This window comes from Methylosinus sp. KRF6 (assembly GCF_018887255.1).
In the GTDB taxonomy this organism is placed as follows: Bacteria; Pseudomonadota; Alphaproteobacteria; order Rhizobiales; family Beijerinckiaceae; genus Methylosinus; species Methylosinus sporium.
The window spans coordinates 2,589,368-2,647,038 of the sequence record NZ_JAHLJF010000001.1 but is presented as its reverse complement, the minus strand read 5'-3'; the positions used below and the strand labels follow the sequence as shown (position 1 = coordinate 2,647,038).

Sequence of the window (57,671 nt, the reverse complement as noted above, 5' to 3'; positions counted from 1 at the left end):
GGCGCGCCTTCAGCTTGCGATATTCGCCCTTGGTCAGAATTCCCTTGGCTTTCAGCTGATCGAGCAGCTGATCCGTCGTATCCGCGCGCGCCGCTCCGGTGAAAAGCGAAACAAAGGCCAGCCCCGCCGCCATCACATTCGTCGCCTCGCGCCGCATTGGACGCGGAACGGCCACATCGCCGGTTCTTGTCATTGGCGTTTCCGTCGTTTCTTCTCAGGAAAAGTCCCGGCCGCCCTTCGAAGAGACGGCCGGGAAAGTTAGGGAGGATTGAGTGACCGCTCGTCATCGACCCAGCGGCGCGGGCCTCTTTCCCTGGGAAGGAAAGTCTCGTAACGGCGCGACCCGGCGCCGCCGCTCTAAAGAGCAGCGCGACGAAATCGGACCGAATCTGCTTGGGGAGGCGCGGCGTCAGCGTCGTTCACGAAGAACAGGCCGTCAAAGCCGCAGAAGAATGATCGAATCTTCGTCGATCAGCTTCGATATCGTCTCTGGTACAATTACAACCCCTGGATCTTCGCTCGCCTTCGGCAGGAGAGCGCGTGGTCTTTCGGGGGATCATTAGGCGACGTGCGCCGCACAATGGCAATTAGAACGTCTCGAAATCGCGACAGATTTCGCTAATTCGACAAACTGTCGCGACAAAGACTGCCGCAGACTGCGACAGTCGCGCTCGCGACGCCGCAAAATGCGACAGCGCGACAATACGCCTCGCCCGGAAAGCGCGGCACGATGTCGCGCATCCCGTTCTAGATCAACAGATTACATGCGTATATTGCAGCGCAGCAGCGCGCGCCGGCTCAGTGCCGGAAATGGCGCACGCCGGTCAGCACCATGGCGAGGCCGGCCTCGTCGGCGGCGGCGATCACATCCTTGTCATTGACCGAGCCCCCCGGCTGAATGACCGCCGTCGCGCCGGCCGAGGCCGCCGCCAGCAGCCCGTCCGGAAAGGGGAAGAAAGCGTCGGACGCGACCACGGAGCCGACCGCGAAGCTCTCCCGCACGCCGGCCTCGCGCGCCGCCTCCTCCGCCTTGAAGGCCGCCGTGCGCGAGGAATCGACGCGCGACATCTGCCCCGCCCCGACGCCCACCGTCGCGAGATCGCGCGCGTAGACGATGGCGTTGGACTTCACATGCTTGGCGACGCGGAAAGCGAATTTCAAATCCGCCAGCTCCTTTTCCGTCGGCGCGCGCTTGGTGACGACGGACAGCGTCAGATCGTCGACGACGCTATTGTCGCGCGACTGCGCCAGAAAGCCGCCCGCGACGCTGCGGAAGCCGAGCCCGGCCGCGCGCGGATCGGGCAGGCCGCCGGCGAGCAGCAGACGCAGATTCTTCTTCGCCGCGATGATGGAGACGGCCTCCTCGTCCGCCTCCGGCGCGATGATGACCTCGGTGAAAATCTTCACGATCTCGCGCGCCGCCTCGGCGTCGAGCCGGCGATTGAGCGCGACGATGCCGCCGAAAGCCGAGACGGAATCGCAGCGCAGCGCCTTGCGATAGGCCTCGGCGAGGCTCGCGCCCTCGGCGACGCCGCAAGGGTTGGAATGCTTGATGATCGCCACCGCCGCCGTGCGCGCGGGATCGAATTCCGCGACCAGCTCATAGGCCGCGTCGGTGTCGTTGATATTATTATAAGAGAGCTGCTTGCCCTGGGCCTGCTTCGCCGTGGCCACGCCGAAACGCTTCTCGCCGGTGAGATAGAAACCCGCGCTCTGATGCGGATTTTCGCCATAGCGCATGGGCTCGGACAAATGGCCGCCGATGGCGCGCCAGGGCGGGGTCGCCTCGCCGAGCGCGCCAGCCAGCCAATTGGAGATCGCCGCGTCATAGGCGGCCGTGCGGGCGTAGGCCTTTTGCGCGAGGCGCCTTCGCGTCGCCAGAGTGGCGGCGCCGGAATTGGCGGAAAGCTCGGCCAGGAACCCGTCATAATCGGCCGGCTCGACCAGCACGGCGACATCGTCGTGATTTTTGGCGGCGGCGCGGATCATCGCCGGCCCGCCGATATCGATATTCTCGACGCAGGTCTCGAAGGGCGCGCCTTTGGCCAGCGTCGCCTCGAAGGGATAGAGATTGACGACGAGCAGATCGATCTGCGGAATGTCATGGGCGAGCATGGCCGCCTCATGCTCGGGATTCTCGCGGATCGCAAGCAGGCCGCCATGCACCTTGGGATGCAGCGTCTTGAGCCGCCCATCCATCATCTCCGGGAAGCCGGTGACGTCGGCGATATCGCGCACAGCGAGCCCCGCCTCGGCCAACGCCTTGCGCGTGCCGCCGGTGGAGACCAGTTCGACGCCGTGAGCGGCGAGAGCCTTCGCCAATTCGACCAGCCCGGTCTTGTCGGAGACGGACAGCAGAGCTCTCGTGATACGGCGCAGATCGACCGGCATTCAGGTCCCTCGTCATGGAGCGAAAACGTCGCGGGGAAAGGATATCGACCCGGCGCTTAGCATAGATCGCCGGGGGGAGAAACCAATGCGCGCCGACAGCGCCCTCGAATGGCGAGGCGCGCGCTTTCGCGCCCGGCGCCGGAATTCGGCGCGGGAGGATGGGAGGTCCGGGACGCGGCGGCTCCGTTCGGCCGTGGCGTAAAAAAGAGACGCGCATCGAAGCCGGAAGCATCCCGGACCACGGCGGCCTTTTCTGTTCGCCGCCTGCGGGCTCAGGGTTGTTTTCCCCTTTCGGGTAGTATATCCCCGCGCGAGCCTCGGAAATGACGAAGAAATGCTTGATGATGGCGACCGCCGCTAGGAATTTAGTCAGCAAACGTCAAGGGGCTTCTTCGCGCCCCCGCGTGATAATCGCGTCAGCATGACCAGATCAGCCCGCGACCTCGAGCTGTGACGGGCTGAATATTCTCTCGGAGCTGCGCCGCCCCAGGCCGCGAGCGAAGGTCGTCGCCTTCAGCGCCGCGCAATCGCCGATAAGGGGAAGCGGCGTGGCGTGGATGGCCGGGACGAGCCCGGCCAGGACGGCCTCCTGGGAAATCGAGAATTCCCCTCTCTTCCGACGCCGTCGCCCGCCTTCGCCGAGGGCCGCCGTCCTGGCCGGGCTTGTCCCGGCCATCCACGCCTTGCAAACTGCGGCATGGCTGGAGGATGGGTCTACATCATGACCAACCGACCGAACGGAACGCTCTACACCGGCGTGACGAACGACCTCTCGCGCCGAGCCTTCGAGCATCGTGAAGGGCTCTATGAGGGATTTACGAAACACTATGGCTTGACGCGGCTCGTCTGGTACGAACGCTTCGAGGATATTCGCGACGCCATTCAACGCGAGCGGAATATGAAGCATTGGCGCCGCGCATGGAAAGCCAGGCTGATCCTCGACATGAGTCCGGATTGGCGCGATCTCTATGAGGAACTGGCCCGATAGGGCGGAAGCGGCGGGGATGGCCTCTCGGGAAATGGCGAAGCCATTCGGGCTCACCCCTCCTCCACCCGCGAGAACGACCACCGCAAATGCGCGTCCCTGACGCCGCGGCCATCCACCACGATCTGCGCGCTCTTTCGCGCCGCGGCCGGGGCGGCGAAGAAGACGCTCTCTTCCACGCTCACATCGGCGTTGGCCTCGAAGACGAGATCGACGCCGCCGCTCGTGAGCAGAACTTTGCGCGCATTCGCACCCATCACCTGCACATCGGGATGCAGATGAAAACGCAGAACGAAATGCTCGGCCCGCGCGCCATGGCGCAGCGCGACGAGCCTGTCGTCGCCGAGGAGCTGCGCGCCGTCATGCGACAGCGCCAGCTTGCGCTCGTGCGAGAGGCCGAGCTCGCGAACATAGCCGTCATGGGACAGCTCGAGATCATGGCTCGAATCGGTGGAGCGGCGCGCCGCCTTCACTCGCGCGGGGCCGGCGACGATGCGCTCCTCCGGCCGGCCGCGCCCCGGCCGCGCCTCCAGACGGCAGCTGGAGCGATCCTCGACGATCAGCGTGGAATGCGCGGCGGTCGAGCGCGCGAGACGGCGCAGCGCCTCCGAGCCGGAAGACGGCGCGCCGCAATTGACGACGATGCGCTCAGGCCCGATCGAATATTCGAAAGAAAGGCAGCCAGCATGAGCGGCGAAGGAGAATTGCGGCGGCGGCGGCGGGCCGGCGTCGACGATGACCGCAGTGGCGCCCGCTTGCAGCCGCCGATAGCCCGAATAGGGCGCGTCGAGACTGGGCGCACCGCCGGCGTCGGCATGGGCGAGGTCGGCATGGGCGAGAATCGTCGCCAGCCGATCCGGCGGCGCGCGGCCCATGCCGTTGAACAGCGCCAGCGCGCCGTCGCCATGTTTCAGCACGCGCAAAAAGGCGATCATCGCGCCGATCGAAGCGGTGAGCCGCTCCGGCGGGCGCCGCCCGCGCGCGGCATAGGCCTGGCGCAAAGGCAGGAGATCGAGCAGCAATTCGACCGGCGTCTCGGGGTTGCGGCCGATGTGGCCGCCGTCCGGCAGAATTTGGCGCAGCAATTCGGCGTCGAGCAGAGCGGTGGCGCGCAGCTCGAATTTGCGGCCGGCGTCGGCGCAGACGCCGAAAGCCGCGAGCGCTGTGGCGCAGAGCAGGCGATCCGATGCGCGCCGCTCCGAGCCCATGGCGCGCAAGAGGACACGAATGTTGCGCGCCAATGCGCGCATGAAACGCTCGTAGAAATCCGGATCGGCGCCGTCGAGCAGAATCGGCGATTGCGCGAGCCATGACAGGGTGCGGCGCGCGACGACGCTGGGCTCTTGCGCGGGATCGTCGACGAAATCGGCGCGCGTGCGCAAAAAATCGTCGACCAGCGCGCGGGCGTTGGCGCGCGCCAAGGCGCGATCGGCGGCGCGCAAATGGCGTAGCCAGGAGAAGCCGGTGAGCGAGCGCCGCCACGCCATGGAGGGGGGCGCGATGGAGAAGGGCGAGCGGCCATTGGTTTCGACCACTTTGCCGTCGAAGGAGAAATAGCCGGCGTAGATTTCATCGGCGACGGTCGGATCGGCGGTGCGAATATCCTGCGGCGCCACGTAGAGCCGCTCGGGCGGGCGCACGCCCATGGCCTGCACGACCAGATAGGGCCCGCGCACCGCGCGCGCGAACGAGGCGACGCCGCGCGCGGCGGCCTTCGCCAATCGCATTCCAGAGCCTGGGGCCGTTTCGCGCAGAGCGTCCTCCTCGCGCTCCGGCGGCGCGGAGCAAAGCGAATCACATTTGGGATGACACAGAACGCAGGGCGAGGAAAGCGCGGTACGCGCTCGTCTCGCGCTCAGCCGCGTCGCACGAGCCGCGCGGCGAAGAAACCGTCGAGTCCGGCGAGGCGCTTGTCCTCGTTCGGCCAATAGGAGGGCAGCGTGCGCAAATCGCCCTCCGGCGTGACGAATTCCGCCGGAACGCCATCGGCGGAAGCGTCGATCGGCGCGCGGCGCATCTCGGGATGGCGGCGCAGGAAGCCCGCGATCTGCGCTTCGCCCTCCTCCGGCTCCAGCGAGCAGGTGCAATAGACGAGGCGCCCCTCTGGCCGCAGCAGACCGGCGGCGCGCTCCAATATGCGCGATTGCAGGGCGACGAGGGAATCGAGATCGCCGGGCTTTTTGATCCAGGGCACGTCGGGATGGCGGCGGATCGTCCCCGTCGCGGAACAGGGCGCGTCGAGCAGAATGGCGTCGAAGGGACGCGCAGCGGAATAGGTCGCGGCGTCGCCGACGGCGATATCGGCGTGCAGCCCCAATCTCTGGAGATTGGCGGCGAGCAGCTTCAGCCGCTCGGCCGAGCGATCGAGCGCCGTCACCTGCGCGCGGGCGAGAGCGAGCTGCGCGGTCTTGCCGCCGGGCGCCGCGCACATGTCGAGCACGCGCTCCTCCGGCTGGATGGCGAGAAGGCGCGCCGGCAGAGCGGCGGCGGCGTCCTGCACCCACCATTCGCCCTGCGCGAAGCCCTCGAGCTCGACGATCGGGGTGCGCGTGCGCAGCCGCACCGAGCCCGTCGGCAGCGCGACTCCATCGAGACGCCGCGCCCAGCCTTCGGCGTCCGCTTTCACCGAGAGGTCGATCGGCGGCTCCTGCATATGGATCGCCGCTATGGCGCGCGCCTGCGCCTCGCCGTAGGATTTGGTCCAGCGCTGCGCGAGCCAGGCGGGCGTGTCGAGATCGAGCGGATCGGCGGCGAGAAACTCCTCGCGGCGGCGAATGAGATTGCGCAGCACGCCGTTCACGAGGCCGGCGAAGGGCGCTGTCTTCGGCTCGAGCCGGACCGCGCGCACGGCGAGATCGACGGCGGCGTGATCGGGAACTTCGAGAAAGAGAATTTGCGCGGCGGCGGCGACGAGCGGCCATTCCAGCCGCGCCGCCTGCTTGGGCAGGCCCTTCTCCAGCAGAAGCGCGAGCGCATGACGGATGGCGCCGAGACGGCGCACGCCGACATAGGCGATGGAGCGGGCCAGCGCGACGTCGCGCGACTCCATTCCCGCGAGCCGGAACGGAACCGCCTGCGGAGAAAAACGTTCGTCGAGCAGATGGCCGCCTTGCGCGACGTCTGCGATCACATTGGCCGCGGCGATGCGCGCCTGCAGGCCCGGAACCTGCGCGGCCTCGGCCTCCCTGGCCGCGTCCGCGGGAAGGAAGCCGGCGCGCGCCTTGGACTTGGCGGAGAATGGTTTATGGTCGCGCATACTCACCTTCGACGCGGATCGAATCGTCGTTTATATCACATACGGAACTGACCCGAGGCGAGCGCCGCGAAACGGGCGCCACGGAGGATGAATGACCGAAGCGGAGAAATCTCGGGACGCTTCCGCGACTCCACGGCCGCCGGAAGCCTTGCCGCCGGTAGCTTTGCGCGCGCTCGCGGAGGCGGAGGAGCGCCGCGCGCGCGCGGCCCGCGAAACGCCGCCGGCGGCGCGCGAGCTCGGCGGCCGCGGCGGGCTCGATCCGGCGCGCTATGGCGACTGGGAGAGCAAAGGCATAGCCAGCGACTTCTGAACTCTGCGCCCGAGCCTCCGCTCGAAACGGCGCGCGCGACCGGCGTCGCCCACGGCGCATCGAACAATTCGAGGACCTTTGATGTTGGAAAAACTCGTGGCCTGGTGTTTGCGCAGGCCCTGGACGGTCGTCATAGCGACGCTCGCGCTCACCGTCGCCGGCGCCTATGTGACCGCCACGCGTTTCGCCATCGACACGGACACTGCGCATCTCTTCTCGCCCGAGGTTCCCTGGCGCGCCAATGAGACTCGCCTCGCCAGAGCCTTTCCGCAAATCGACGACATCATCGTTGCGGTCATCGACGCCAAGAGCAGCGAGCAGGCGGAAAAAAGCGCCGATGCGCTGCGCGACGCGTTGACCGGCAAGCCGCTCATGTCCCGCGTCTGGCGGCCGGACGACAATAAATATTTCCGCGACAACGGCATTTTGTTCCTCGGCGTCGAGGAGATCCGCCGCGACATGAGCTCCCTCGTCGCGCAGCGCGACTTCCTGCAGCCGCTGGCCGAGGATCCGAGCCTGCGCGGCCTGTCGGACTCTCTGCTGTTCGGTTTGAAGCAGGTGGGAACGAGCGAGCGCGGCCTCGCCGCTTTCGCCAAAGGCCTCGACAATTTCACCGACGCTTTCGACGCCGTGCTGGCCGGCGAGCCCGCCAAGGTCTCCTGGGAGAAGCTGCTCGCCGGCGGCCGCGAGCCGGAGGCGCCTTCGGTCGGCCCGAGCGCCGAGCCGCGCCGCATCGTGCTCATCAAGCCGATCATCGATTACTCGGCGCTGGAGCCGGGCCATGAGGCCATTCAGACGATCCGCGACACGGCCAAATCGCTCGGTCTCGTTCCGGCCGCGGGCGTGACCGTCAAACTCACCGGCCAAGTGCCTCTGGCCGATGAAGAATTCGCGACCGTCGCCGAGAATACGGGGCTGAACGTCTCCGCCACGCTCGCCGTCGTCGCGCTCATTCTGTGGGCGGCCCTGCGCTCCAAGCGGCTCATCTTCGCGGTGCTGCTGACGATCATCGCCGGCCTCGCCATGACCTCGGGCCTCGGCATAGCGCTGATCGGCCGCTTCAATCTCATCTCGGTCGCCTTCGCCGTGCTGTTCATCGGCCTCGGCGTCGACTTCGGCATTCAATTCGCCACGCGCTATCGCGAGGAGCGGCACAGCATCGACGATCTGCCGCAAGCGCTGGTGGCGGCGACGCGCGGCATCGGCTGGTCGCTGACGCTCGCCGCCGTCTCGCTGCTCGCCGGCTTCTTCTGCTTCCTGCCGACCGAGTTTCTCGGCGTCGCCGAGCTCGGCCTCATCGCCGGCCTCGGCATGATCATCGCCTATCTGGCGACGCTCACCTTCCTGCCGGCGCTGATCCGCATCCTCGGCCCCAAAGCGGAGACGGCGCCGGTGCAGACCGCCTCGCTCGCCGCGGTCGATCATTGGATCGCGCGGCATCGTGCGCTGGTGCTGGTCGCGACGGCGGCGGTGACGCTCGCCGGCTCGCCCTTTCTGCTGCATCTGAAATTCGACTCCAATCCCATGAATCTGCGCGACCAGAGCGTCGAATCGGTCGCCACCTTCCTCGATCTGTCCAAAAATCCGCAAACGGCTCCCAATAAGATCGAGGCCCTCGCGCCCAATCTGCCCGCCGCGCGCGCGCTCGCCGAAAAAATAGCCGCTCTGCCCGAGGTCGATCATGTGACGACGATCGATCAGCTCATCCCGGCCGATCAGAACGAGAAGCTGCCGATTCTCGAAAACGCCGCCAATCAGCTGCGCAAAGTGCTCGATCCGACGCTCAAGCCCGCGCCCACCGACGAGGAGACGAAAAAGGCCCTGACGCGCGCCGCCAAGACGATCCGTAAGGCGGGAGCCGCGCCCAAAGCGCCGCCCGGCCTCGTCCGCTTCGCCGATGCGCTCGACGCGCTCGTCAAGGCGACGCCGGAAGTCCGCAAGGAGGCGCAGATCGCCGCGCTCTCCGATCTCGAGCGCCTCTTCGGCGAGCTGCGCAAGGCGCTGGCCGTCCAGCGGATCACGCCGGAGACGCTGCCCGCGGATCTGCGCTCGGAATGGATATCGGCCGACGGCGACGTGCGCGTCGAGGTGACGCCCAAAGGCGACAGCAATGACCGCGAGGTGATGACGCGTTTCGCCGAGGCGGTGCAAAAGCTCGCGCCCGACGCCGGCGGCCCGCCGGTGATCGTCGCCGAGGCCGGCAAGACCGTCGTCGACGCCTTTCTGCAGGCCGGCGCGCTCGCCTTCGTCGCCATCTTTCTCATTCTCGTCGTCGCGCTGCGGCGGGCGAGTGACGTCGCGCTCACTTTGGGACCGCTGGTGCTCGCCGGAATCATGAGCCTCGAGGCGGCCGATCTTCTCGGCATGTCGCTCAATTTCGCCAATATCATCGCTTTGCCGCTGATGTTCGGCGTCGGCGTCGCCTTCCACATCTATTACGTCATCGCCTGGCGCAAGGGCGTCTCCGACATGCTCGCCTCGAGCCTGACGCGCGCGATCTTCTTCAGCGCGCTCACCACCGGAACCGCCTTCGGCAGCCTGCTGCTGTCGAGCCATCCGGGCACGGCGAGCATGGGCGCATTGCTCGCCATCTCGCTGTTCTTCACTTTGCTGGCGGCCTTCATCATCGTTCCGGCCTTCCTCGGCCCGCCGCGGCTCGAAGAGGCGGAGGCGCGAGAGCGCAGCGCGGAGAGTGCGGCGCCGGCTTCGCCTGTGCAGCCGCCCCATGGCGTGCTAGGCTCCGAGCCATGATCAAGGCGGCCGTCGTCTCCCTGCTGCTCGCGCTCGCGGCGTCCTCGGCCGCCGCGGCCCCGTTGACGCCGGAGACCATCGTCGCCAGCGCGGCGGAGCCGATCTATGGCGTCTGGAATCGCGACGGCCACCAGCAGAGACTCGAATTCTTCGATTGCGACGGCAAGCTCTGCGCGCGCGGCGTGCTGCCGCCGCCGCCGCCCGGCCAGCAGCCCATGCTGATTCTGCGCCACGCCGCGCGGATCGAGCCCAATCGATGGAAAGGCGATCTCTTCAATCCCGAAAATGGGAAAATTTATATCGGCATTATTACTTTGGACAGCCCAACTCGTCTCACTCTCACCGGCTGTCTGATCGCCTTCTTGTGCCAGAGCGAAAGCTGGACCAAAGTATCCGGCGAGCCGGCGCCTTCGCACAAGGCGCCGACCCAGCGGCGGCGAATTACCAATCCGTAACTTGACCGTCGAGCGCCGCGCTCGCAGGGTCGAACGGAGCCGCGGCCGTTGAAATCGGACGGCGACGAGGCGCTCCCTCGCTCCGCCGAGACATATCGGAAGTGGAAAATTCGCGCGCCCGCTTTGAGGGCGACGCTCTTTGGTCTAGGCCCATTGTGAGGGCTGCGCCCATCTGGGCGCGGATGCGGATAGAACGGAATTGCCTTTGTTCTCGAGACGACGACCACGGCCGCCTCTGCTTTTCGGTCGCGCTGCGGCGCTCGCCGCGGCCACAGCGCTTTCCGGCTGCGTGCTGGATTGGGAGAAGCCGGATGCCACGGTCGAAACGCCCCCCGCGTTCAAGGCCGCGCGGCCGGCGCGCTCGGCCGCGCCTATGCGCGCGGCCAGGGAATGGTCGCTGGGCTTTCGCTCGCCCGAGCTGACCCGCCTCGTCGAAAAGGCGCTCGAGCAAAATCTCGACATCGCCGCCGCGGTGGCGCGCATCCAGCAGGCCGACGCGACCGCGCGAATCGACAGCGCGCCGCTGTGGCCATCGCTGACGATGAACAATATCGCGCGGCGCACGCAGACGCCCGCGACCATCACCAGCGCGACGAGCACCAGCGCCTCGACCAGCGCCACCACGACGACCGGAGCGGCGAGCTCCACGGCGCTGCGCACCCGCCGCGCCAACTTCTTGCAGATGCAGCTCGACGCGAGCTATGAGATCGACTTCTGGGGCAAGAATCAGGACGCCTCCAACGCCGCGCGTCTGCTCGCTCATGCGAGCCGCTTCGACCGCGACGTCGTCGAGATTTCCACCATCGCCTCGGTGGTGAACGCTTATTTTCAAGTGCTGACGGCGGAAGACCGGCTGCGCATCGCCCACAACAACATCAAGATCGCCGAAACCGTGCTGAAGGCCATCAAGGCCCGGCTCGACGTCGGCACGGCGACGGCGCTCGACTTTTCGCAGCAGGATTCGGTCGTCGCGCAGCAGCGCGCCTCCGTGCCGCCGCTGGAACAGACCTTGCGGCAGACGAAGAACACGCTCGCCGTGCTGCTCGGCGTCCCGCCGGAGAGCGCCGTCATCAAGGGAGGCTCGCTGACCCGGCTCGGCTTCCCGAAAGTCGCGCCCGGCCTGCCCTCCGAGCTGCTGCTGCGCCGTCCGGACATAGCCGAGGCCGAGGCCAAGCTGGAATCGGCCGAATTCTCGGTGCTGCAGGCGCGCGCCGCCTTCTTCCCATCGATCAAGATGACCGGCTATTTCGGCGTGCAGAGCGTCGCGCTGCGCTCGCTGTTCCGCCCGGAGGCGATCGCCTGGCAGATCGCCGGCAATATGACGCAGCCGCTCTTCGACGGCTATAATCTGCAAGGCCAATATCTGCTGCAGCAGGGCAAGTTCGCCGAGCTGGCCCAGACTTACAAAAAACAGATTTTGACCGCTTTCGCCGACGTCGAAAATGCGCTCATCGCCATACAAGAGACGTCTCGGCAGTTGAAGCTGCAGGGAGAGGCGGCGGCCGCGGCGCGGCGCGCCTATGAGGTCGCCGAAGCGCGGCTGCGCGAAGGCACGATCGACATCATCACCCTCTCCACGACGGAGACGACCTTGTTTCAGACCGAGGACACGCTGGCGCAGGTCAGGCTCGCCTATTTCCAGGCGGCGACGAGCCTTTATTCGGCGCTCGGCGGCGGCTGGTCGGGGACGACACGCGCGCTCGAGATCGCCACCGAAGACGCCGCCTATGAATCGGACAAGGGCCCGTGGCCGTGAAGCCGCGCATCTCCTGGCCGCCGAAGCGGCCCACGTCCCTCGTCGCGCTGGCGACGCTCGTCGCGCTGGCGGCGGGTGGCGTCTATGTCGCGCGCCCCTGGCACTCCGGCGAGGATGGCGCAAAAGAATCCGCCGCAGCGGGAGGCGGCAAGCGTGACGGGCGCCGCCGCGGCTTCGACGGGCCGATCGCCATAACGGCGACGCCGGCGCGCGTCGCGGATGTGCCGGTGACGATCGACGCGGTCGGCACGGCGCAGGCGCTCAACACGGTGACGGTGCGCACGCAGGTCGACGGACGTCTGATCAAGCTCGCCTTCGACGAGGGGCAGAACGTCAAAAAGGGCGACATTGTCGCGCTCATCGATCCGACGCTCTATCAGGCCGCCTATGATCAGGCGGTCGCCAAAAAGGCGCAGGACGAGGCCAATCTCGCCAACGCCCGCGTCGATGTGACGCGCTACAAGAAGCTCGCGGCGAGCAATTTCGGCTCGCAGCAGCAATATGCGACGCAAGAGTCGCTCGTCACCCAGCTCGAGGCGCAGATCCGCGCCGATCAGGGCGCGATCGACAACGCCAAGGCGACGCTGGACTACGCCACCATACGTTCGCCCATCGACGGACGCACCGGAATAAGGCTCGTCGACGTCGGCAATATTCTGCACAGCTCGGATCAGACCGGCATCGTCGTCATCACCCAGCTCCAGCCGATCTATGTGGTCTTCACCGTTCCGCAGCAGTCTCTGCCCGCGGTGCAGAAGGCGCAGTCGCGCGCTCCGGCCAAGGCGGCCGCGCTCGCCTCCGATAATTCCAGCGTGCTCGACACGGGGCGCGTGGCGGTGATCGACAATCAGATCGATCAGACGACGGGCACGGTGAAGGTGAAAGCCACATTCGAGAACAAAGAGCTCTCGCTCTGGCCCGGGCAATTCGTCAATGTCCGCGTGACGGTGGACCTGCTGCGCGACGCGCGCGTCGTGCCGAGCGCCGCCATTCAGCGCGGCCCCAACGGCGCCTTCGTCTATGTGCTGAACGCGGATGAGACCGTCTCGATGCGGCCGGTCGTCGTCGGACGGCAGGACGAGGCGCAGGCCGTCATCGTCTCCGGCGTCGAGCCGGGCGAGAAGGTCGCGACCACCGGCTTCGCGCGGCTCGTCGACGGCTCGCAGGTGCGGGTGATGGAGCCGACCGCCGACCGCGGCGCCGAAGCGGCGGAGGGCGCCGCGCCGCGCCCCCGCCGGGAGCGCAATCGAGAGGCCGGCGGCGGTCCGCCGCAGAGAAGGTGACATGCGGCAATGAGCGTGTCCACGCCCTTCATCGAACGGCCGGTGGCGACCTCGCTGCTCGGCTTCGCCGTGCTGCTGTTCGGCCTGTTGGGCTATGCGCGCCTGTCGATCTCGCCGCTGCCGCAGGTGGATTTTCCGACCATTCAGGTCACGACGCAATTGCCGGGCGCCAATCCCGACACGATGGCGGCGCTGGTGACGGCCTCGCTCGAGCGGCAATTCGGGCAGATTCCGTCGCTGCAGACCATGTCGTCGCAAAGCTCGTTCGGCCTGTCGCAGATCACGCTGCAATTCGATCTCGATCGCGACATAGACGGCGCCGCGCAGGATGTGCAATCGGCGATCAACGCCGCCGCCTCGACGCTTCCGCGCACCCTGCCCTATCCGCCCGTCTATGCGAAGGTCAATCCGGCCGACACGCCGGTGGTGACGCTCACCCTGCGCTCGAAGACCGCCAATATGCGGCAGATGAGCGATGTCGCCGACACGCTGATCGCGCCGCGCCTCTCGGAAGTGCCGGGCGTCGGCCATGTGGCGGTGGAGGGCGGCGTGCGGCCGGCTGTGCGCATTCAGGCCGATCTCGGCCGGCTCGCCGCCAATCGCATGAGCATGGAGGATTTGCGAGCCGCCATCGCCGCCGCCAATGTCGCCGGCGCCAAGGGCTCGCTCGACGGGCTGCATCAATCCTACACGCTCGACGCCAATGACCAGCTGCAGGCGGCGCGGCAATTCGAGACCGTCGTCGTCGCCTATCGCAATGGCGCGCCGATCATGCTGCGCGATGTGGCGACAGTCGTCGACGGGCTCGAAAATTCGCGGGTCGGCGGCTGGTATCGCGGCGAGCCGGCGATCATCCTCGACGTGCAGCGGCAGCCGGGCGCCAATATCATCAGCACGGTGGATCAGCTCCACAAGGAGCTGCCCGACATCATGCGCGCCCTGCCCAAGGGCATGTCGCTCGAGGTGGTCAACGACCGCACGCAGACCATCCGCGCCTCGATAGAGGACGTCGAATTCACCCTGGCGCTGGCGACGGCGCTAGTGATCTTGGTGGTGCTCTTGTTCCTGCGCAGCTGGCGCGCGACCGTCATCGCCGGCGTCAGCCTGCCGCTCTCGATCATCGCGACATTCGCGCTGATGTCGCTCGCCGGCTTCTCGCTCGACAATCTGTCGCTGATGGCGCTCACCATCGGCGCGGGCTTCGTCGTCGACGACGCCATTGTGATGATCGAGAACATCGTCCGCAACATAGAGCTCGGCAAGACGCCGCATCGCGCGGCGCTGGACGGCGCGCGCGAGATCGCCTTCACGGTGATCTCGCTCACCGTCTCGCTGATCGCCGTGTTCATCCCGCTCTTGTTCATGACCGGCCTCGTCGGCCGCATGTTCCGCGAATTCGCGCTGACGCTCACCGCGCAGGTCGTCGTCTCGGCGATCATCTCGCTCACGCTGACGCCCATGCTCTGCGCCAAGCTGCTGAAGCCGGGCGCGGGACACGCCGCCCATGCGCCGGCGAGCGGCTTTTCCGCCTGGCTCGACGAATTCTACGCCAAGACGCTCGCCATGGCGCTGGGCCGGCAGAGGCTGATGCTGGCGCTCACCTTCGGTACGCTGGCGCTCACCTTCGCGCTCTACGCCGTCATCCCGAAAGGCTTCCTGCCGCGCCAGGACACGAGCCTGCTCAATGTGGTGCTGGAGGCCTCGCCCGATTCCTCCTTCGAGACGATGACGCGGCTGCAGGCCGAAGTGTCGAAAATCTTCGAGGCCGAGCCGGAGGCGACGGGGACGGCCTCGGTGCTGGGCGTCGGCCCGCTCAACGCCACCACCAATGTCGCCCATATGTCGGTCACGCTGCGCCCGCGCGACATTCGCAGCACGAGCGCCGACGAGATCGCCGAGCGGCTGAAGCGCGCAGTCGAGCGCGTCCCCGGCGCCGCCGTCTATATCGAGCCGGTGCAGGACATTCAGATCACGACGCGCGCCAGCCGCTCGCAATATCAATATACGCTGACCGCGCCCGATCAGGCCGAATTGCAGGAATGGTCGCAACGGCTCCTCGACGAGATCCGCCGCGACGGCGCCTTCCGCAACGTCGCCGCCGAGACGCAGAACGGCGGCCTGCGCACCTTTTTGCGCATCGATCGCGAGATGATGGGCCGGCTGGGCGTCACCGCGCAAAATGTCGACGACACGCTGAACGACGCATTCGGCCAGCGGCAGATTTCCACCATCTACGCCCAGTCCAACCAATATCGCGTGATATTGGAGGCCGCGCCGCAATTTCAGCGCGACCCGACCGCGCTCGAAAAGCTCTATGTCTCGCCCTCCAATGGCGGCCCGCAGACGCCGATCTCGACCTTCGTGTCGGTGGAGCAGACGACGGCGCCGCTCGCCGTCGCGCATCAGGAGCAGTTTCCGGCGGCGACGATCAGCTTCGACCTCGCGCCCGGCGCCGCGCTCGGCGACGCCGTGGAGGCGCTCGCGAAAGCCGAACGCGAGATCGGCCTGCCCTCCTCCATCATCGGCATGTTCAGCGCCGACGCGGCGGAATTCCGCAAATCGCTCGCCGGCCAGCCCTGGCTCATTCTGGCGGCGGCCATCGCCATCTATGTGGTGCTGGGCGTGCTCTACGAGAGCTATGCGCATCCCTTCACCGTGCTGACGACGCTGCCCTCGGCCGGCGTCGGCGCGCTGCTGGCGCTGATGGCGATGGGGCTCGACATGTCGCTCGTCGCGCTGATCGGCGTCGTGCTGCTGATGGGCATCGTCAAGAAGAACGCCATCATGATGATCGACTTCGCGCTGGAAGCGGAGAAGACCGACGGACTGGCGCCGATCGACTCCATCGTGCGCGCCTGCCGCTTACGCTTTCGGCCGATCATGATGACGACGCTGGCCGCTCTGCTCGGCGCGCTGCCGCTGGCGCTGGCGCATGGGCCGGGCAGCGAGTTGCGCATTCCGCTCGGCGTGTCGATCATCGGCGGCCTCGTGCTGTCGCAAATGCTGACGCTCTATACGACGCCGGTCATCTATCTCGCCGTCGATCGGCTGCGCGCGCGGCTGCGCGAATGGCTGCATGGCGCCCCCGCGCCGCAGCCGCGGCCGGCCGCGCCCGCCGCTCCCTCCGCCGAGCGCAAGGAGGCGGCGGAATGACGGAATGTCCGAGCGATCGCCCGCGATGCGAGCCTGAAGGCTCGCGGTCCAGAGCGCGCCTCGGACCGCGAGCCCTCGCGCCATGAACATCTCCGAGCCCTTCATCCGCCGGCCGGTGGGCGCGAGCCTGCTCGCCGCGGCGCTGTTCATGATCGGGGCCGTCGCCTATTTCTTTCTGCCGGTCGCCAGCCTGCCGGCGATCGACTTTCCGGCGATCGGCGTCGTCGCTGCGCGGCCGGGCGCCGATCCGGCGACGATGGCGGCCTCGGTCGCCGCCCCGCTGGAGCGCCGCCTCGCCGGAATTTCGGGCGTCACCGAGCTCACCTCGGTGAGCTCGCTCGGGCAGACGCAGATCGTCGCGCAATTCGACATCAATCGAAACATCGACTCGGCCGCGCGCGACGTGCAGGCGGCGATCAATGCGGCCGCGACCGATCTGCCGTCCGATCTGCCGATCCTGCCGACCTTCCGCAAGGCGAGCCAGGCGACGGTGCCGTCCATCGTCCTGGCGCTGACCTCCGAAACTCTGCCGACCAGCATCATCTTCGACGCCGCCGATTCGGTCATCGCGCAGCGCATCTCGCAAGTGCCCGGCGTCGCCCAGGTGCGCATCGCCGGCGCCGAGCAGCCGGCGATCCGCGTGCAGATCGACCCGGCGCGGCTGGCGACGATGGGCATAGGCATGGATCGGGTGGCGAGCGCCATCAACTCCGCCAATGTTCTGTCTCCGCTCGGCGCGCTGAACGGCGACGAGCTCGGCCGCACCATCGCCGCGAACGACCAGCTTTCGACCCCCCGCGAGTTTCGCGACATCGTCGTCACCGCCGCCAATGGCGCGGTGGTCAAGCTCGGCGACATCGCCACCGTCGACCGCAGCGTGCGCAACCGGCTCGCGGCCGGGTGGTTCAACGGCAAGCCCGCGGTGCTGATCATCGTGACGCGGCAACCGGACGCCAATGTGATCGCCATGGTCGATCAGGTGAAGGCGCTGCTGCCCGAGCTGCAGAAATGGGTGCCGAGCGGCGTCGATATCTCGATTCTCTCGGACCGCACGCAGTCGATCCGCGCCAGCGTCTCGGAAATTCAAAACACTCTGCTCGTGTCCGTCGCTCTCGTGATGGCGGTGGTGTATGTCTTTCTGCGCCGCGCGACGCCGGTTTTCGCCGCCGCGGTGACGGTGCCATTGTCGCTCGTCGGCTCCTGCGCCGCCATGTGGCTCGCCGGCTTCTCGATCGACAATCTCTCGCTGATGGCGCTCACCATCGCGGTCGGCTTCGTCATCGACGACGCCATCGTCATGATCGAGAACATAGAGACCAATGTCGAGCGCGGCATGGGGCGCATGGAGGCGGCGCTCGCCGGCGCGAAGCAGATCGGCTTCACCGTCGTGTCGATCAGCCTGTCGCTCGTCGCCGTCTTCATTCCGCTGTTGCTGATGGACGGAATCCCCGGCCGGCTGCTGCGCGAATTCGCCTTCACGCTGACCTTCGCCATCGTCATCTCCACCATCGTCTCGCTGACGGTGACGCCGATGATCTGCGCGCAGCTTCCCTCGCCCCGGCGCGATGCGCCGTCGCGTCTCGACAGGCTCGTCGAGGGCGCGCTGACGCGGCTCGTCGGCCTCTATGCGCGCAGCCTGAAGCCGGTCATCGACCATCCCTGGGCGACGCTCCTCGTGATCGCGCTGACGATCGGCTGGACCGTTCATCTCTACGGCTCCATCCCCAAGGGCAATCTGCCGCAAGACGATATCGGCCTGCTCAACGGCACGACCGAAGCCTCTCCCGATATTTCCTTCGCCGATATGGTCCTGCTGCAGAAGAAGGCCGCGGCCATCGCCGCCGCCGATCCCGACATCGTCAATGTCGGCTCCTTCATCGGCGCCGCCAATTTGACGATGTCGGGAAATCAGGGGCGGCTGTTCCTGGCGCTGAAGCCGGCCAATGAGCGCAAGGCGTCGAGCTTCGAGGTCGTCGCGCGGCTGCGCAAGGAATTCGCCAAGATCGCCGGGCTCGGCGTTTTCATGACGCCGTCACAGGATCTGCGGTCGGGCGGACGCCAGAGCAAGGCGCAATATCAATTCACCATCGCCGCCTCCACGATCGATCTGCTGGAGGAATGGACGCCGAAGCTGCTCGCGCGGCTGCAGAAGCTGCCGGAGCTCGCCGACGTCACCAGCGATCGCCAGCAGGGCGCGCTGAAAGCCAGCGTCATCATCGACCGCACCGCGGCCTCGCGCCTCGGCGTGCCGATACAGGCCATAGACGCCGCGCTCAGCAGCTCTTTCGGCCAGCGCCAGGACTCGATCATCTATACGCAGCGCAACCAATATCGCGTCATCGTCGAGGCCCCATTGTCGCGCCAGCGCGATCCGCGCGATCTCGCCAGCCTCTATGTCACGGCGAATGACGGCGGCCAGGTTCCGCTCACCGCGGTCGCCCGCATCGAGCGCGGAACCATGCCGCTCGTCGTCAATCATCAGGGCGTGACGCCAGCGACGACGATCGCTTTCAACATAGCGCCGGGCCATACGCTGGACGCCGCAACCAAGGCCGTTCTCACGGCGACCGACGAAATGCAGCTCCCCAATGGCGTGCAGGCGGAATTCGCCGGCGACGCCAAGGATCTCCGCAAGCTCTCCTCGGGCATGGCGTGGCTGCTCGTCGCCTCGCTGTTGGCCGTCTACATCATCCTCGGCGTGCTCTATGAGAGTCTCGCCCATCCGGTGACGATCATCTCCACCCTGCCCTCGGCGAGTCTCGGCGCGCTGCTGGCGCTCGAAGCCTTCGGCATGGAATTCACGCTGATCGCCTTCATCGGCATTCTGCTGCTCATCGGCATCGTCAAGAAGAACGGCATCATGCTCGTCGACTTCGCCCTGCACGCCGAGCGCGACAAGGGATATTCCGTGCGCGACGCGGCTCTGGAGGCGGCGGTGGAGCGTTTCCGGCCGATATTGATGACGACGCTCGCCGCCATGCTCGGCGCTCTGCCGCTCGCCTTCGCCGGCGGGATCGGCGCGGAAATGCGCCGTCCGCTCGGCGTCGCCATCGTCGGCGGGCTGCTGCTCAGCCAATTGCTGACGCTCTATACGACGCCGGTCATCTATCTGCTGATGAGCAAGCTGGAGAGCCGGCGGCCGCGGCGCGCCCCGGAGGCGCCGGGTCGGGAGGCGTCGATCACAGAGCGGCAGGCGGCGAACGCGTCTTGAACGCGGATATCGCTGACCCAAAGAGACTCGCGGAGCGACAGGCTCGGCGCGCGAGGATCGAGATCAGTGGGTGAAATCGCCCTGCGTCTCGAAGAACAGCCGCAGCACGGGATGCTCGCCGCAATCCTCGACCGGTATATGCCAGAATTTCGAATCCATCTGCGGAAAGCGCGACATGGGCAGATGAATCTCGGTCAGCCGCACATGATTGCCGCGCCCCTCGATCATCGCCTCGCCGAGCAGATGCAGCAGATCTTCGAGCCGATCGGGCACTTCCGCGACAGTGAGGGTCGTCGAATTCGAGAGCGGGCGGGACTTGTCGCAAATGAGCTCGTAATCAGCTGGTTTCATAAAGCCGCCCCCACCTTTGCCGGCCTAAAGGCAAGCAAGACACATACCGCAGGCGGAACCGCTGGCTCCATTGTGCGGCGCGTCCGCCCTGCGCCAGCGCCCACTATAGAACCCTTCGGATAAAGGTCAAAAGGCGAGCGCGGCTCTCAGCATCGAAAAAATCACAAAAGCGCGTCAATTTTGTAACAGCATCAAACAATTGAATTATTTGTTCGATTTCCCCATCGATCGGAGAAGATCAATTCCTCGAGCGGCAGGCGCTTCGCCCATTGCCGGACCTCGAGCTCCGGTCGCGCATAGGTTTTGGCGACGCGGCCGACGCAGAGATAGGCGACGATCGCGATTTGCGGCGGAATGTCGAGAATCTCACGTAAATCCTGCTCTCGCAATATGCTGACCCAGCCGACGCCGATTCCCTCCGCCCGCGCCGCCAGCCAGAGATTTTGCACCGCACAGGCCGTGGACAGGAGATCGGCCTCCGGCTGCTGGGTGCGTCCGAGCCCGGTCGGGCCCTGCCGGGAGCGGTCGCAAGTGATGCAGACATTCAGCGGCGCCTTCAAAATTCCTTGCAGCTTCAAGCTTCTGTAATGGGCGCGCCGTTCCGGCGGCAGCAGCGCCTCCTCGGCCTCGGAGGCGCGCTCGAAAGCGGCGTGAACCGCCTCTCGCAGGGCGCGATCGCGGATCAGCAGGAAGTTCCACGGCTGCATGAAGCCGACCGAAGGCGCGTGATGCGCGGCGTCGAGAAGGCGCATCACCTCCTCCTGCGACAAATCGTCTGGGAGAAACTCGTCCCTTACGTCACGCCGGGTGTGGATGGCGCGATAGACGGCGGCGCGCTCCTCCTCCGAGAAGGGCGCATTGGCGACGAGCGACGGCTCGGGATCAAAGACCATTTCGTCCGCTCTCCAATGCGCGCTCCAGCCGTTCCCAGGCCGCGGGCGCAGCCGGCAGGCCGAAACGGAGCCGATCCGGCCGCTCGCCGAACCTACGCGTCAATATGCCGCGCCGGGCGAGATGGGCAAACCATCGATCCGCCGCCGCGTGGCGAACGAGCCGAAAAAGCGACGTTCCGCCGATGATTTCGAAGCCTGCGGCGGCGAGCAGCGCGTCGAGCCGGGTGGCGTCCTGCGCAAGCGCGACTCCGCGACCCGCGAGCCAGGGCGCATCGGCGAGCGCCGCCGCGCCGATCGCCAGCGCCGGACCGGAGACGCTCCAGGGTCCGAGCGTCGCCCGCAGCCGCTCGGCGAGCGCAGCGCCGCAGAGGGCGAAGCCGAGCCGCACGCCCGGCAGCCCATAGGCCTTGCCGAAAGACCGCAGAAGAACGAGGCCATCCTCCCCCGCGCACGACGCGAGGCTGGCCTCGGCTGGAAGAAAATCGGCGAAAGCCTCGTCGACGACGAGCAGGCCGCCCTTTGCCGCCATGCGAAAGGCCGTGTCGGCGAGGCGCGCGGCGGGCTCGAGGCGGCCATCAGGATTATTGGGATTGACGACGACGCCGACCTCGGCCGCCGCGATCTCCTCCAGCGTCTCCACGCGCGCGACCTTCGCGCCGGCGGCGCGCCAGGCGGCCGCGTGCTCCGCATAGGTGTGGCCGAGGACAGCGACCCGCGCGGCGGGCAGGATGCGCGGCAGCCATTGGATGAAAGCCTGCGTGCCCGCCCCAGCGACCACATGCGCCTTCGGCCCGGCGCGATAGGCGCGCGCGGCGATGCGCTCCAGCGCGGCGAGCGCGGCGACATCCGGCAAGCGGGTAAAAACCTCCGGCGCGAGCGGCAGAAACGGATAGGGATAGGGGCTGACGCCGGTCGAGAGATCGATCCAGGGCTCCGGCGCCTGCGGAAACTGCGCCCGCGCGAGATCGAGCCTGCCGCCATGCAGGACCGGCGGCGAAACGCTCATCGCGCCAGCTCCAATAGCGCGTCCACGTCCAAATGGCGCTCGAAATGCTCGGCGAGACCGTCCAACGTCGCCTCGATCGACTGCTCATAGGAGAGGTCCGAGGCGCTCGCGCCATGATCGCGCAGAAAGGCGGCGCGCAAGGAATCGTCGGCGAAAAAGCCGTGCACATAGACGCCGGCGCAACGCCCATCCACTGAGGCCGCGCCGTCGCAGCGACCGTCCTCGAAGCGCAGCAGTGGACGCGCGCAATCTGGACCCTCGCTGCGGCCGGCGTGCATCTCATAGCCGTAGAAGGGGATATTTTCGGCGATGGTCGCGCCTCTCACCTGCTTCAGCACTTTCTCGGTCTCGAAGACCGTTTCCATATCGAGGAGGCCGAGCCCCTCCACCGCGCCGGGCGGCCCCTCGAGCCCCTGCGGATCGTCGATGCGACGGCCCATCATCTGATAGCCCCCGCAAATGCCGAAAACGCGCCCGCCGCGACGAATATGCGCGGCGAGATCTATGTGCCAGCCGGCCGCGCGAAAGGCGGAAAGATCGGCGATCGTCGCCTTGGAGCCCGGCAATATCACGAGCCGCGCCTCCGCCGGCAGCGGCTCGCCCGGCCGCACCCGAACGACGCGCACGCCCGGTTCCGCCCGCAGCGGATCGAGATCGTCGAAATTGGCGATATTGGGCAGCAGCGGCGCGGCGATCGTCAGTCCGCCCTCCCCGCTCGACGCGCCGGCGCGCAGGCCGAAAGCGTCCTCCGCCGGCAGGCGCGCGGCGTCGGCGAAAAAGGGCGCGAGGCCGAGCGGCCGCCAGCCGGTGCGCTCGGCGATGAAACGCATTCCTTCGTCGAAGAGCGACGGATCGCCGCGGAACTTGTTGACGATGAAGCCGCGGATCAGCGTTTCGTCGTCTGGATCGAGCACGGCCTTGCAGCCGACGAGCTGCGCGATGACGCCGCCGCGGTCTATATCGCCGACGAGCACGACCGGCGCGTCGACGCGGCGGGCGAAGCCCATATTGGCGATGTCATTGGCGCGCAGATTGATCTCCGCCGCGCTGCCGGCGCCTTCGACCAGCACGATATCGCAGCTCGCGCGCAGCCGCTCATAGCTCTCCAGCACGGCGGACATGAGCCCCGCCTTCCATTGCTGATAGTCGCGCGCGCGCGCCGAGCCGATGATTTTTCCGCGCAGCACGACTTGCGCGCCGGCGGCGCCCTGCGGCTTCAGCAGCACGGGATTCATATCGGCGGTCGGCGCGAGACGCGCGGCGCGCGCCTGCAGCGCCTGGGCGCGGCCGATCTCGGCGCCGTCCGCCGTCACCGCGGCGTTGTTGGACATATTCTGCGGCTTGAAAGGCGCGACGCGATAGCCGCGCCGCGTGAGCGCGCGCGCGAGGCCGGCGACGACGAGCGATTTGCCGACATCGGAGCCCGTGCCTTGGAACATCAGTGTGACGCTCATTGCGAGGTCTCGTAAAAGAGAAAATCGACCGCGGCCTCTATGTGATGAACGATGCGCGCCTCGCCGCCGCGCGGCGGCGTGACCATCGCGACCGGCAGGCCGAGCGCCCGCGCGGCCTCGATCTTCGCATAGGTCTCGCGGCCGCCGCTGTTCTTGGAGACGACGATATCGACCTCGGCGGCGCGCATCAGGGACAATTCGCTCTCGACAGTGAAAGGACCACGCTCCAGGATCAATTCGTAGCGTGGCGGTAGATCTTCTTTCGACGGCTGATCGATCGTGCGGATCAGATAATAATGCTGCGGCGCACACAGAAAATCCGCGAGCCCCAGACGGCCGATGGTGAGGAACGCGCGGCGCGGCGCCTCGCCCAGCGCCGCGACCGCCCCGGCATTGTCCGCGACCTCGATCCAGCGATCCCCCTCCACCGGGCTCCAAGGCGCACGCGTGAAAACCAGCAGCGGCAGGCCCAGCGCCGCGCAGGCCGCGCGCGCATTGGCGGAAATTCGCGCCGCGAATGGATGGGTCGCGTCGATCACGCGATCGATGCGCTCCTCGACGAGATAGCGCGTCAGCCCCTCGACGCCGCCGAAGCCGCCGATGCGGACCGGCAGCGGCGAGGCGAGCGGCGCGCTGGTGCGGCCCGCCAGCGAGACCACCGCGTCGAGGCGCGCGTCGCCGGCGAGACGGACGGCGAGCGCGCGCGCCTCGCTCGTCCCGCCCAGAATGAGCGCCCGGATCGGCTCGGCCTTTTGCCGCGGCGCAGCGAGCGGCGGCGCGGCCGGCGTATTGGTCTGAGGCATGGCTTAGCCCTATACTCCCGCCCGTGATTATTCAAACGGAGGCTCGAGATGAAGCGGTCCTGGATGTGCGCGTCGATATTTTCTGTCGTCGCGACCGCGGCATTCGCCGACCCGATCGGCGAATGGCGCGTCGCCGACGGCACCGCGCATATTCAGATCACCCGTTGCGGCCAGGCGATCTGCGGCAAGATCGCCTGGACCTCCGACCCCGGCGTGGACGAGAACAATCCCGATCCGCGCCAACGCGGCCGCAAGCTGCTCGGCCTGCCCATCCTCACCGTGAAGCCCAATGGCGCCAACAGCTGGGCCGGCACGATCTATAATGCGCGCGACGGCCAGAATTACGCCGCCAGCCTCGCCATGCGCAGCGAGAAGGTGCTGCGGCTGGAAGGCTGCGTGAATGGGACGAATATCTGTGGTGAGGAGGATTGGACGCGGGTGCGGTGAGTGAGCGAGCAGCGTCGTTTTTGCTCGCGACTGCGCGCCGTCACGCCGAGCAGACGCGACCGCAAACCGACGGGAGCGAGGGCAGAGAATTTGGGCATTCGTCTCATGTCACGGCAATCCCCCGTCTCAGCGCTTTGTCACAACCTGCGCCACGCAGAGTTACGGTGACATGACGCCGATTGTGTAAATTCCCCCTGCATACGACATGCTCCAACGGCGCGTTGTGGCTCCGAAAATTCGCATCTCCCTTCACAATCCTGCCGGTTTATCCCCGGCGGAATTTCCGCCGAAGAGCGAAATCCGCCGGCAGTCCGGCGACGATGCGTTCGAGGACGAAGCGGCTCGCCTCCTTGTCGCAGCAGAGTCCGCCGGAGAGCGCGACAAAACGCCAGATGCGCGCGAACAGGCCGAGTGGCCCGCTTCGCGCCTCGATCGCATTCGAAGATGCGATCTCGGGCGCCTCGTTCCCGCAGCGCGAATGGTCGGTCCAAACGCCTCTATCGTCGAATTCCACGACCAAGCCACGATATTGCTTCGTCGCGCCGAACCGCGACCTGTGGCCGAACAGGTCCGAGAAGCGAAAAGGCCGTGGATCGAAGGAAAGCTCGAAGGTTATGATGTTCGCACCGAAAAAGTCGGCGACGCGAATAAGCTCGACGAGCCGATAGTCGACGCTGTGCGTCGTCCACTGCACGGCGAAGGCGCGCTCGCCCACAAGCTTGCAATAGCAGTGGCATATGCCTCGTCGAGAGCCGACATATATGGTCCTTCGTCCTTGCATCCTGATGGCGAGCAGAAACAAGAGCGAGAAGGCGACGACCAGCCCTGTGAGCAGGAACACAGACGGCCGATTTCCGCTCACAATGTCGAATGCGAGGAACGGCGTCGGAATGATCGCAAATAGCATTATTTGAGTGGCGGCCAGCGATGGGGCGTTCGCTCTCACGGCCCAAAAGGGCTCGAAATCGGAGCCGTCACTCGCTTCGCCGCGCGCCATGACACTTCTCATGCATCCTCGCATCCGGCCTATCGGACAGCATTCGCCCTATAGCCACAACTCTCGACGCGCATCTCCTTCTCTCAATGACGCTCGCCCCCCTCACTCCGCCGCCATTTTCACATCCGGCCTGATCGCGTGATATTCGCCGTAGAGCCGCGCGATCTCGGCGCGCGCCTCCTGCGTGCTGCGCGCGCGTATGTGGCCGAAGCCGCGGATTTTCTCGGGAATGCGCGCCAGCGCCACCGCCGTCGCATGATTGGCCGGCGACAGGCGCGGCAGAATATCGTCGAGCAGCAATTGATAATCGGCGAGCATCTTGCGCTCGGCGATGCGGTCGCTGTCGGGGCGGAAGGGATCGAGGATCGTGCCGCGCAGGCCCTTGAAGCGCGCCAGCCATTTCAGCACATGGAACATCCACGAGCCGAAAGTGATCTTGCGCGAGCCGCCTATGTCGTTCTTGCGCTGGAAAGCGACGAGATTGGGCGCGAGATGCAGCTCCATGCGCAGATCGCCCTCGAAGATTTCGGCGAGCTGACGCTGGAACGAGCCGTCGGTGTAGAGGCGCGCGACCTCGAATTCATCCTTGGCCGACATCAGCTTGAACAGGCCGCGCGCCACCGCCTCGGTCAGCTCCTTTGTGCCTGGAACGCGCTCCTTCTCGAGGCGCGCGACCGCGTCCATCCTCGAGCGATAGCGGGCGGCGTAAGAGGCGTTCTGATAATCGGTGAGAAAGGCGACGCGACGATCGATCGCCTCTTCCAATGAATGTGACACATCCCGCGCGGGATTGCGCGCGCGCAAGGAGGAGACGACGGCGGCGACGCTCTCGAGATCATGCGCGGCGCGGCGGCCCCAGGCGAAGGCCGAATGATTCATCGGCACAGCTTCGCCATTGAGCTCGATGGCGCGCAGCAGCGCGGCCTCGGAGAGCGGCAGCAGTCCCTTCTGCCAGGCGTAGCCGAGCATGAACATATTGGCGGCGATGGAATCGCCGAGCAGCGCCAGCGCCAGCTCCGTCACATTCAGGAAATCGACGCGCTCGCCCGCGGCCTCGCGTATCGCGCGCTCGATGCGCGCCGCCGGCAGCACGAAATCGGGATCGCGCTCGATATCGCCGGGAAACACCTCGGCGCTGTTGACGACGACATGGCTGCGCGCAGGATCGATGGCGGCGAGAATCTGCTTGCCGCCGGCGACGACGAGATCGCAGCCGAGCACGAGATCGGCCTCGCCGGCGGCGATGCGGATCGCATGAACGTCGCCACGCGTGCGGCCGATCTTCACATGGCAATAGACCGCGCCGCCCTTTTGCGCGAGGCCGGCCATGTCGATGACGCCGACGCCCTTGCCCTCGAGATGCGCGGCCATGCCGAGAATGGCGCTCACCGTGACGACGCCCGTCCCGCCAATGCCGGCGACGAGCACGCCGTAAGGCGTGGCGCCGAGCTGCGGAACGGCGGGCTCCGGCGGCGGCGGACATTGCGTCTCACTCGTCGGCGCGGCTTTCTTCATGCGCGCGCCATGCACGGTGACGAAGCTCGGGCAAAAGCCCTCGAGGCAAGAGAGGTCCTTGTTGCAGCTCGACTGATCGATGCGGCGCTTGCGGCCGAATTCGGTCTCCAGCGGCTGCACCGATACGCAATTGGAGGCGCGGCCGCAATCGCCGCAGCCCTCGCAGACCAGCTCGTTGATGACGACGCGCACATCGGGGTCGGGATATTCGCCGCGCTTGCGGCCGCGGCGCTTTTCCGTCGCGCAGGTCTGATCATAGATCAGCACCGTGACGCCTTCCGTCGCGGCGAGCTCGCTCTGCACGCTGTTGATGACGTTGCGGTGATAGATGACGAGGCCCGGCGGCCATTGGATGACCGACGAATATTTGTGCGGCTCGTCGGAGACGAGCGCGATTTTGGCGACGCCTTCCGCCGCCATTTGATGCGCTATGGCCTCCACGGTGAGCTCGCCCTCATGCGCCTGCCCGCCCGTCATGGCGACGACGCCATTGAAGAGGATTTTGAACGTTATGTTCGTCTTCGTCGCCACGGCGAAGCGAATGGCCAGCGAGCCGGAGTGATTGTAAGTGCCGTCGCCGAGATTCTGGAACACATGCTTGCGCGTCGAGAAAGGCGCCTCGCCGATCCAATTGGCGCCTTCGCCGCCCATATGTGTGTAGCCCTCGGTCGAGCGGTCCATCCATTGCGCCATATAATGGCAGCCTATGCCCGTATAGGCGCGCATTCCCTCGGGCACATGGGTGGAGGTCGAATGCGGGCAGCCGGAGCAGAAATGCGGCACGCGCACGCCGACGTCGGTCAGCGATTTGCGGCGCTCCTGCATGTGCTCGAGACGGCGCACGCGCCCTTCGAGATCGTCGGAGCGAACGTGATTCAGCAGCCGCCGGCCGATGGCGATGGCGACGTCATTGGCGTCGAGCGAGCCTTTGACCGGAAACAGCCATTCGCCCACCTCGTCCTTCTTGCCGATGCAGACGGGTTGATGCGACGAGCCATAGAGCTGCTCGCGCAGCTGTACCTCGATCAGCGAGCGCTTCTCCTCGACGACGATGACGAGATCGAGCCCGCGCACGAACTCACGCAGGCCTTGCGGCTCCAGCGGCCAGGGACAGGCGATTTTATAGAGGCGCAGGCCGTAATCATTGGCCTTCACCTCGTCTATGCCGAGATCGTCCATCGCCTGACGCACGTCGAGATAGGATTTGCCGACAGTGATGACGCCGATTTTGGCGCTGGGCCCGCCGGAAGTGACGATGCGATTGAGGCGATTGGCGCGGATGAAGGCGAGCATGGCGTCGCGCTTGCTCTCCTGCATGCGCTCTTCCTGCGTCAGCACCGGATCGCGCGGACGTATGTTGAGCCCGCCCGGCGGCATCGAAAAATCGAGCGGCGCGACGGGGCGCACACGATCGAGCGAGCCGTCGATGGAGGCGGTGGATTCCACCGTATCCTTGATGAGCTTCAAGCCTGTCCAGACGCCGGCGTAGCGCGACAGCGCGAAGCCCATGAGGCCGTAGTCGAGAATCTCCTGCACGCCTGCCGGCGAGAGGATCGGCATCATCATATCGACGAAGACGAATTCGGATTGATGCGCCGTGGTGGAGGATTCGGCGGTGTGGTCGTCGCCCATCAGCGCCAGCACGCCGCCATTGCGCGAGGAGCCGGCGAGATTGACATGGCGCAGCGCGTCGCCGGAGCGATCGACGCCAGGCCCTTTGCCGTACCAGACGGAGAAGACGCCGTCATATTTGCCTTCGCCGCGCATCTCGGCCTGCTGCGCGCCCCATATTGCGGTGGCGGCGAGATCCTCGTTGAGGCCCGGCATGAAGAGAATGTCGTGTCTGTCGAAGAGCGGCTTCGCTTTGTGCAGCTGCGCGTCCATGCCGCCGAGCGGCGAGCCGCGATAGCCGGAGACGAAACCCGCCGTATTGAGGCCGGCGCGACGATCCATCTCCTTCTGCATCAGCAGAAGGCGCACGATCGCCTGCGTGCCGTTGAGCAGCACGTGAGTCTTGGAAAGATCGAAACGATCGGCAAGGGAGACGTCGCCGAAGGCGGAGCCGGTTGTCATGGCGCCGGCGACTTTTTCCGCCATTCGTAGTTTCTCCTCGCTCGACGCGAAGCCCTCGCGGGGCGGGCCCGCTCGCGCAGGCCGCGCGACGTCTGACGTCTCGGAAAGGGGCGGACCCGCTCTCCATATGAAGCATTCTCGTTCGAAAGCTCTCGCGCGCGTCGCTTCCGAAGGTCATATTGCGGATTTGCGGCGGCGGAAAGACTCCCGTCCTCCGCATCCGTGGAAATCCGTATCCCGACCGCGAGGAACCGCCGCCGCCCCGGCGCGACCCGTCCCCGCCTTGTCCTCGCGGCGTCGGGCGTGGCATTATACGTCACGACGCGCGACGCCAGCAAGCGAGCCTTCGCAGGCGCCGAAAATTGTCGGGCCGGCCGGCCCTGTTTCCGCCTCCTTCGGCGCCTAGAGGACGGGGCCCGAAACGGGAGCGATTCGCAAGACGAACCCCAGGCGCCGCGGCCCGACCGAGGCGAGAGCCCTATGCCGATGAAACTCGCCTTCGCTTCGTTGACGATCGCCGCCGCGCTCGCCGCCACGCCCGCCGCGGCGCATCCTCATGTCTGGGTCGCCGTGCGCAGCGAGGTGCTGTTCACGCCGGACGGCAAGATCAAGGGCGTGCGCCACGCCTGGACCTTCGACGAAATGTATTCCGCTTTCGCGCTGCAAGGCCTCGGCAAGGACGGCAAGCCGCCGAGCCGCGAGGAGCTCGCGCCGCTCGCCAAGACCAACGCCGAATCGCTCGCCGAATTCGACTATTTCACCTTCGCCAAATATCAGAACGCCAAGACCGCCTTCGGGCCGCCAGAGGACGTCTGGCTGGAGGCGAACGACAAGCGTATCGTCACCATGCATTTCACGCTGCCGCTGGAAAAGCCGCTGCCGTCGAACAAGCCATTTTCGTTCCAGACCTATGATCCGACCTATTTCGTCGCCTTCGACCTCGAGAAGCAGAATGCGGCGACTCTCGCCGGCGCTCCCGCCGGCTGCTCGACCAGCGTCGTGGAGCCGAAGCCGCTGCTCGCCGTCGACACGCAAAAGCTCAGTGAGGCCTTTTTCGCCAATATGTCGCCCGGCGCCGACTTCGGCATGAAGCTCGCCGCGCGCGTCGTCGTGGCCTGCCCGTGAGGAGTGCGCCGCGAAATTGCGCGCTGCTGCTGGCGGCGCTCGCCGCGCTCGCGCTACTGCAGGACGCGGCGCTCGCGCAGGCCGCGCGCCATCCTTTCGCCGTCGGCCCCGCCGAGGGCCCGGTCGGCGCGGCGAGCGGCCTCGCCGGCCTGCTGCTCGCCTGGCAGAGCAAATTCCACATGGAATTGCAGAGCGCCGCCAAAGCGCTGAAAACCGACCGCTTCGCCTTCGCGACTCTGGCCGCCGCGAGTTTCGCCTATGGCGTCTTCCACGCCGCCGGGCCCGGCCATGGCAAGGCCGTGCTCGCCTCCTATATGATCGCCAATGAGACAGCGCTGAAGCGCGGGCTGACGCTCGCCGCTCTGGCGGCGCTGCTGCAAGGCCTCGTCGCCATTGCGCTGGTCGGCGTGGCGGCGATCGTCTTCGGCGTCACGGCGCAGCGCATGACCGCGGCGGCGACTTGGATCGAAACGGCGAGCTATGTCGCCATCGCCGCGCTCGGCGCGCGCCTCGCCTATGTCAAAGGCCGCGCGCTCATCGCCGCAATGCGAGAGCCGGCGCCGATTCTCGCCGTGGCGCGGCGCGGCGCCTTCGCCTGCGAGGCGGTCGACGATCCGACGCATATCCACGGCCCCGACTGCGGCCATTTTCACGCGATCGACGCCTCCCGGCTCGGAACCGGTTTCCGTTGGGGCGACGCGCTGGCGACGGTCGTCGCGGCGGGACTGCGTCCCTGCTCGGGAGCCATTCTCGTGCTCGTCTTCACTTTGTCACAAGGCGCGTTCATGGCTGGCGCCGGCGCGACGCTGCTGATGTCGGCCGGCACGGCGATCACCACCGGCGGCTTGGCCGCGACGGCCGTCTTCGCCAAGGATTTCGCCGCGCGCCTCGCCGCGCGGAAATCGCGGCGCGCCGAAACGCTGCTGCGCTCCGCCGAGCTTCTCGCCGCCCTCCTCGTGCTCGCATTCGGCCTCGCGCTACTTCTCGGCGTCTCCATGAGCGTCGGCGGCGCCTGACGCCATTCTCGCGGCGCCGCGCTCGAATGCTGCGCTGCGACGACGATCATTCCGCGCGCGGGGCTGCGCTCGCGCCTGCGTCGCGCTATATTTTCGTCAGCAAATCGTCGCTATTCATATGGCGGACAGCAGGGCCGCAGTCCGTCGCGCCCACGCCCGGAGGCCTTTGATGACTGCCGCCACCCTCACCGATCCCTATGCCGCCCGGCCCTGGGTCGCCTCCTATCCGCCTTTCGTGCCCAGCGAGATCGACCCGGCGAGCTATTCGACGCTGGTCGACATGTTCCGCCAGAGCGTCGTCGATTTTTCCGAACGCACGGCGCTCGAGAGCTTCGGCGGCAAGCTCACCTATGCGGAATTCGGCGCCGCCGCGCGCGCCGTCGCGGCCTGGCTACAGTCGCAGGGAGTCGCCAAGGGCGATCGCATCGCGATCATGGCGCCCAATGTGATGGCCTATCCGCCCATCATCTTCGGCGTGCTGCTCGCCGGCGCGATCGTCGTCAACGTCAATCCGCTCTACACGCCCAATGAGCTCGCGCATCAGATCGAAGACTCCGGCGCGCGCATGATCTTCGTGCTCGAGAATTTCGCCCATACGGTCGAAGCGGCCTGGCCGTCGATGCGCGTGGAAAAAGCCGTCGTCATCGCCCCCGGCGACCTGCTCGGCCTGCGCGGTCCGATGGTGAATTTCGTCTCGCGCTATGTGAAATGCGCCGTGCGGCGCTATCGCCTGCCGCAGAGCCTGCGCTTTTCTCGCGTGCTGCGCGCCGGCGCCGCCGCGCCATTGCGGGACGTGAACGTCGGCCCCGACGATCTCGCTTTTCTGCAATATACCGGCGGGACGACCGGCGTCGCCAAGGGCGCCATGCTGCGGCATCGCAATGTCGCGGCCAATGTGGCGCAATCGGCCGCCTGGCTCTGCCCCTATCTGCCGACGCCGCTCGATCAAGTGATGGTGACGGCGCTGCCACTCTATCACATCTTCGGCCTCACCGCCTGCTGCCTGCTGATCGTGAAGATCGGCGGCTCCTGCCTGCTCATCGCCAATCCGCGCGACATCGGCGGCTTCGTGAAGACGCTGCGCAAATCGCGCTTCACCATGATCTCGGGCGTCAACACGCTCTATGCGGCGCTCGCCAATCATCCGGACTTCCCGCGCGTCGATTTCTCCAATCTGATCTACTGCATCTCCGGCGGCATGGCGACGCAGGACGTCGTCGCCCGCAAATGGAAGGAAATCACCGGCCATCCCATCATCGAAGGCTACGGCCTTTCGGAGACCTCGCCGGTCATCACCTGCAACCGTCCCGATCTCGTCGAATTCTCCGGCGCGATCGGCTATCCCTACCCTTCGACGCAAGTGTCGATCCGCCTGCCCTCCGGCGAGCCGGCGCCTTTCGGCGAACGCGGCGAGCTCTGCGTCAAAGGCCCGCAAGTCATGGCGGGCTATTGGAACAGGCCGGAGGAGACCGCCGCCGCGACGACGGAGGACGGTTTCCTGCGCACCGGCGACGTCGCGGTGATGACGCCCGACGGACAATTGAAGATCGTCGATCGCCTCAAGGAAATGATCCTCGTCTCCGGCTTCAACGTCTATCCCAATGAAGTCGAGAATGTGCTGACGCGCCATCCCAAGGTGAAGGAGGCCGCGGTGATCGGCGTTCCCGATCCGCATTCGGGCGAGGCGCCGCTCGCCTTCATCGTGCCGCGAGACGCCGGCGTCACCGGCAAGGAGCTGCATGATTTCTGCCGCGAGACGCTGACCCATTACAAGGCGCCGCGCCATTTCGAATTCCGCGACAGCCTGCCCAAGACCAATGTCGGCAAGGTTTTGCGCCGCGTGCTGAAGGAGGAGTATCTGGCGCGCGGCAAGTAGAGCGGAGCGCGCGAATTTTCAGCCGAAGCGATCTCCCGCCTCGTCGATCGCCGCATAGAGCGCGTCGAGCTCGCTCGGCTCTATGCAATAGGGCGGCAATATGTAGATCGTATTGCCGAGCGGGCGCAGCAGCAGTCCGCGCGAGATGAAGAACTCATAGAGTTCTGGACCGATCGTCGCCAGATAGCCCGCGTCGCGGACGCGCAGATCGAGCGCCGCGATCGTACCGATGCGCCGCGCATTGGTGAAGCGCGCATCATTGGCGAAAGGCAGCAGCCGTTCCTCCTGCATCGCCGCCAGTCGCGCGATGCGGCCGCGCACATCCTCGCTCTCCCATATTTCGAGATTGGCGAGCGCCGCGGCGCAGGCGATCGGATTTGCGGTGAAAGAGCTCGAATGAAAAAAGGTGCGCGAGCGATCCGTCGAATAATGCGCCTGAAAAATCTCCTCCGCGCACATCGTCACGGCGAGCGGCAATGATCCGCCGGTTATGCCCTTCGCATAGCAGGCGATATCGGGAACGATTCCCGCCTGCTCGCAGGCGAACAGCGTTCCGGTGCGGCCGAAGCCGGTCATCACCTCATCGGCGACGAAGAGCACGCCATGAGACGCGCAAATGCGCCGCATCTCGCGCAGCGTATCGGCGCCGTAAACGAGCATTCCGCCCGCGCCGAGCACGAGCGGCTCGACGACCAAAGCCGCTGCGTCCGCGCTGCGGCAGGCGGCCTCCAGCGCATCCAATGTCGCCTGCTCGCGGCCGACGCTCGGAAAGGGAATGCGCGTCACATCGAAGAGCAGCGGCTCATAGGCGGCGTTGAAGACGGAGCGCGCGCCGGTGGACATGGCGCCGATGGTGTCGCCGTGATAGCCGTGCTCGAGCGCGACGATGCGATTGCGCGCGACGCCGCGATTGCGGAAATAGCCGAGCGCCATTTTGATCGCGACCTCCACAGAGGTGGAGCCGCTGTCGGAATAGAACACATGATCGAGACCGGGCGCAGTCAGCGCGACCAGCCGGCGCGCCAGCGCTTCTGCGGGCTCGTGCGTGAAGCCGGCGAAGATGAGCTGATCGAGCCGGTCCGCCTGATCCTTGATCGCCTGCACGATTTTGGGATGGCGATGGCCATGGGTGATGACCCACCAGGAGGAGATGGCGTCGAGAATGCGGCGTCCGTCGGCGCATTCGAGCCAGGCCCCCTCGCCGCGCGCGATAGGGATCGCCGGGGCTTGCAAGGCGTGCTGGGTGAAAGGCCGCCAAATCGGCGAATCTGTCATTTCGAGCTCCCGGAGAGCTGTGAAGTCGCAGCGAAATCGGCGAGGCGAAACTGCGCGAGAAAAGACCGGCTCAACCTCTCCGCGTCGAGAGGCGCGACGAAAGGCAGGCGGCCGAGAATGCGCGCGCCGGAAATATTCGCGATCGTTTCCTGCGTGTCGACGTTCGCCTCGCCGATGAAGACGACGCCGAGAACGGGAATCTCGCGACGGCGCAAAGCCTCCAGCGACAATAGGCTGTGATTGATCGTCCCGAGCGTGATGCGCGCGCAGAGCACGACCGGAAGCCGCCAGCGCGCGAGAAGCTCGATCGTCGAGAAATTTTCCGTCAGCGGCGTCATCAGGCCGCCGGCCGTCTCGACGACGAGCGGCGCGCGATCCGGCGGAGCGAGACGCTCGACGTCGATCGTGACGCCGTCGAGGCGCGCGGCGAGATGCGGCGACGCGGGCGTCGTCAGACGATAGGCCTCCGGCAAGAGCCGCTCTGCGGCGAGGCCCGACAGCCGCGCCACGATCATCGTGTCCGTTTCGCCCTCGAGGCCCGACTGCACGGGCTTCCAATAATAGGCGCCGAGCGCGCCGGCGAGCGCGGCGGAGAACACGGTCTTGCCGACATTGGTGTCGGTCCCGGCGACGACGAAGCGCGTCATGCCGGAAGACTCGCCAGCGCATGGGCGAGATCTTCGACCATCGCGACGATCTGCGCCTCGCTCACATGCAGAGTGAGCGAGATGCGCAGCCGCGCCGATCCTTCCGCCACAGTGGGCGGGCGGATGGCGCGAATGTCATAGCCCTGCGCCTGCATCGCTGCGGCGAGCGCCAGCGCGCGGGCGTTGTCGCCGACGATGATCGGCGTGATCTGCGATTGCGAGGGCGCCAATCCCAGCGCCTGCAGCTCACGCGCAGCTACGGCGACGCGCGAGCGCAATGCGACGCGGCGTCCTTCCGCGCGCGCGACGATCGGCAGAGCGGCGCGCACGCAGGCGGCGACGAGCGGCGACGGCGCCGTGGCGAAGATGAACTGTCTGCTGCGGTTGACGAGAAATTCGCGCAGCACGGCGGGCAGCAGAACGAGGCCGCCCGAGGCGCCGAGCGCCTTGCCGCATGTGTGCAGAGTGACGACATTCTCGCGCCCCTCGAGCGCGGCGGCGAGGCCGCGTCCCTCCGGCCCATAGACGCCCGTCGCATGGGCTTCGTCGATGACCAGAAACGCCTCGTGACGCGCGGCGATCTCGGCGAGAGCGTCGAGCGGCGCGAAATCGCCGTCCATGCTGTAGAGGCTCTCGACGACGATCCAGGGCCGGCCCGCGCCGCCGGCTCGTCGCCATGCGGCGATTTCGTCCTCGAATGCGTCGGCGTCATTGTGCAGGGCGGCGACGCTCGGCGCGCGCGAGAGGCGCATCCCCTCATGCGCGCTGGCGTGCGCGAGCGCGTCATGGACGATGAGATCGCCCTTTTGCGGCAAGGTCGAGAGCAGCGCCTCATTGGCGGAGAAGCCTCCGCCGAAAAAGAGCGCGCTCTCGGCGTGGAAGAAGGCCGCCGCCTCGCGCTCCAGCGCCTCGTGCTCCTCATGATTGCCGCGCAGCAGCCGCGAGCCGCCGGCGCCGATGGGAACGCCGCGCGCCAGCGCCGCCGCCGCGGCCTCGCTATGCTCCTGCGACTCGGCGAGCGCGAGAAAATCATTGGAGCTGAAGTCGAGTCCGCGACGCGGCGACAACGCGCGCAGCCGATCCTGCGCGGCGAGGCTCGCGAGGTCCGCCGCATAGACGTCGAGCATTCGGGCCTCACGCTGATCTGTCGTCACTCGACGCTTCCTGAACGGTTCGGGGCTCGCCTCGAAAAGCGCGACTTCCATCGCGCCGGAGTGGCGGTTACATAGCCGGGCGGCGACGGGACGGCAAGAAAGCCCGCCGGCTCGCTTTTCAATGGAATCGCAGCTTGAAATTCATTGGCGCCAACGCGATCTGAGCAGAAAGAGGGTTCCTCCATGTCCCAGGACGACAGCCGAACCGAGGCGGAGCCGCCGTCTCGCATCCCCTGGCCGCCGCTGCTGCTCCTCGCGGCGATCGCCGGCGGGGCGCTGCTCGACGCGCTTCTCCCCCTCTCTGAAGGCGCTTGGCGGCCGAGCCTGCGCATCGCCGGCGGCCTCATTGTCGCGCTGGCGCTCGCCAACGACCTGTGGTGCGCATCGCTGATGCGCCGGCAAGGCACCACGCTGCGGCCCGACCGCCCCGTCTCCAGCCTCGTCACCGCAGGCCCCTATCAATGGTCGCGCAACCCCATTTACGTGGCGAATGTGGCGCTGGTCGTCGGACTCGGCCTCGCGCTCGGCTCCGTATGGATTCTCTTGCTCACGCCCGCGATGGCCATTCTGCTCCAGCGACTGGCCATAGAGCCGGAAGAGCGCCATTTGTCGCAGCGGTTCGGCGCGGAATTCGACGCCTATGCCGCGACAGTCCGGCGCTGGCTGTAGACTGACGCTGGAGAGGAGCGAACCCCGATGGCCGACGCCGCGACCCGCACAGATTCGTCCGCCGACACGCATCTCGCCTTCGGCGTGCGCGGAATGACCTGCGCCTCCTGCGTTTCTCACGTCGAAAAGGCGTTGCGCGCCGCGCCGGGCGTGCTCTCGGCCTCGGTCAACCTCGCGACGGAGCGCGCCGACGTCACGCTCACGCCGGGCGCAGACCTCGCGCAGATCGCCCGCGCGGTGGACGAAGCCGGCTATGAGCCGGCGATCGAGACGATCGAATTCGGCGTCGGCGGCATGACCTGCGCCTCCTGCGTCGCCCATGTCGAAAAAGCGTTGCGCGCCGTCCCCGGCGTGATCGGCGCCGAGGTCAATCTCGCCACGGATCGGGCGCGGGTGCGCGCGCTCGGCGGCGGCGATCTCGGTAAAGCGCTGCGCCGCGCCGTGGCGGAAGCCGGATATGAGCCGCGCGAGCTCGAGACGGGCGCGAAGGCCGCCGACCGCGAGAAGGACGCGCGCGAGCAGGAGGCGTTGTCGCTGCGCAAGCGACTCATCGTCGCGGCGGCGCTGAGCGCGCCGGTCGTCTTCCTCGAGATGGGCGCGCATACGATACCAGGACTCGGCGATTGGTTGATGGCCGCTATCGGCCATCAGACCATTCGCTACATCTCCTTCGCGCTGGCGACTCTGGTTCTCGCCGGGCCGGGACGTCCCTTCTACGAGAAGGGCCTGCCCTCGCTCTGGCGCGGCCATCCGGATATGAACTCGCTCGTCGCCATCGGCACGATGAGCGCCTATCTCTATTCGGTCGTCGCCACTTTCGCCCCTGTCCTGCTGCCGCATGGCGCGGCCGATGTCTATTATGAATCGGCCGTCGTCATTATCACGCTGATCCTCTTCGGCCGCACGCTGGAGGCGCGCGCCAAGGGCCGCACGTCGGAGGCGATCCGCGCCCTGGTGGCCCTACAGCCCAAGACCGCACGCGTGCTGCGCGGCGCCGAGCAGATCGAGCTGCCGATCGACGATGTCGTCGTCGGCGATCTCGTCGCCGTGCGGCCGGGCGAGCGCATCGCGACGGATGGCGTGGTCGCGGACGGCGCCTCTCACGTCGACGAATCCATGATCACCGGCGAGCCGGCGCCCGTAGCCAAGTGCAAGGGCTCGGAAGTGACCGGCGCCACGGTGAACGCCACCGGCGCCTTCACCTTTCGCGCGACGCGCGTCGGCGCGGATACTGTGCTCGCAGGCGTCATTCGCATGGTGGAGCAGGCGCAGGGCGCCAAGCTGCCGATTCAGGCGCTGGTCGATCGCGTGACCGGCGTCTTCGTGCCCGCCGTTCTCGCCATCGCCTATCTCACCTTTTTGGCATGGCTCGCCTTCGGCCCGCAGCGCGACTCCTCTTACGCGCTGGTGGCCGCCGTCGCCGTGCTCATCATCGCCTGTCCTTGCGCCATGGGACTGGCGACGCCCGCCGCCATCATGACCGGCACGGGACGCGCAGCCGAGCTCGGCATTTTGTTCCGCAAGGGCGAGGCCTTGCAGAGCCTGCGCGATGTGACGCTGATCGCCTTCGACAAGACCGGCACGCTGACGCGCGGCAAGCCGGAGCTGACCGATCTAGAGCCCGCGCCCGACGTCTCGGCCGATGACGCGCTGCGGCTCGCGGCCAGCGTCGAGGCGCGCTCGGAACATCCGATCGCCGGCGCTCTGGTCGCCGCCGCCAAGGCGCGCGGGCTTTCACTCGTCGAGGCGCGGGATTTTTCGGCGACGCCCGGCATGGGCGTCGAGGCGACGGCGGAGGGGAGCAAGATCGCCGTCGGCGCGGCTCGCTACATGGCGGCGCTCGGCCTCGATATCAGCGCATTCGAGACGACCGCGACGCGGCTTTCGGCGGAGGGCAAGACGCCGCTCTATGTCGCGATAGACGCAAAGCCGGCGGCCATTCTCTGCGTCGCCGACGCGCTCGAGGAGACCAGCGTCGCGGCGGTCGCCGCTCTGCACGCGCAAGGCGTCGCCACGGCGATGATCACCGGCGACGACGAGCGCGCGGCGCGCGCCATTGCCGCGAAACTCGGCATGGACGAGGTGATCGCCGGCGTGCTGCCGGACGGCAAGGTGGCGGCGCTCCAGCGCCTGCGCGCGGGGCGCAAAATCGCCTTTGTCGGCGATGGCGTCAATGACGCGCCGGCGCTCGCCGCCGCCGATGTCGGAATCGCCATCGGCACGGGAACCGACATAGCGATAGAGGCCGCCGATGTCGTGCTGATGTCCGGCCATGTGTCCAAAGTGCCGGCCGCGCTCGCGCTCTCGCGCGCCACCATGCGCAATATCGCGCAGAATCTCTTCTGGGCTTTCGCCTATAATGTGATTCTGATTCCCGTCGCGGCGGGCGCGCTCTTTCCGTTCAATGGAACGCTGCTCTCTCCCATGCTCGCCGCCGGCGCCATGGCCTTTTCCAGCGTCTTCGTGCTGACCAATGCGTTGCGGCTGCGGCGCTTCCGGCCGCCGGTGGAGGCGAGCGCGACGAGAGCGGAAACGCCGAGCAGCTCGGAAGAGAGCGAGCCTGAAGGCTCGCAATTACTGGAATCCCGAGAGGAGGAAAACGAGATGACGACGACGTTCGACGTTCAGGAAATGTCCTGCGGCAAATGTGTGAAGCATGTGACCGAGGCGGTGCAGAAGGCCGAGCCGCAGGCGCAGGTGAAGATCGATCTCGCCACCGGCAAGGTGGAGGTCTCGCCCTCGCCCGAGGATCCGGAAGCCCTCGCCAAGATCATCACCGACGCCGGCTATCCGGCGCGGGTCGCGGCCTGAGCGCGCGCCCATGGCGGGATCGCTCGCAGGCAAGACTCTGTTCATCACCGGCGCGAGCCGCGGCATCGGCCTCGCTATAGGAGAACGCGCGGCGCGCGACGGCGCCAATGTGGCGATAATCGCCAAAAGCGTCGCCGAGCATCCCAAGCTTCCCGGGACGATCTATACGGCGGCGGCGGCGATCGAAAAGGCGGGCGGCCGCGCGCTGGCGCTGCCTTGCGACATTCGCTTCGACGCGCAAGTGGAGGAAGCCTTGGACAAGACCGCCGCCATTTTCGGCGGCGTCGACATTCTCGTCAACAATGCGAGCGCGATCGATCTGCGCAGCGTCGAATCCATTGAGATGAAGCGATTCGATCTGATGCACCATGTCAATGCGCGCGGAACCTTTCTCTGCGCCAAGCTCGCCCTGCCCTACTTAAAAAAATCCGCCAATCCGCACATTCTCACCCTGTCGCCGCCGCTCGACATGAACCCGCGCTGGTTCGCGCCCAATCTCGCTTACACAATGGCGAAATATGGCATGAGCCTCGTGACCCTCGGCCTCGCGCGCGAGCTCGCCGGGAAAGTGGCGGTGAATTCGCTGTGGCCGGAGACGGCGATCGCCACCGCCGCGGTCGCCAATCTCCTCGGCGGCGAGGCGGCGCTGCGGCGCGCGCGCAAGCCGCAGATCGTGGCGGACGCCGCCCATGCGATATTGACGCGCGAGGCCTGCGCCTGCACCGGCAATTTCTTCATCGACGTGAATGTGCTGGCGCAAGAAGGCGTGACGGATTTTTCGCTTTATGCGGTCGATCCGACCATGCCGGCCATATTGGATTTCTTCCTCGACGCGGCGATTACCGCAGGCGTGCAGAAAAGCCCGTTCGGCTGAGAGGCCGCTCAGGCGAGCGCCGAAATTCCCGAATAGAGCGTGTAGAGCCCGACGAGGGAGATCAGCGCGCTCGAGAGATAAGGCGCCTTGGCGGCGATCTCCTCGAAGCCGGACCAGCGGCTCGAGGCGTGACGCACGCCGAGCGCGGCGGCGACGCCGACAGCGACCATTGTGATGGCGAGGCCGATGCTGAAGCACAGCACCAGCGCGGCGCCGAGCGTCATCTGGCCGAGCTGCAGGCAGAGCAGCAGCACGGTGATCGACGCCGGGCAAGGGATGAGCCCGCCGGTGAGGCCGAACAGCACGATCTGCCCCGTCGTCACATGGCGGGAGGAAAAGCGCCGCTTTATGTCCTCCGCATGGGCGCGCTCATGCGCATCCATCGTCTCCTCGTCGAGGAGGAGCGACGCGCTCTGCGCGTCGGCGGCGTCATGCCCGTGAGGATGCGCATGATCGTGGTCATGCGGATGACGATGATCGTGAGCGGAGCCATGGGCGTGATCGTGCGGCTCTCGCGGCCGATGGTCGCGCCAGATGCGCCATGTCATCCATAGGGCGACAGCGAGGATCATCGCGCCGGAAGCGATCTCGAGATAAGGCTCATTGGCCTCGGCGTTCCAACGCGAGCCGAAATAGAGCCCGGCCAGCGCCACCACCCAGACGATCGCCGTATGAGAGAGCGTCGCCGAGAGGCCGAGCAGAACGGCCTGGCCGACGGTGCCGCGCACGGCGACGATGAAAGCCGCCATCATCGTCTTGGAGTGGCCGGGCTCGAGACCGTGCAGCGCGCCGAGCGCGACCGCCGTCGGCGCGAACAGCCAGGCGTTGGCCGCGCCGTCCCGAAACAACTCCGCGATATTCGCCATGCGACCTCAATTCTCCGCCCGAGGCATATACTGATTTTCCGCCCGCCCGTTAAGGCCCCCGCCGCAACGACGGGCCTTTTCCCGCGGTAGGATGAATAGAGAACCGCCGTTTCCACCATATCTAATGGAGCGGCCTCCCCTTGACCGGCTCGCTCGGAGAGCCGAAACTCGCCGCATCGAGCTCGAAAACCTCACGGTTTCATGGTCATGGATCGCCTTCTCGCATCGAGCGCATCCGCCCGGGAGGCGGCGCGGCGCGCCACGCGCAACAAGCGCGGCGAGTGCCCGCGCATCCGTCTGGGAACCGATCGCGCCGGAATGAGCGCCGCCGCGCGCTGCGAGAGCGTGACCATCGGCGCCGTCGCGCGGCCGACGCGGCGCATTCGCTCCATCGTCTTCGACACCGCCGTCGGCGATCTTCACAAGCAAAATATCATGCTGCGCGGCTATGAGCTGCATGGCGCCGCTTTCGTCGAGCTGAGCTGGGCTCGGCCGGCCGCCTCCGGCGCGCGCGGCTCGATCGAATTGCGCGGGCCGACGCTCGGCACGGTGCTGGGCCTCTCCGAGCCGCTGCGGCGCTCCATCGCCGAACGGCCGCTGGAGGCGCGCAGCGTCGCCGAGACCGAGCGGCGCGAGCGCCTGCTCGAACGGGCCGCAACGCGCATCTCCGTCTGTTTCGACGACGGCTTTGTCGAAGCCGGCGGCCGCCGCTCGAATTTTCACGAGATCGAGCTGCAACTCCTCGAGGGGGCGGAAGAAGAGCTCTGGAACGTCGCCGCCGAGCTCGCGCCGCGCGCCAATGCGCGCGTCCTGCCGATGAGCGAGGCCGAGTTGGCGCTGGCCCGCGCGACCGGCGCCGACCCCGCCCCGGTCAAGGCGCGCCGGCCGAAGCTCGCGCCCGACGCCTCGCTCGACGAGGCGATCGTCGCCTTCCTATCGGCCTGTCTCGATCAATTCGTCGCCAATTGGCCGGCCCTGCAATATTGCGCGCCGGAGGAGGCCATCCATCAGATGCGCGTGGCGCTGCGGCGCCTGCGCGCCGGCGTCTCCATGTTGCGGCGCGGCGTCGCCAGCGAGGCGCTAGAGACCGCCTCCACGCGCGCCAAGGACATATCGGCGACGCTCGGAGAGGCGCGCAATCTCGACGTGCTGCTCGACATGCTCGTCACCGGCCCGCTCGCCCAGGCCAATGGCGAGCCGAGCTTCTATGCGCTGCTCGACGCGGCCGAGCGAAAGCGCATAGAGGCGCATTCCGCTGTCGCGGCGCTCGTCGCGGCGCCGCAGACGACGCAATTCGTCATCGCTCTTCGCGGCGCGCTCGCCGCGAAGAATTGGCGCGCGCCGCCCGGCGCCGATGGGCGCGCAGCCTTCGATCCGAGCGCGCCCGGCTCGGCGAAGGATTTCGCCATGCGCTCGCTCGATCGCCTGCACCGCCGCGCACTGAAAGCGAGCCGCGACCTCGCTTCGCTGACGCCCGACCAGCGCCACGACGCGCGCATCGCCTTCAAGAAAGCGCGATACGCCGCCGAATTCTTCGAATCCCTCTTCGACGCGCATACGAAAGCGCGCCGCTATCTGCGACAAACGTCGGCGCTGCAGGACAGGCTCGGCGCCTATAATGATCTCGCCGTCGCGGCCGAGCTGTTGCGCGGCCTCGGCGAGAGCGAGGCCGATCTCGCGCCGGCGAGCGCCTTCGCCGTGGGCTGGTGCGCCCATGCGCGCGAAGGCGGCGCGGTCGACTGGAAAAAGACCGAGAAGTCATTGAAGCGGCTCGAGGCCTTCTGGCGCTGATCGTGCTCCCGCGGAACCAAGAGGCGCCCCGAGCGTTGACCGGACGGGGAGCGTTACGGTCTCTCGAAAATGAACAAAATGACGCCTCGCTGGCGCGATCCCTTCCGAACTACGCGCCCGCCGCCTCTCAAAATCGCGCAGATCGCGCCATTGATCGAAAGCGTTCCCCCCCGCCTCTATGGCGGAACGGAGCGCATCGTCTCCTTTCTCACCGAAGAGCTGGTGGCGCAGGGGCATGAGGTCACGCTCTTTGCGAGCGGCGGCTCGGTCACTTCGGCGCGACATGTCTGCTGCAGCGATCTGCCGCTGCGCCAAAAGCGCGCGGGCGATCCGACGCCGAGCTATCTCTTGATGCTCGACCGCGTGCGGCGCATGGCGTCGCAATTCGACATATTGCATTTTCACGTCGATCTGCTGCATTTCCCGTTGTTTCGCGACATTGCGGCGCATACGCTGACGACGCTGCACGGACGCCAGGACCTTCCAGATATCGAGCGATTCTACGCCGGCTTTCCCGAAATGCCGCTGGTCTCCATCTCGGATTCGCAGCGCGAACCGGTCCCGCACGCCAATTTCATCGGCACGGTGATGAACGCCCTGCCACTCGATCTTTTCGCGCCGACGCTTCGTCCCAAGGGCGATTATCTCGCCTTTCTCGGCCGCGTCTCGCCGGAGAAAGGCCTCGATCACGCGATCGCCATCGCCAGAGCGGTCGGCCTGCCGCTCAAGATCGCAGCCAAGGTCGATACGCCGGACGAATCTTATTTTCATGCGACGATCGAGCCGTTGCTCGCGCTTCCGAACATCGAATTCGTCGGCGAGATCGACGATCGGCGCAAAAGCGATTTTCTCGGCGATGCGCGCGCGCTGCTGTTTCCGATCGAATGGCCAGAGCCCTTCGGCCTCGTCATGATCGAGGCCATGGCTTGCGGCACGCCCGTTCTCGCCTTTCGTCGCGGCTCCGCGCCGGAGATCGTCGAGGAGGGAGTGAGCGGCTCTCTCGTCGACAATGTCGAGGAGGCGATCGCGCGTCTCGACCACGTGCTCGCGCTCGACCGCGGCAAAGTTCGGCGATGCTTCGAGATGCGCTTTTCCGCCGCGCGCATGGCGAAGGAATATGTGGCGATCTATCGCCGCCTGCTGCGCGCGCCGGCGCCGGCCGAGCTGCGCGCTCATCCCATTATGCTTCCGCCGACCTATTTCAGGAGGCATGTCGAGGACCAGATCGAACCGGACAACTCCTATCCCACGCTCTAGTCCGAGCGCGCCGCTCGACGCGGGCGACGACGCGCCGCAGACGCATGAGCTGCAATTCTACATTCCGGCGACCGGCCCGCCGTCGCGGCCGCGCCGCACGCTCAAGCACGACGACACATTCGCCGTCTTCGACAGCCATGGCGACATAGGCGCGACAGCGGGCGGGCCGGACGGCCTGTTCGATCACGACACGCGCTATCTCTCGCATCTCGAGCTCTTGATCGAAGGCGCGCAGCCCTTGCTGCTCGACTCCGCCATACGCGACGACAATCTGAGCTTCTATGTCGATCTCACCAATCCCGACATCTTCCGCGACGACAAGATCGCGCTGCTGAAAGACTCCGTCTATGTCTCGCGCACCCTTTATCTCAAAGACGGCTCGCTGCGCGAGCGGCTCGAGGTCTCCAATCAGAGCGCCGAAGAGGTTCGCCTCAATCTGTCGATCGGCTTCGGCAATGATTTCGCCGATATTTTCGAGGTGCGCGGCGTTCGCCGCGCGCAGCGAGGGCGCGCCTGGGCGCAGCTTCTGGCGCCCGGCGCCGTAGCGCTCTATTACCGCGGCCTCGACGGCGCGCTGCGCGAGACGGCGCTCTCCTTCGAGCCCGATCCTTCGCTGCTCGTCGACAGCATCGCCACCTATTCGCTGCGGCTCGCGCCGCGCCAGGCGCAGACGATCTTCCTCACCGCCGCGAGCCGCGGGCGCCTGCCGAAATCGACGCAATCCTTCTTCAACGGCTTGACCGGACTGCATCGCGAACTGAAGACCGCCGCCGGCCAGAGCGCGCGCGTCGAGACCGCCGATCCGACGCTGAATCAGATTCTGTGGCGCTCGACCGCCGATGTGCGAATGCTGCTCACCAAGACGCCCGACGGCTGCTATCCTTACGCCGGCATTCCCTGGTATTCGACGACATTCGGACGCGACGGCGTCATCACCGCGCTGCAGATGCTGTGGTTCGATCCGTCGATCGCGGTCGGCGTGCTGAGGCGGCTCGCCGCGCATCAGGCGACGAGCTTCGACGCGCGCTCGGACGCCGAGCCGGGCAAGATCTTGCACGAGATGCGCGACGGCGAAATGGCGGCGCTCGGCGAAGTGCCTTTCGGCCTCTATTACGGATCGGTGGATTCGACGCCGCTGTTCGTCGTTCTCGCCGGCTATTATGCGCGCCGCACCGGAGACTATGCGCTGGTCCGCGAATTATGGCCGGCGATCGAGCGCGCCCTCGCCTGGATCGACGGCCCGGGCGATCCGGACGGCGACGGCTTCATCGAATATGCGCGCCATACGGATCAGGGCCTGCGCAATCAGGGCTGGAAGGATTCGCATGATTCCGTCTTCCACGCCGACGGACGTCTCGCCGAAGGGCCGATCGCGCTGGTCGAGGCGCAGGCCTATGTCTATGCCGCGCGGCGCCTCGCCGCCCATTGCGCGCGCGAGCTCGGCCTCGACGCGCGCGCCGACGAATTGGCGCGCGCCGCCGAAAGTCTGCGCGCTCGTTTCGAGGAGGCCTTCTGGTGCGACGAGATCGGCAGCTATGCGCTGGCGCTGGACGGCGAGAAAAAGCAATGCAAAGTGCGCACGAGCAATGCGGGACATGCGCTCTATGCGGGCATAGCGCGGCCCGACCGCGCGCAGAGCGTCGCCGACGGCCTGCTCGATTCCGCATTCTTCTCGGGATGGGGCGTGCGCACGGTGGCGCGCGGCGAGAGCCGCTACAATCCCATGTCCTATCACAATGGCTCCATATGGCCGCATGACAATGCGCTCATCGCGCATGGCTTCGGCCGCTATGGCTTCAAGGAGGGAGTCGCGGCGATATTCGATTCGCTGATCCGCGCCGCGAGCTATATGGAGGCGCGGCGCATTCCCGAGCTCTATTGCGGCTTTCGGCGCCGAAGCGGCCGCGGCCCGACGCTCTATCCCGCCGCCTGCTCGCCGCAGGCCTGGGCGGCGAGCGCGCCCTTTCTCTTCATTCAGACGATGCTCGGCCTCGAATTCGACCACAAGGCGAGACAGATCCGTTTCGTCAATCCGACCGTGCCGCTCTCGGCGGGCGAGATCGTCATCCGCGATCTCTCGCTCGGCGAGGCGCATGTCGACGTCGCGCTGCGGCAGGACGCACGCTCGGCCATTTCGCTGCATGTGCTGCGCACGATCGGCGACGTTCAAGTGTCGCTCGTCTTCGACCCGGATGTGCGCGAGCATCCGCTCACGGCGAAAGTGTGAGAGCAGCCGCAGCGCTCGCGGCAGTGCGGAACCATTCGTCGGACGCCGCGTTGCTTCGAAACGAAACAGGAGGAACAGACAATGGCGAGCGCCAACCCCGACTTCAATCTCGTCTCCAGCGAAGACGTCGAAGGCACGACCGTTTTCGATCGGCTCGGCAATGAGCTGGGCGAAATCGATCATCTGATGATCGACAAGGTCTCGGGCCGCGTTCGTTACGCCGTGATGAGCTTCGGCGGTTTCTTGGGCCTCGGCCACAGCCATTATCCGCTGCCGTGGAATTCGCTCTCCTACGACAATGAGCGCGAAGGCTATATCGCAGACATCATCGAGCAGCAGCTTCAGGACGCGCCGGAATTCAGCGACGACAGCTGGAGCGATCGCGATTGGGAGAAACGCGTGCACGAGCATTACCATGCGCGTCCCTATTGGGACGAGCCGCAGCCGTCGCAATGGACGGACGAGCAGCAACCGCGCCCGCGCGGCTGAGGCTCTGCGCTTCGGCTCGCGCGAGGATCGACAGGCTTCGCCGCTATGCGTTAGAAATTTCAGATCGTCGATTCGCGCTGCGCTGTTTCTCGATCCGCTTTTTCGAATGGAGATTTTCTCGTGACTCTTCGACGCTTCGCGGCGCGCGGCCTCGTCGCCGCGCTTCTCATCGCGCCATCGGCCTCCGCTTTCGCGCAAGCCGACGGCTTCTTCGTTCCCGATCTCACCGGACCTGTGCCGGGAGCGGTTCCGGCGCTGACGCCGGGCGTCCTCACCGCCGCGCCCTATTCGTACTATTACCGCTATCCGGCGCCCTATCCTTACGTCTACGCCCGCAACGGCTGTCTGGTGAATGCGGGCGTCTACGACAATTGGGGCGCCTTTCTCGGCTATCAGAGACTGCGCGTCGCCTGCTGATCGGCGACGCGCTTGTCGAGCAGGACCTGATTGGCGTCCAGCGAAAACTCCTTCCACGCCGCCGCAATGTCGAGCAGCGTGACCTGGAGATAATCCTTGGACGGCTTGTGCTCCTCCGGGAAATTGGAGAGCGCGCAAGAGGTGCGATTATAGTCGATGACGCCGTCGAGCAGTTCCTGAATGAAGCCGTCGAAAGCCTTTTGCGCCAGCGGCGTCAGATCGGACCGGCCCTTGTCGACCGCGACGACGGAATGATCGAAGGGCAGGCCCTCGAGCACGGCGAGCGCCTCCTTCAGCACCGCCTCCATGGCGCCGAGCATGGCGCGCTGGGTGATCTGCTCCTTCTGGCCGTTGGAGAGGCCGAAATTCAGCCGCTGGCGATAGCTGGCGAAAGTCGGCGCGCGCTTGGCGTTCACCCATTCGCGGAAACGCGCCATGCTGGCTTCGTTGAGCGCCTCGCCCGTGGCGCCTTCGCCGGAAATCATCGTCGACGTCTCCTTCTGATCGAGAAGGCGCAGCCTTATGCGCTCGGCCGCGACCAGCGCGCCTTCGAGATAGCCGCCACCCTCGCGCGCGGTCTCCGCGCCGCCGAGATAGAGCTTGCCCTCCCAGAACGCCTGCCGCAGCAGCGGATCGCCATAGTCGGGATGTTCGGACGGCGGGGTGAGATCGATCGTCGCGCAGGTGAAGGGCTCGCGCGCCCAATCCTGAATATGCTGCTCGCCGCCCGCCTCGAGCGGCTTGCCGAACAATTGGACGAATTGGCTGTCGATCAGCATCGCCATGCCGCCGCCGAAGGCTTCCCGCAGCTCCGGCGAGAAGGCGAAGAAGCCGCCGATCGCCGCACGCTCGCCGGCGGCGTCGCAGGCGTCGAAAATCTCGCCGAGAACAGCCTGCTCATGGGTGGCGAAAGCGTTGCCGGAATGGCCCTCCGCACGCCAGGCCGGCGCGCCAGAAAAGCCGACCACGGCCTTGGCCTGCGCCGCCATCCAGGTCGGCGCGCTGCGCATGGCGTTGCGGCTCAGCGCGTCGAGCTCCGGCTGAAAGGCGAGATGCTCGGCGAGCAGGCGCGGCGGAAGCGCGAGCACGGCCCGCTCGGCGGTCACGGTCTCGGTCTCGCCCTCGGTCTCGAAGGTCAGCTCCACATGATCGCCGCGATCGGCGATGGCGCGCAGCACGGAAGAAAGATGGATCGCCTCCGCCGGAACCGCCGCCGTCAGCGCCTCGATCAGCGAGGCCATGCCGCCCTCCAGCCGACGCGCGCCGGAATGGAGATTGGGCGTCATGCGCGTCTCGGGCTTTTTGTCGCCGAAGGCGAGCAGCAGCGCCGTGCCCGGATCATATTGCGGAAAATCCGTGAGGCCGAGCTCCTTCACCAGAGCGGTGATGGTCGGCTGCGTGTCCGGCCAGAACCAGGTCGGACCCAAATCGACGCGCATCCCCGAGGGTTGGTCCTCGACCGACAAGACGCGGCCGCCGAGCCGTGGACGCGCCTCATAGAGCGCAAAGCTCATCCCTGCCCCGGCGAGGCCGCGCGCCAGCGCCAAGCCGCAGGCCCCGCCCCCGACAATCACAACGTCCAGCATATTTCAGCTCCTGAGCCGTCTGGCCTTTTGCTGCAAAGCGACGCAAAGGGCGTGCCGCGGCTTTTGTCGCTTTTGCGCCCTATCCGGGCTGGCGCCTCGCGTGCAATAGCGGCATGGCCTCCGATGGAGAGACCGCATGACGCAAGACCGCAACCGCCTCGGCGAGGAGACGAGCCCCTATCTCCTCCAGCACAAGGACAATCCCGTCCATTGGCGGGCCTGGTCCGCCGAGACGCTGGCGCTCGCCAAGGCGCAGGGCAAGCCCATCCTGCTCTCCAGCGGCTATGCCGCCTGCCATTGGTGCCATGTGATGGCGGCCGAGAGCTTCGAGAGCGAGGCGATCGCCGGGCTGATGAACGAGAATTTCGTCAATGTGAAGGTCGATCGCGAGGAGCGGCCGGACATAGACCATCTCTATCAGCAGGCCCTACAGCTCACTGGACGGCGCGGCGGCTGGCCTTTGACCATGTTTCTGACGCCGGACGGCGAGCCCTTTTGGGGCGGCACCTATTTCCCGCCGGAGCCGCGCTATGGAATGCCCGGTTTCGCCGATATTCTGAAAGCGATCTCCGAGCTCTGGCGCGAGAAGCCCGAAGTGGTGACGCGCAATGTGACGGCGATCGGCGACGGGCTGAATCGTCTCGCCGAGACCGCGCCGGCGGATCCGATCTCGGCCGATCTCGTCGAGACGATCGCCGAAAAGCTCGACGGCTACATCGATCGCGTCAATGGCGGCGTCGGAGGCGCGCCGAAATTCCCGCAGGCGGCGAGCCTCGAATTTCTCTGGCGCGCATGGAAGCGCACGGGCCGCGCCTCTTATCGCGAGGCCGTGCTGACGACGCTCGATCATATTTGCCAGGGCGGCATTTACGATCATCTCGCGGGCGGCTTCGCGCGCTATTCGACCGATGAGCGCTGGCTGGCGCCGCATTTCGAGAAAATGCTCTATGACAACGCCCAGCTCGTCGATCTGCTGACGCTCGTCTGGCAACAGGAGAAGAAGCCGCTCTACGCCGCGCGCATAGAGGAGACGATCGAATGGGCGCTGCGCGAGATGCGCCTCGCGGAAGGCGTCTTCGCCAGCAGCCTCGACGCCGACAGCGAGCATGAGGAAGGCAAATTCTATGTCTGGACCGCGGCCGAGGTCGACGCCACTCTCGGCGCGCGCGCCGCGGCGTTCCGCGCCGTCTACGACATAGAGGATGGCGGCAATTGGGAAGGCAAATCCATTCCCAATCGCCTGCATTCGATGGAGCTGCTGTCCGCGGAAGAAGAAGCCGCGCTCGCACTGGATCGCGCGAAGCTATTGGCGGCGCGCGCGGCGCGCGTGCGACCGGGCCGCGACGACAAGGCGCTCGCCGATTGGAACGGGCTGATGATCGCAGCCATAGCCGGCGCCGCGCAGGTCTTCGAGCGGAACGACTGGCTCGCTGCGGCGACGGCGGCCTTCGATTTCATCGCCGCGAAAATGACGACTACCGACGGAAGGCTGCTGCATTCCTATGGCGCCGGCCGCGCGAAGCATATGGCCGTGCTGGACGATTACGCCGATCTCACCCGCGCCGCTCTGGCGCTCCATGAGGCGACCGGCGAAGCGCGCTTTCTCGAGCGCGGACGCGATTGGATCGAGCTCGTCGAGACGCATTATCGCGACGCGAGCGCCGGCGGCTATTTCTTCACCGCCGACGACGCCGAAGCGCTGATCCGCCGCTCGAAAATCGCAGAAGACGCCCCCTTGCCCTCCGGCAATGGGACGATGACGCAAGTTCTGGCGCAGCTCTATCATCTCACCGGCGACGATCGCTATCGCGCCCGCGCCGAATCCACGCTCGCGGCTTTCGCCAGCGCCGTGCGGCGCGGCATGCTCGGCTATTCGACGCTGCTGAACGGCGCCGAGACTTTGCGCGACGGATTGCAGATCGTCATCATCGGAGCGCGCGAGGCGCTAGACACGGCCGCGCTGCTGCGCGTGGTTCACGGCGTGAGCCTGCCCGGCCGCACGCTCGCCATTGTGGCGCCGGGCGCCGAGCTGCCGCCGGCGCATCCGGCCGCCGGCAAGACAATGATCAACGGAAGCGCGGCCGCCTATGTCTGCCGCGGCGCGACCTGCTCATTGCCGATCATCGAGGCGACAGAGCTCGAGAAAGCGCTTCGTTAGGGCGTCTTCCACGCGAGCGCCGCCGCATAGCCCGGCGGCGCCGTGATACGCGCCACGCGAAGATCGCCCCACTCCGCCTCGGCATGGCGCAGCTCATAGAGATCGTCCTGCCCCGGCCACACAGAGAATGCCTGCAGCTTCTCCGTTATGCCGAGGCCGAGCGCCTTCAGCGCCGCCTCCTTGGCCACCCAGCGCTCGAAAAAGCCAGCGGCGTCGATCCCTTCGCGCTCCTCTCGCGTCAAGGCGATGGAGGAGAGACCCGCGACATCCATCTTGCGATCGGCGCGCTCTATGTCGACGCCGACATCCCAATGACGCGAGACGGCGATGAGCGCGCATGCGCCGGAATGCGAGACATTGAAGAAGAGGCCCGCGCCCGCGAGCCCGAGCTTGCCGTAAGCCCCGGAGTCGAAGCGCAGCGCCGCCGGATCGGCGCCCAGCTTCTCGCCGAGGAGACGCCGCAGAGCCGCGCGCGTCGAGATCATGCGCAACCGATCCTCATGCCGCACAAAGCGCAGCGCACGCTCGCGCTCCTCCGCGCTCAGCGCATCCCAATCCGCCTCGGACCAAGGCGCGGCGAGATCGAAATCGAGACGCGTGATCTCGATGCGCCCTTCGCTCACCGCGGGAGCCCAAGAATGCGCCACGACATGCGCTGATGGATGCGTCACGCGTCCTCCCTATCGCTGCGCCTCCGCCGCCGGCGCGGCGAGCGTCTTGATCGCTCTCTCGAAAGCCGAAGCGCTCGCGCTGCGCAATGGACAATAGGGAATGCCATGGCTCTCGCACAAGCTCTTCACCGCGCCGACAGCGCGATGGCTGACGCAATCGACGGGGAAGAACACGGCGTCGGCGCGCCGCACCAACTCGCTCAGCATGGCGCGACTATCCTCCATGCCGCCGTCATGATGAATGAGCGAGCCATTGCGTTGCTCCACGAATCGCTGCAGCCGACAGACCGTTCGCGGCCGCCCGCCGACATAGAGCAGGCAACGGCCGCACAGATCCGTCTCGCCCTCGCGTTCCTCGTCGGCGATCGGCGCCGCCGCCACAGCGATCTCCGAAGCGAGCGGCGGCGCCGGAGAGCGCGGCGCCGGCGGCGCAAGGGAACGCGCCTCTTTCGCCTTCAGCCGCTCGTAGCGACGCTCGAGGCGTTCGTGATCCTCGCGCAGATCGGCGTGAGCGCGGCGGAGCGCGGCGAGCTCGCGCAGCATCTCGTCGCTTCTCTCCTCCGCGCGCAATGCGTCGATTTCCCGTCGCAGGCTCTCGCATTCGGCGGCGAGCGCGCGCGCCTCGCGAAGTTCCGCGCCGAGCCGGGCGATCTCGTCGCGCAGCACGGTCAGCTCGTCATTGCGCTCGGCGATGACGCTGGCGAGACGCCGCGCGATCTCGGCCTTCTCGCGGCGCGCTTCGGCCACCTCGCGGGCGTCGCCGCGATGCGCGGCGCCGCTCAAATGCGACATCATGTGAATATCGCCGAAAATGCGCGTCTCCACGCCGGGCGTTAGCCGCGGATGGCCGATCAGCGCCCAATAGGCGCCCGGAACGAAGCCATTGTCGATCGCGCTCTCCCAATAGGCGAGCAACGCCTCCTCGCCGTCGAGCGCCTTGGCCTTGCGGATCGCGCCCTCGTATCGCGCATCGAGATGCTTCTGCACCGCACGCGAGACGACATTCTCGTCATGCATCTTCTCGACGAAGAGGCCATGCACCTGATAATCATTGAAGCGCGTTTCATCGCCGAGAAAGCCGGTGCGCCGCGCGATCTTGCGCAATTCCGCGATCGTCAGGCATGTGCCGACGATGGAGCAGTGCGACGCGCCGACGATCTCCCATATGCGACGGCGCGCGCCAGCGTCGCGACGCGCGAGGGGGGCGAGCTCGAAGCCCTCGCTCGCCATGGCGGATTTCAGCACGCTCAATGAGACGAGAGGCCGCCGCTCGCTCATAGCGCCGCCTCCGCCGCCGCGTCGCGAGTCGTATTGATCTGCTCGAGCACGGAATCGAATCCTTCGAACTCGGGATGGCCGACATAGAGCGGCTTGTTCTTGCCGGCGTCCTTGTGCGAATCGCGAAACTGCTGCGACGTCGTCCAGGCGAGAAAGCTCGCCTTGGTCTCCCACATCGTATGCGAGGCGTAGAGCGTGTGATCCTCGCGCTCCGGCCCGCGCAGCAGATGGAAGGAGACGAAGCCCTCCATCTCCTCGAGGCGCGTGCGGCGCGACGACCATATCTGCTCGAAAGCCTTTTCTTCTCCCTTGACCACCTTGAAGCGATTCATCGCGATGAACATGTCGAGCCCCTTTTCGTCGGCCGCGCGGCGGCCCGGATTGGTCGCCATGGTGGCGCGGCGTCGCGTCGCGATCAAGCCCCGCCGGCGCCCGCGTCGCTGAAAGACTTCCAAAAACCTCCTCTCTGCAAGCTTTCCAGCCAAAGCTCCACGATCTCGCCCGAAACGCCGCGATGATCGACATGGACAGAACGGGAGAAAAGGAGCGGCCATGTGCGACATCGAAGGAGAAAAACGGAAAATCGACGCGCTGCTGGAGCGGGCGGCGCGCGCCGCGCCGGCGAGCGCGCGCGCCGACGAGAGCGCTCTCGCGGACTTCTGTCTCGCCGCCGCGAGCGAATTTTATGCGACCGAATGTCCGGACGAATGCCTGCGCCGACGCTGCGAGGATTTCGCGGCGCGCGTCATGCGTCGCGAAGCGCTGGAAACGGCGCGCGCGACGCCGATGCGACGAGGCGGTATCGCTCAGGCGAAAGCCTGAGCGATATCGGCGACGAGATCGTCCGGATGCTCTATGCCGATAGACATGCGCACCAGCGCGGGCGTGATGCCGATCTCGCGTCGCGCCGTCTCGGCGAGCCCCGAATGCACAGTGGTGGCGGGATGGCAGACGAGCGATTCCGTGCCGCCGAGACTGACCGCGAGCTTGAATATCTGTAGTCTGTTCAAGAAGGCGAAGGCTTCCGTCTCGCCGCCCTCGACGTCGAAAGAGAAGGTGGAGCCCGCAGAGCTCGACTGCCGCTGCATGAGCGCCCGCGCCGGATGGTCCGGCGGCAGCAGCGGCGGATAATGCACGCGCGCGACTTTCGAATGCGCGCAGAGATAGTCGGCGACGATCGCCGCATTGCTCGCAGCGCGGCGCATCCGCAGCGACAATGTCTCCAGCGAGCGCGCCAGCATCCAGCAGGAATGCGGATCGAGCTGCGTGCCGATGGCGTTGCGCATGGCGCGGATGGGCGCGAGCGCCGCATGGGCTCCAATGACCGCGCCGCCGATGAGATCGCTGTGGCCGCCGACATATTTGGTGAGCGAGTAGAGCGAGAGATCGGCGCCATGCTCGAGCGGCGATTGAAACACCGGTCCGAGCAATGTGTTGTCGCAGCACAGGATCGGGCAACGCCCCTGGCGCGCGCCGATCTCACGCGCGATCCGCGCCACCATGGCGATGTCGACGAGACTGTTCATCGGATTGGACGGCGTCTCGACGAAGACGATGGCGACATTGCCCATGGCCATCGCGCGCTCGGCGGCGTCGCGCACGACGTCTTCGTTCAATCCGTCCACGAAGCCGACGCTTCTCATATCGAAAGGCGCGAGCGTGCGGCCGATCAGCACTTCCGTTCCGCCATAGAGCGGACGGCTGTGCAATATCACGTCGCCGGGCCGCGCGTGAGCGAGGATCGTGGTGACGATCGCCGACATGCCGGATGAGAACACCAGCCCCGCTTCGGCGTTCTCATGCACGGCGAGACGATCTTCGAGAATCTCGAGATTGGGATGATTGAAGCGCGAATAGACGAGTCCCGGCGGCTCGTTGCGCGCCGGCGCGCTGCGCCCGGCGATATAGTCGAAATAATCACGCCCTTCTTCCGCCGTGCGAAAAGCGAATGTCGAGGTGAGAAACACCGGAGGCTTCACCGAACCTTCGGAGAGAGCGGGATCGTAGCCATAGCCGAGCATCAATGTCTCGGCATGGAGACGATGCTCGCCGATGCGTGTCTTGTGATAGCGTTCGCTGCTCATGATCTGTCCCTCTCATCGACCCGGCGCGCATGAAATGCTTTCCATCGCGAATATGATTTCACGTCGCGCGCATGGTTCCGGCAGTCGTCCACACAAATGAATACGTAGCTTTTTTCGCTAAGGTCGCATGTGCGTCACAGTCACAGAAATTCGACGACATTTCGCACCGTTGCGGTTCACCGTCGTTGACCGAATCTCAGCGTGAGACTTAGCATTTCAATAGCCGCATCAACCACGCCGAAGCGGACAGCGACAGCGCGCGGGCCATGCGGTGACACACTTTGTTGAAAAAGGATTCCTCGATGAAGAAGTTATTCTCAGCCACCGCGATTGCACTGGCTCTCTCCGCTGGAGCGGCGCTCGCCGCGGATCTCCCCGCCCTCAAGGCTCCGATCCTTCCTCCGCCGCCTCCGCCGCCCATATGGACCGGATTCTATATCGGTCTGAACGCCGGCTATTCCTGGGGCGCGTCGAACAATATCGACGTCGGCACGGTGAATCTCTATGACACTTTCGGGAACAACGGTCTGCTTCCCTTCGTCATCGATCCCGGCGCCGGCGCTGCGGCTCTGGCCGCGAGCGGAACCGTGAACGCGCAACGCAACGGCTTCATCGGCGGCGGCCAGGTCGGCTACAATTATCAATTCGGCAATCACTTCCTCGTCGGTCTCGAAGCCGATTTGCAGGGCACCGGCATTCGCAGCGAGAACAGCTTCACCGGCGCCGCCAATTGGAACGCCTTCAATGTCGCCGTCGGGCCGTTCGGTCTCGCTCTCGACCGCTCCGCCGCCGGCACGACGACCGTGACGTCGCGCACCGATTGGCTCGGCACGGTTCGCGGCCGCCTGGGCTATATCTGGGGACCGTCCTTCCTGATCTACGCCACCGGCGGTCTCGCTTATGGCGGCGCGCAGGCGACGACGCATCAGTCGCTCTTCATCAACAACAACCTTTCCGCGACCATCCTCGGCGCGCAGGTGTTCGGCCTCAGCGTGCCCTACGGATCGATCGGCGGCGTCGGGCGCTACAACGAATCGCGCATCGGCTGGACCGTCGGCGGCGGCATCGAATGGCTGTTCGCTCCGAATCTGAGCTTCAAGGCGGAATATCTCTATTATGATCTCGGCACGGTTCGTTTCCAGAACGGCCCGCTCGCCGCGGTCGGCCCGCAGGTGACGGTGCTCGGCTTCACCTCGCCGCTGCTCACCTCGATCAACCAAGGCATCACGCGCGTCAAATTCGACGGCCATATCGCGCGCGTCGGCATCAACTATCACTTCGTTTCGGCGCCGCCGGTTCCGGTCGTCGCCAGATATTGATCTTCTATTCGCGCCGCCAGATCGCGACAGCCCGGCCGTGACGGCCGGGCTTTTCGCTTTCGGCGCCGCTTTCGGCATGGATATTTCGGAGCCGTTCGCGCTAGAAATGACGCGACGCAACGAAAGCTCCGCCGCAAATGATCTTTGCTCCCGCCTGGGCCTGGGCCGTTTTCACGCTGACCGCCGCCGGCGGACAGACGCTGCGCAATGCGCTGCAGCGCGATCTCACCGATCGGCTCGGCGCCGCAGGCGCGACCTTCGTGCGCTTTCTCTTCGGCTGTCCTTTCGCCTTTCTCGTTCTCGCCGCCGCCTGCGCGATCACGAATGTGGCGCCGCCCGTTCCTGACGCACGCATATCGCTGCTCATAGCGGCGGCGGCGACATTGCAGATCGCCGCGACGGCGCTGATGCTCGTCTCCATGAAGCAGCGCTCTTTCGTCATCGTCACGGCGCTGCTCAAGACAGAGGCGGTGCAGATCGTCGTCTTCGGACTCGTTTTTCTCGGCGAGAGCGCGACGCCGGCGCTCGCGTTCGGCGTCGTCTGCGCGACATTCGGCGTCATGGCCCTATCGCTGCCCGATCCCGCCGCGGCGCTGCGTGACGCGAGCTGGCGGCCGATTTTCTACGGCCTCGCCTCGGCCGCGCTGTTCGGCGGCTCCACTATTTTATACCGCGAGGGCGTGCTCAGGCTCGGCGGCGCCTCTTTCGTCGTCGCGGCCGCGACCGAGCTCCTTCTCGGCCTCGTCTTGCAAACGGCGCTGATCTTGCTCTATCTGGGCGTCTTCGACCGTGGGGGCCTCGCCGCCATCCTCGCCCAATGGCGAGAATCCCTGTCCGCGGGGCTGCTCGGCGCCTTGGCGACGCTGTTCTGGTTCCTGGCCTTCGCCCTCGAGACCGCGCCGCGCGTGCGCACGCTGGCGCTGATCGAAGTCTTGTTCGCGCAAATGGTCTCGCGCCGCATGTTCGCGCAGAGAACCGGAGCGCGGGAGTG

44 protein-coding genes (2 of these 44 running past the window's edge) are annotated in these 57,671 nt (G+C 66.5%); 24 read left to right on the top strand and 20 right to left on the bottom strand.

The window, feature by feature from the left end; translation table 11 throughout:
• Positions 1-193: the beginning of a porin gene (locus KP010_RS12705; protein WP_253203618.1), read on the bottom strand. 1,331 nt of this gene lie to the left of the window's left edge; only the first 193 of its 1,524 coding nucleotides appear in the window; its start codon is at positions 191-193; its stop codon lies off the left edge, out of view.
• A gap of 605 nt (positions 194-798) precedes the next feature.
• Entirely contained in the window at positions 799-2,391 is a 1,593-nt protein-coding gene (gene purH, locus KP010_RS12700; RefSeq protein ID WP_216280928.1) for a bifunctional phosphoribosylaminoimidazolecarboxamide formyltransferase/IMP cyclohydrolase, read from the bottom strand.
• Positions 2,392-3,112: 721 nt separating this feature from the next.
• Here purH and KP010_RS12695 point away from each other — a divergent pair.
• Positions 3,113-3,379, top strand: a complete 267-nt coding sequence (locus KP010_RS12695; RefSeq protein ID WP_246659739.1) for a GIY-YIG nuclease family protein — start codon at positions 3,113-3,115, stop codon at positions 3,377-3,379.
• Positions 3,380-3,429: 50 nt separating this feature from the next.
• On the opposite strand, the gene KP010_RS12690 is transcribed toward KP010_RS12695, so the two are convergent.
• Entirely contained in the window at positions 3,430-5,103 is a 1,674-nt protein-coding gene (locus tag KP010_RS12690; protein WP_142861986.1) for a heparinase II/III family protein, read from the bottom strand.
• A gap of 128 nt (positions 5,104-5,231) precedes the next feature.
• Entirely contained in the window at positions 5,232-6,632 is a 1,401-nt protein-coding gene (locus KP010_RS12685; RefSeq protein ID WP_142861987.1) for an RsmB/NOP family class I SAM-dependent RNA methyltransferase, read from the bottom strand.
• Positions 6,633-6,723: 91 nt separating this feature from the next.
• Between KP010_RS12685 and KP010_RS12680 the strand changes: the two genes are divergently transcribed.
• The 7 genes from KP010_RS12680 (at position 6,724) to KP010_RS12650 (ending at position 19,551) form a co-directional block, all read left to right on the top strand.
• Entirely contained in the window at positions 6,724-6,942 is a 219-nt protein-coding gene (locus KP010_RS12680) for a DUF1674 domain-containing protein (protein ID WP_142861988.1), read from the top strand.
• Positions 6,943-7,023: 81 nt separating this feature from the next.
• Positions 7,024-9,693, top strand: coding sequence for an MMPL family transporter (locus tag KP010_RS12675; RefSeq protein ID WP_142861989.1), 2,670 nt, complete (start codon positions 7,024-7,026; stop codon positions 9,691-9,693).
• Positions 9,690-10,148 (top strand): DUF2147 domain-containing protein, encoded by a 459-nt coding sequence (locus KP010_RS12670; RefSeq protein ID WP_253203616.1) that lies wholly within the window; start codon positions 9,690-9,692, stop codon positions 10,146-10,148. Before KP010_RS12675 ends, KP010_RS12670 begins: the two co-directional genes overlap by 4 nt.
• A 199-nt stretch (positions 10,149-10,347) precedes the next feature.
• Entirely contained in the window at positions 10,348-11,904 is a 1,557-nt protein-coding gene (locus KP010_RS12665; RefSeq protein ID WP_142861990.1) for an efflux transporter outer membrane subunit, read from the top strand.
• Positions 11,895-13,187: an efflux RND transporter periplasmic adaptor subunit gene (locus KP010_RS12660; protein ID WP_246659741.1), complete on the top strand. Its 1,293-nt coding sequence runs from the start codon at positions 11,895-11,897 to the stop codon at positions 13,185-13,187. Before KP010_RS12665 ends, KP010_RS12660 begins: the two co-directional genes overlap by 10 nt.
• 9 nt (positions 13,188-13,196) lie before the next feature.
• Positions 13,197-16,340 carry an efflux RND transporter permease subunit gene (locus KP010_RS12655; RefSeq protein ID WP_142861991.1) on the top strand — a complete coding sequence of 1,048 codons (3,144 nt, stop codon included), beginning with the start codon at positions 13,197-13,199 and terminating at the stop codon, positions 16,338-16,340.
• 82 nt (positions 16,341-16,422) lie between these two features.
• Complete coding sequence (locus tag KP010_RS12650; protein WP_142861992.1) at positions 16,423-19,551, top strand: efflux RND transporter permease subunit; 3,129 nt, start codon at positions 16,423-16,425, stop codon at positions 19,549-19,551.
• Positions 19,552-19,614: 63 nt separating this feature from the next.
• On the opposite strand, the gene KP010_RS12645 is transcribed toward KP010_RS12650, so the two are convergent.
• From KP010_RS12645 to KP010_RS12625, 5 genes are all read right to left on the bottom strand, one after another.
• Positions 19,615-19,902 (bottom strand): hypothetical protein, encoded by a 288-nt coding sequence (locus KP010_RS12645; RefSeq protein ID WP_108917164.1) that lies wholly within the window; start codon positions 19,900-19,902, stop codon positions 19,615-19,617.
• A 191-nt stretch (positions 19,903-20,093) separates the two neighbouring features.
• On the bottom strand, positions 20,094-20,795 hold the full coding sequence (gene bluB, locus KP010_RS12640; RefSeq protein ID WP_142861993.1) for a 5,6-dimethylbenzimidazole synthase: 702 nt from the start codon (positions 20,793-20,795) through the stop codon (positions 20,094-20,096).
• Positions 20,785-21,801 carry a threonine-phosphate decarboxylase CobD gene (gene cobD, locus KP010_RS12635; RefSeq protein WP_142861994.1) on the bottom strand — a complete coding sequence of 339 codons (1,017 nt, stop codon included), beginning with the start codon at positions 21,799-21,801 and terminating at the stop codon, positions 20,785-20,787. Before cobD ends, bluB begins: the two co-directional genes overlap by 11 nt.
• Positions 21,798-23,255 carry a cobyric acid synthase gene (locus KP010_RS12630; RefSeq protein ID WP_185966423.1) on the bottom strand — a complete coding sequence of 486 codons (1,458 nt, stop codon included), beginning with the start codon at positions 23,253-23,255 and terminating at the stop codon, positions 21,798-21,800. Before KP010_RS12630 ends, cobD begins: the two co-directional genes overlap by 4 nt.
• The gene (locus KP010_RS12625; RefSeq protein ID WP_216280927.1) at positions 23,252-24,058 is read right to left on the bottom strand and encodes a cobalt-precorrin-6A reductase; all 807 of its coding nucleotides are present in this window, start codon (positions 24,056-24,058) and stop codon (positions 23,252-23,254) included. Before KP010_RS12625 ends, KP010_RS12630 begins: the two co-directional genes overlap by 4 nt.
• Positions 24,059-24,106: 48 nt before the next feature.
• On the opposite strand from KP010_RS12625, the gene KP010_RS12620 reads away from it, so the two are divergent.
• Positions 24,107-24,505, top strand: a complete 399-nt coding sequence (locus KP010_RS12620; protein ID WP_142861996.1) for a DUF2147 domain-containing protein — start codon at positions 24,107-24,109, stop codon at positions 24,503-24,505.
• 265 nt (positions 24,506-24,770) lie between these two features.
• Here the strand turns inward: KP010_RS12620 and KP010_RS12615 are convergent, their stop codons facing one another.
• On the bottom strand, positions 24,771-25,502 hold the full coding sequence (locus KP010_RS12615; protein WP_216280926.1) for a hypothetical protein: 732 nt from the start codon (positions 25,500-25,502) through the stop codon (positions 24,771-24,773).
• A 102-nt stretch (positions 25,503-25,604) separates the two neighbouring features.
• Positions 25,605-29,114, bottom strand: a complete 3,510-nt coding sequence (locus KP010_RS12610) for an indolepyruvate ferredoxin oxidoreductase family protein (protein ID WP_142861998.1) — start codon at positions 29,112-29,114, stop codon at positions 25,605-25,607.
• A gap of 456 nt (positions 29,115-29,570) precedes the next feature.
• Between KP010_RS12610 and KP010_RS12605 the strand changes: the two genes are divergently transcribed.
• From KP010_RS12605 to KP010_RS12595, 3 genes are all read left to right on the top strand, one after another.
• Positions 29,571-30,215, top strand: coding sequence for a DUF1007 family protein (locus KP010_RS12605; RefSeq protein WP_142861999.1), 645 nt, complete (start codon positions 29,571-29,573; stop codon positions 30,213-30,215).
• The gene (locus tag KP010_RS12600) at positions 30,212-31,231 is read left to right on the top strand and encodes a nickel/cobalt transporter (RefSeq protein ID WP_142862000.1); all 1,020 of its coding nucleotides are present in this window, start codon (positions 30,212-30,214) and stop codon (positions 31,229-31,231) included. The genes KP010_RS12605 and KP010_RS12600 overlap by 4 nt, the downstream gene beginning before the upstream one ends.
• A gap of 169 nt (positions 31,232-31,400) precedes the next feature.
• Positions 31,401-33,107 carry an AMP-binding protein gene (locus tag KP010_RS12595; RefSeq protein ID WP_142862001.1) on the top strand — a complete coding sequence of 569 codons (1,707 nt, stop codon included), beginning with the start codon at positions 31,401-31,403 and terminating at the stop codon, positions 33,105-33,107.
• 18 nt (positions 33,108-33,125) lie between these two features.
• On the opposite strand, the gene KP010_RS12590 is transcribed toward KP010_RS12595, so the two are convergent.
• Genes KP010_RS12590 through KP010_RS12580 form a run of 3 tightly spaced genes read right to left on the bottom strand, consistent with a single transcriptional unit; the run spans position 33,126 to position 36,156 of the window.
• Positions 33,126-34,382, bottom strand: a complete 1,257-nt coding sequence (locus tag KP010_RS12590) for an adenosylmethionine--8-amino-7-oxononanoate transaminase (RefSeq protein ID WP_142862002.1) — start codon at positions 34,380-34,382, stop codon at positions 33,126-33,128.
• Positions 34,379-35,029 (bottom strand): dethiobiotin synthase, encoded by a 651-nt coding sequence (gene bioD, locus KP010_RS12585; protein WP_216280925.1) that lies wholly within the window; start codon positions 35,027-35,029, stop codon positions 34,379-34,381. Before bioD ends, KP010_RS12590 begins: the two co-directional genes overlap by 4 nt.
• Entirely contained in the window at positions 35,026-36,156 is a 1,131-nt protein-coding gene (locus tag KP010_RS12580; protein ID WP_142861591.1) for an 8-amino-7-oxononanoate synthase, read from the bottom strand. Before KP010_RS12580 ends, bioD begins: the two co-directional genes overlap by 4 nt.
• A gap of 210 nt (positions 36,157-36,366) precedes the next feature.
• Between KP010_RS12580 and KP010_RS12575 the strand changes: the two genes are divergently transcribed.
• Genes KP010_RS12575 through KP010_RS12565 form a run of 3 tightly spaced genes read left to right on the top strand, consistent with a single transcriptional unit; the run spans position 36,367 to position 40,537 of the window.
• Positions 36,367-36,852 (top strand): isoprenylcysteine carboxylmethyltransferase family protein, encoded by a 486-nt coding sequence (locus KP010_RS12575; RefSeq protein WP_142861586.1) that lies wholly within the window; start codon positions 36,367-36,369, stop codon positions 36,850-36,852.
• A gap of 27 nt (positions 36,853-36,879) precedes the next feature.
• On the top strand, positions 36,880-39,663 hold the full coding sequence (locus tag KP010_RS12570) for a heavy metal translocating P-type ATPase (RefSeq protein WP_142861585.1): 2,784 nt from the start codon (positions 36,880-36,882) through the stop codon (positions 39,661-39,663).
• Between the two features lie 10 nt (positions 39,664-39,673).
• Positions 39,674-40,537: an NAD(P)-dependent oxidoreductase gene (locus tag KP010_RS12565; RefSeq protein WP_142861584.1), complete on the top strand. Its 864-nt coding sequence runs from the start codon at positions 39,674-39,676 to the stop codon at positions 40,535-40,537.
• A gap of 8 nt (positions 40,538-40,545) precedes the next feature.
• On the opposite strand, the gene KP010_RS12560 is transcribed toward KP010_RS12565, so the two are convergent.
• Complete coding sequence (locus tag KP010_RS12560) at positions 40,546-41,403, bottom strand: nickel/cobalt efflux transporter (protein WP_142861583.1); 858 nt, start codon at positions 41,401-41,403, stop codon at positions 40,546-40,548.
• Between the two features lie 207 nt (positions 41,404-41,610).
• Here KP010_RS12560 and KP010_RS12555 point away from each other — a divergent pair, with 207 nt between their 5' ends.
• From KP010_RS12555 to KP010_RS12535, 5 genes are all read left to right on the top strand, one after another.
• Complete coding sequence (locus KP010_RS12555; protein WP_216280924.1) at positions 41,611-43,194, top strand: CHAD domain-containing protein; 1,584 nt, start codon at positions 41,611-41,613, stop codon at positions 43,192-43,194.
• A gap of 78 nt (positions 43,195-43,272) precedes the next feature.
• Positions 43,273-44,451: a glycosyltransferase family 4 protein gene (locus KP010_RS12550; RefSeq protein WP_166141219.1), complete on the top strand. Its 1,179-nt coding sequence runs from the start codon at positions 43,273-43,275 to the stop codon at positions 44,449-44,451.
• Entirely contained in the window at positions 44,405-46,678 is a 2,274-nt protein-coding gene (locus tag KP010_RS12545; protein ID WP_216280923.1) for an amylo-alpha-1,6-glucosidase, read from the top strand. Before KP010_RS12550 ends, KP010_RS12545 begins: the two co-directional genes overlap by 47 nt.
• A gap of 81 nt (positions 46,679-46,759) precedes the next feature.
• Positions 46,760-47,167: a PRC-barrel domain-containing protein gene (locus KP010_RS12540; RefSeq protein ID WP_108917181.1), complete on the top strand. Its 408-nt coding sequence runs from the start codon at positions 46,760-46,762 to the stop codon at positions 47,165-47,167.
• A gap of 120 nt (positions 47,168-47,287) precedes the next feature.
• On the top strand, positions 47,288-47,584 hold the full coding sequence (locus tag KP010_RS12535) for a hypothetical protein (RefSeq protein ID WP_108917182.1): 297 nt from the start codon (positions 47,288-47,290) through the stop codon (positions 47,582-47,584).
• On the opposite strand, the gene KP010_RS12530 is transcribed toward KP010_RS12535, so the two are convergent.
• A complete protein-coding gene (locus KP010_RS12530; RefSeq protein ID WP_216280922.1) occupies positions 47,560-49,170 on the bottom strand; it encodes an FAD-dependent oxidoreductase in 1,611 nt (536 codons plus the stop codon). The two genes, KP010_RS12535 and KP010_RS12530, sit on opposite strands and share 25 nt — an antisense overlap.
• Before the next feature lie 136 nt (positions 49,171-49,306).
• On the opposite strand from KP010_RS12530, the gene KP010_RS12525 reads away from it, so the two are divergent.
• A complete protein-coding gene (locus KP010_RS12525; protein ID WP_142861578.1) occupies positions 49,307-51,328 on the top strand; it encodes a thioredoxin domain-containing protein in 2,022 nt (673 codons plus the stop codon).
• Here the strand turns inward: KP010_RS12525 and KP010_RS23080 are convergent.
• Genes KP010_RS23080 through KP010_RS12510 form a run of 3 tightly spaced genes read right to left on the bottom strand, consistent with a single transcriptional unit; the run spans position 51,325 to position 53,621 of the window.
• A complete protein-coding gene (locus tag KP010_RS23080; protein WP_142861577.1) occupies positions 51,325-51,999 on the bottom strand; it encodes a 4'-phosphopantetheinyl transferase superfamily protein in 675 nt (224 codons plus the stop codon). The genes KP010_RS12525 and KP010_RS23080 overlap by 4 nt on opposite strands.
• A gap of 9 nt (positions 52,000-52,008) precedes the next feature.
• Complete coding sequence (locus KP010_RS12515) at positions 52,009-53,277, bottom strand: DUF2325 domain-containing protein (RefSeq protein ID WP_142861576.1); 1,269 nt, start codon at positions 53,275-53,277, stop codon at positions 52,009-52,011.
• Entirely contained in the window at positions 53,274-53,621 is a 348-nt protein-coding gene (locus tag KP010_RS12510) for an antibiotic biosynthesis monooxygenase (RefSeq protein ID WP_142861589.1), read from the bottom strand. Before KP010_RS12510 ends, KP010_RS12515 begins: the two co-directional genes overlap by 4 nt.
• A gap of 208 nt (positions 53,622-53,829) precedes the next feature.
• Here KP010_RS12510 and KP010_RS12505 point away from each other — a divergent pair, with 208 nt between their 5' ends.
• The gene (locus KP010_RS12505; protein ID WP_108917186.1) at positions 53,830-54,099 is read left to right on the top strand and encodes a hypothetical protein; all 270 of its coding nucleotides are present in this window, start codon (positions 53,830-53,832) and stop codon (positions 54,097-54,099) included.
• Here KP010_RS12505 and KP010_RS12500 read toward each other — a convergent pair.
• Positions 54,084-55,361 carry a cystathionine gamma-synthase family protein gene (locus KP010_RS12500; RefSeq protein ID WP_142861575.1) on the bottom strand — a complete coding sequence of 426 codons (1,278 nt, stop codon included), beginning with the start codon at positions 55,359-55,361 and terminating at the stop codon, positions 54,084-54,086. The two genes, KP010_RS12505 and KP010_RS12500, sit on opposite strands and share 16 nt — an antisense overlap.
• A 302-nt stretch (positions 55,362-55,663) precedes the next feature.
• Between KP010_RS12500 and KP010_RS12495 the strand changes: the two genes are divergently transcribed.
• Both KP010_RS12495 and KP010_RS12490 read left to right on the top strand, forming a co-directional pair.
• Entirely contained in the window at positions 55,664-56,680 is a 1,017-nt protein-coding gene (locus KP010_RS12495) for an outer membrane protein (protein WP_142861574.1), read from the top strand.
• 137 nt (positions 56,681-56,817) lie between these two features.
• On the top strand, positions 56,818-57,671 hold the 5' portion of the coding sequence (locus tag KP010_RS12490; protein WP_142861573.1) for a hypothetical protein. It continues 55 nt past the right edge of the window; the window shows 854 of its 909 coding nt (coding positions 1-854); it begins with the start codon at positions 56,818-56,820; its stop codon lies beyond the right edge, outside the window.

Excerpts from the sequence above, each read along its gene's own strand:
- purH (WP_216280928.1), bottom strand. The coding sequence starts at position 2,391 with ATGCCGGTCGATCTGCGCCGTATCACGAGAGCTCTGCTGTCCGTCTCC.
- KP010_RS12695 (WP_246659739.1), top strand. The coding sequence starts at position 3,113 with ATGACCAACCGACCGAACGGAACGCTCTACACCGGCGTGACGAACGAC.
- KP010_RS12690 (WP_142861986.1), bottom strand. The coding sequence starts at position 5,103 with ATGCGATTGGCGAAGGCCGCCGCGCGCGGCGTCGCCTCGTTCGCGCGC.
- KP010_RS12685 (WP_142861987.1), bottom strand. The coding sequence starts at position 6,632 with ATGCGCGACCATAAACCATTCTCCGCCAAGTCCAAGGCGCGCGCCGGC.
- KP010_RS12680 (WP_142861988.1), top strand. The coding sequence starts at position 6,724 with ATGACCGAAGCGGAGAAATCTCGGGACGCTTCCGCGACTCCACGGCCG.
- KP010_RS12675 (WP_142861989.1), top strand. The coding sequence starts at position 7,024 with ATGTTGGAAAAACTCGTGGCCTGGTGTTTGCGCAGGCCCTGGACGGTC.
- KP010_RS12670 (WP_253203616.1), top strand. The coding sequence starts at position 9,690 with ATGATCAAGGCGGCCGTCGTCTCCCTGCTGCTCGCGCTCGCGGCGTCC.
- KP010_RS12655 (WP_142861991.1), top strand. The coding sequence starts at position 13,197 with ATGAGCGTGTCCACGCCCTTCATCGAACGGCCGGTGGCGACCTCGCTG.
- KP010_RS12650 (WP_142861992.1), top strand. The coding sequence starts at position 16,423 with ATGAACATCTCCGAGCCCTTCATCCGCCGGCCGGTGGGCGCGAGCCTG.
- KP010_RS12645 (WP_108917164.1), bottom strand. The coding sequence starts at position 19,902 with ATGAAACCAGCTGATTACGAGCTCATTTGCGACAAGTCCCGCCCGCTC.
- bluB (WP_142861993.1), bottom strand. The coding sequence starts at position 20,795 with ATGGTCTTTGATCCCGAGCCGTCGCTCGTCGCCAATGCGCCCTTCTCG.
- cobD (WP_142861994.1), bottom strand. The coding sequence starts at position 21,801 with ATGAGCGTTTCGCCGCCGGTCCTGCATGGCGGCAGGCTCGATCTCGCG.
- KP010_RS12630 (WP_185966423.1), bottom strand. The coding sequence starts at position 23,255 with ATGAGCGTCACACTGATGTTCCAAGGCACGGGCTCCGATGTCGGCAAA.
- KP010_RS12625 (WP_216280927.1), bottom strand. The coding sequence starts at position 24,058 with ATGCCTCAGACCAATACGCCGGCCGCGCCGCCGCTCGCTGCGCCGCGG.
- KP010_RS12620 (WP_142861996.1), top strand. The coding sequence starts at position 24,107 with ATGAAGCGGTCCTGGATGTGCGCGTCGATATTTTCTGTCGTCGCGACC.
- KP010_RS12615 (WP_216280926.1), bottom strand. The coding sequence starts at position 25,502 with ATGGCGCGCGGCGAAGCGAGTGACGGCTCCGATTTCGAGCCCTTTTGG.
- KP010_RS12610 (WP_142861998.1), bottom strand. The coding sequence starts at position 29,114 with ATGGCGGAAAAAGTCGCCGGCGCCATGACAACCGGCTCCGCCTTCGGC.
- KP010_RS12605 (WP_142861999.1), top strand. The coding sequence starts at position 29,571 with ATGCCGATGAAACTCGCCTTCGCTTCGTTGACGATCGCCGCCGCGCTC.
- KP010_RS12595 (WP_142862001.1), top strand. The coding sequence starts at position 31,401 with ATGACTGCCGCCACCCTCACCGATCCCTATGCCGCCCGGCCCTGGGTC.
- KP010_RS12590 (WP_142862002.1), bottom strand. The coding sequence starts at position 34,382 with ATGACAGATTCGCCGATTTGGCGGCCTTTCACCCAGCACGCCTTGCAA.
- bioD (WP_216280925.1), bottom strand. The coding sequence starts at position 35,029 with ATGACGCGCTTCGTCGTCGCCGGGACCGACACCAATGTCGGCAAGACC.
- KP010_RS12580 (WP_142861591.1), bottom strand. The coding sequence starts at position 36,156 with ATGCTCGACGTCTATGCGGCGGACCTCGCGAGCCTCGCCGCGCAGGAT.
- KP010_RS12575 (WP_142861586.1), top strand. The coding sequence starts at position 36,367 with ATGTCCCAGGACGACAGCCGAACCGAGGCGGAGCCGCCGTCTCGCATC.
- KP010_RS12570 (WP_142861585.1), top strand. The coding sequence starts at position 36,880 with ATGGCCGACGCCGCGACCCGCACAGATTCGTCCGCCGACACGCATCTC.
- KP010_RS12565 (WP_142861584.1), top strand. The coding sequence starts at position 39,674 with ATGGCGGGATCGCTCGCAGGCAAGACTCTGTTCATCACCGGCGCGAGC.
- KP010_RS12560 (WP_142861583.1), bottom strand. The coding sequence starts at position 41,403 with ATGGCGAATATCGCGGAGTTGTTTCGGGACGGCGCGGCCAACGCCTGG.
- KP010_RS12555 (WP_216280924.1), top strand. The coding sequence starts at position 41,611 with ATGGATCGCCTTCTCGCATCGAGCGCATCCGCCCGGGAGGCGGCGCGG.
- KP010_RS12550 (WP_166141219.1), top strand. The coding sequence starts at position 43,273 with ATGACGCCTCGCTGGCGCGATCCCTTCCGAACTACGCGCCCGCCGCCT.
- KP010_RS12545 (WP_216280923.1), top strand. The coding sequence starts at position 44,405 with ATGTCGAGGACCAGATCGAACCGGACAACTCCTATCCCACGCTCTAGT.
- KP010_RS12540 (WP_108917181.1), top strand. The coding sequence starts at position 46,760 with ATGGCGAGCGCCAACCCCGACTTCAATCTCGTCTCCAGCGAAGACGTC.
- KP010_RS12530 (WP_216280922.1), bottom strand. The coding sequence starts at position 49,170 with ATGCTGGACGTTGTGATTGTCGGGGGCGGGGCCTGCGGCTTGGCGCTG.
- KP010_RS12525 (WP_142861578.1), top strand. The coding sequence starts at position 49,307 with ATGACGCAAGACCGCAACCGCCTCGGCGAGGAGACGAGCCCCTATCTC.
- KP010_RS12515 (WP_142861576.1), bottom strand. The coding sequence starts at position 53,277 with ATGAGCGAGCGGCGGCCTCTCGTCTCATTGAGCGTGCTGAAATCCGCC.
- KP010_RS12510 (WP_142861589.1), bottom strand. The coding sequence starts at position 53,621 with ATGTTCATCGCGATGAATCGCTTCAAGGTGGTCAAGGGAGAAGAAAAG.
- KP010_RS12505 (WP_108917186.1), top strand. The coding sequence starts at position 53,830 with ATGTGCGACATCGAAGGAGAAAAACGGAAAATCGACGCGCTGCTGGAG.
- KP010_RS12500 (WP_142861575.1), bottom strand. The coding sequence starts at position 55,361 with ATGAGCAGCGAACGCTATCACAAGACACGCATCGGCGAGCATCGTCTC.
- KP010_RS12495 (WP_142861574.1), top strand. The coding sequence starts at position 55,664 with ATGAAGAAGTTATTCTCAGCCACCGCGATTGCACTGGCTCTCTCCGCT.